Source organism: Streptomyces sp. NPDC097619, assembly GCF_040302735.1.
In the GTDB taxonomy this organism is placed as follows: Bacteria; Actinomycetota; Actinomycetes; order Streptomycetales; family Streptomycetaceae; genus Streptomyces.
The window spans coordinates 1-55,047 of record NZ_JBEOSD010000021.1 but is presented as its reverse complement, the minus strand read 5'-3'; the positions used below and the strand labels follow the sequence as shown (position 1 = coordinate 55,047).

Sequence of the window (55,047 nt, the reverse complement as noted above, 5' to 3'; positions counted from 1 at the left end):
TCACGGATCTTCACCGATCACCCCACTGATCAAACTTGACTAGCTCCACGATGTCCCACCGTACGACTCCGTCCCGCATTAGTCAAACTTGATTACTGGACCGGGGGTGAAGGGTCGGGTGCGTGCCGCTCCGTCCGCGCCCCCTCGATAACCTGGGCCGAGTTGTCCAGAGAAGGAGACCCCATGTCAGCGATCCGGCTGCTGGTCCTCGGCGCGGTCCGCCAGCACGGTCGCGCGCACGGCTACCAGGTCCGCAACGACCTGGAGTTCTGGGGCGCCCACGAGTGGTCCAACGCGAAACCCGGCTCGATCTACCACGCGCTCAAGCAGATGGCGAAGGAAGGGCTCCTCCTCGCCCACGAGGTCGCGCCCAGCACGGTCGGCGGCCCGCCGCGCGTCGAGTACGAGATGACCGACCGCGGCACCGAGGAGTACCTGACCCTGCTCCGCCAGTCCCTGACCTCGTACGACCAGAAGATGGACGTGCTCTCGGCGGGCATCGGGTTCATCGTGGACCTGCCCCGTGAGGAGGCCGTCGCCCTCCTGAAGGAGCGGATCGCGCGGGTCCGGCAGTGGCGGACTTCCGTGACCGAGTACTACACCCCCGCGGAGGGCCCCGGACAGCTCGGGCACATCGGCGAGATCATGAACATGTGGGTGCACTCCGCCGACAGCGAGGCCGCCTGGACCGAGGGGCTCATCACCCGCATCGAGGGCGGGGCCTACACCTTCGCGGGCGAGGGCGACCCCTTCGTGGGCGTCCTCGCGGACGGCGAACCGAACCCGTACGCCACGGGCCCCCACCCGGAGGACGCCGGCTGAGGGTGGCGCGAGCCGCGGGGTGAGCCGCGGGGCGGACCCCCGTGGACCGCGCCGCCACCCGCCGTACCCCCTCGCGGCTCGGTCTCACCAGGTCACTCCCACCGGATCAGTCCCACCAGAAGTGCCACTCCTCGGCGCCGACGAGCTCCCGCGCGTACCCGGAGAGGCCGTCCGGTCCGCCGCCCTGCCAGATGTTGTCGGGACAGAAGGCGAAGTGTTCGGCCGCGACGAGGAGGGCTTCGCGTTCGTCCACCGGTGGGCGGGCCACGCTCAGACGGAGCGTGTCGAAGCCCACCGCGACCACGCGGGCCCCGAAACGGTCCTCCCAGTCGCGCACCACGGCGGAGTGCTTGGCCGTGTCGTTGTCGTGGTTGCACGGGCCCTCCCACCCCACGGCGGTCAGGGCCTCGGCGCCGGAGTCCGCCGCGACGAGCCCGAGGCGGACCCACGGGCAGAAGGCGAGGTACTCGCGTGCGGAGGCCCGGGCGAACACCTCCGCCTCCGCTTCCGCTTCCGCCCGGGCGCGCTCCGCCGCCTCCCGGTGGGGGCGGGCGGCGATCCCCGGCCACGCCCGGCCGAACGGGGCCGTGATCGGCAAGGGGCCCGCACCGTCGAGCGGATCCACGTCGGCCGGGTCTTCCGGTTCCGCTCCGTCCCCCCACCAGTCCGCGAGGACGGCCGCGGGATCGTGGTCCGACGGAGAGGACTTCCGCCGGTGGGAGAGCTCGCCGGACCCCCAGGGCCGGAAGTCGGCGTGTGCCGGATCGAGCGCGTCGAGCAGCAGGGGCCACAGGCCGGAACGGCCCCGCGCCGCGTGCGCCTCCGTCCACTCCCGGAGGGTGGTCGGTCCGTCGCCCAGCCACAGCACGGGTCCCGCGTCCCCGCTCCCGTCGGACTCGACCAGCCGGCCGGGCGGGAGGATCCCGTCGAGCGCGCGGAGGGCTTCCGGTCGCACCCCTCGGCGGACCGCGCGGACCTCGCGGACGGCACGGCCGCCACGGCGGAGGCCCCTCATCGGGCGTGATCCGGCGTCAGGACGGACTTCAGGCGGGTGATGTTCTCGTGCCAGGGGGCTCCGTCCGCCTCTTCCCACAGTTCCATGGCCTCCGAGGGCGCGGTCACCACGCGGTCCAGGGCCCGGTGGGCGAGCTCGCGGAAGGCGGTGAGGTCGGGGAGGGGCTCGTCCGGGCCGTAGGCGGTGTCGACGGGCTGCCCGCCGGGGCACTGCGCCGCGATGAGGGCGGCGGCCGCGACGGCCCGGTCCGCCTCGCGCGAGTCCAGGAAGTCGGCTCCCGTGCGGACCACTTCGTCGAGCGTGGCCCGTACCAGCTCCGCACGGTCCCGCGGAGCGGCGGCGTCGAGATCGCCGCTGAAGTCGGCCGCGCTGTCGTTGTCGAAGGGCCCGAAGTCCCACGTCCCCATGTGTCTCTCCCCGCTGCGATGGATCACTGTGCGCCGCACCGCACCGCACAGTTCGGTGCCGTTCCGTTCTCCGTCGGACGGGGCTCACGACCCCGTCCCGCTGTGCGCATCCTGACAGCGGGCACTGACAGTGGGCAGGGACGGTGGGCGCTGACGGCCGGCGTCGAGGGCGCGGCCGTGAAGGGCGGGACGGCGTCGGGGGTCATCGCGGAGGATGGGGACGCGGCCGGGGTGGGTACGCGGCCGAAGTCGGGACGCGACGGAGATCAGGGCGGGGTCGGGGGCGGAGGGGGACCGGATGCGGGGCGTGGTGCGGGGCGGGCTGGTGTGGGGGGCCGCGGCGCTGGGCGCGGTCGTGGCCGTGCTCGCTTCGTTGGCCGCCAACGCCGCCACCGGGGAGGACAGGTGGCCGGGGCCGCTCGACGCGCTGCGGCAGCATCCCTGGGCCTGGGTCGGCGGTCTCGCGGCGGCGGCCGTCGGGGTGGCGGTACTGGCGGCCGTACTGTCCGGCGGTCCCGCCGCCGGGGCCGGTGACCCGCCCCCGCCGCCCGCCGTGCCGGTGGAGGACTGGGTGATCTCGCGGGCCGAGGCCCGGCAGGGCGTGGCCGCGGTCGCCGGGCGTCGGCGCGGTGGCGGGGCGATCGGGATCACGACCTCCCTGGAGGGGGCCGGTGGTTTCGGGAAGACCACCTTGGCGGCGATGGTCTGCGCGCATCCGAGGGTCCGCAGGAGGTTCCGGGGGCGGATCTACACCGTCACCATCGGCCGGGACGTGCGCAGCCGCGAGGAGATCGCCGCGAAGGTCACCCAGGCCACCGCCTTCATCACCGGGGACGCCACGGCCTTCCCGGATCCCGACCTCGCGGGTGACCACCTGGGTCGCCTGTTGGACGCGCGGCCCCGGACCCTGCTCGTCCTCGACGACGTGTGGGAGCAGGGGCAGTTGGCTCCGTTCCTGCGCGGCGGCAAGGACTGCGTGCGGTTGGTGACGACCCGGGTGCCGGCGGTGCTGCCCGAGGAGGCGGTGCGCCTGCGGGTGGACGCCATGACTCCCGAGCAGGCGCGGGCGGCGCTCACCTGGCGGCTCCCGGAGCTTCCCGAGGGCACCGTCGCCGGTCTGTTGGAGGCGACCGGCCGCTGGGCCATCCTGCTGCGGCTCACGAATCGGCTGATCGCCGGTCAGGTGTCCACCGGGGCGGACCCCGTGATCGTCGCGGACTCCGTACTGGCGCGGCTGCGGGCCCGCGGACCGGCCTCGGTGGACCCGGACGGGGAGTCCGTGGAGGCTCCGGACCTGGACGTTCCGTCCCGTCGGGCGCAGGTGGTACGGGCCACGGTGGAGGCCGCCACGACCCGGCTTCCCGGCGAAGGGGCCTCCCGGTACGCCGAGTTGGCCGTGTTCGTGGAGGACGAGCAGGTGCCGGTGGCGCTGGTGCTGCGCCTTTGGGCGGCCACCGGTGGGCTCTCCGAGGAGCGGGGCCGCGCCCTCCTCGGTGAGTTGGGGCGGCTGTCGCTGATCTCACTGGCGCCGGAGGGCGGCGGGCGGATCGGCCTCCACGACGTGCTCCGGGACTACCTGCGCGGCGAGTTGGGCGAGACCCGACTGCGCCGGCTGAACCGGGTGCTGGTGGAGGAGGCCGTACCGCGCGAGTGGACCGAGCCGTGGGCCTGGCGGAACCCCGTACCGATCGCGGAAGCGGTACGGGCACCGGTCCCCGGTCCGGAATCGGACGGCCCGGCAGAGGCGCCGGGCCGCCGGACACCGGAGGAGCATGACGGTCACGGCGGCGCCCCGGACGCCACCTTCGGCGGATACCTCCTGGACCACCTCGTGGAACACCTGTTGGCCGCCGGACTGGAGGCCCGGGCCGAGCGACTGGCGGGCAGCATCCGTTGGGTGGAGCGTCGGCTCGCGCAGCGCGGATCCTCCGCGCCCTGGGCCGACCTGACCCGCGTCCCCTCCCCCTCGGCCGCCGCGCTCGCCCGCGACCTCTCCCGTACCGCCCACCTGCTCACGTCCGCGGATCCGCCCGCCGCCCTGCGGAGCACCCTCTACAGCCGGCTGGGGCCGCTGCCCCACTGGGACCTCCAGATCGCCGCCCGGCTCGCCGCCCGCCGCGCCGACGTCCGCGACCCCGTCGGGCCGCTGCTCGTCAACCGGCGGACGCCACCGGACCTGCCCGATCCCTCCCTGCTGCGGACGTTCACCGGCTGGGAGAAGGAGGTCTCGGCCGTGCTGTTCGCGCGGGACGGCAGTTGGGTGGCCGGCGCGGACCGTGCCGGAGAGGTCCGCGTGTACGACACCGGGACCGGTGACCTCGTGACGGTGGCCCGCACCGGCGCCCGCGACCCCCGCGCCCTGCACCACGGCACCGACCACGACTGGCTCTCCCTCATCGACGGCCAGGGCCGCGAGCACCGTCTCCGGCCGATGACCGGCGAGGTGCGTCCCGAGCCCCGGACCCGGTTCGTCGGCGGGACGGCGCTGAGCGCGTCCGCGGACGGCCGGCTCGTCGTGCTCGTGGGCAGCACCGGGGTTCCCGAGGTGTGGAGCCGCTACCGGCGGACCCTCCTCCGCCTCCCCGAGGCCATCGGCACCGTGACGACCACGGCCGTCACCGCCGACGGCGGGCGCATCGCGCTCGGCTACCGGGGCGGCACCCTGTACGTCATCGATCCGACGCTCCTGCACGGGGCGCTGGCGGACCCACCGCCCGGCCCGCCCTTCCACGCCCCCCAGGACGGCACCGGCGAGCGCCCGTCCAGCATCAACGCCCTGGCCCTCGCCCCGGGCGGCGACCGCTGCGCCACGGGGGACTACGAGGGCAGGGTCCGGCTCTGGTCCCCGCCCGCCCGGACCGCCGACGCGTCCCTGGCCGCGCACCGGGGTCGGGTGCTCGCCCTGGCCTACGCCCCCGACGGCACCCGCATCGCCAGCGGCGGTGGCGACGGCGCCCTGCGGGTCTGGGCGGCCGACGCCCCCGCGGGGCGGAGGGGCCGCTACGGCGCCCGCCCGGTGGACTCCCTCGCCGTCGCCGCGGACGGGACGCTCACCACGCTGGAGTCCCGCACCGCCTGGCTGTGGGAAGGCAGCCGGTACCCCCGTACCCGGTTGCCCCACGTTCCCGGGATCGGCACCGACGCGGTCGTACCGGCCCCGGACGGCTCGTGGGTGGCCACGACGGCCCAGGACGGGCGGACCCGGCTCTGGAATCCCTTCAACGGGCAGGTCCGCAGGTCGTGGGCGGGGCCGCCCGGGATGGTCGTCGGGCTGGCTGCCGTCCCCGCACCCGGTGCGCGCCCCGGTCCCGCGCTCCTGGTGAGCGCGACGCGGAGCGGGGCCGTGCTGTGGGACCCGGCCTCGGGGGACGCGCTGCGCTCCTTCGCCCGGCCCGGTACCACCGCGATCGCCGTGTCATCGGACGGGGCCCGGCTCGCGCACGCCGCCGGACCGGAGGTGCGACTCCATTCCCTGCGCGCCGCCGGGCGTCCGCCCGGTGTGCTGTCCACCCGGCTGCCCGCCGTCCGGGCTCTCGCCTTCGACCCGGCCGGGGACCGGCTGCTGACCGCGGGCGACGACCACCTCCTGACCCTGTGGGACACGGAGGGACTCGCCCCGCTGGGCACCCTCGACGCGGGACCCGGCGCCGGCCGGGTGACGGCCGTGGCGGTCTCCCCGGACGGCCGGTGGATCGCCGCCACGACCGCGGACCGGGCGGTCCGCGTCTGGTCGTCCACGGACCTCCGCCCGGTCACGGGCGTCCGCGCCGACGGCACCCTCACCTCCTGCGCCTGGACCCCGGAGGGCACCACCCTCCTCGTGGGCGGAGAGCACGGCCTGTACGCATACGAGTTCCTGGAGGCATGACGGGCGCACCCCTGAGCCCCTGCGCCCCTGAGCCCTTGAGCCCCTGCGCCCGTCCTACGACGCCGCCGACGAGCCCTGGGGCACCCCGCTCGCCGAGTGGGAGCGGGAGACCGTCGCGTTGGCGCGGGGGTCTCCCGGAGCCCTGTCGGCCCCGGGCCGACTCCCGGTAGGCTGACCGAGCTACTCGCTGGTAGCACATTGGGAGGGTCGCCCACCCGGCGCGACCCACGAAGGAGTGGGCCCATGCGCGCGAATCCGTCCTCCGCCACTGTGCTCGGCGGCCTGCTCGTGGCTGCCGGTGTGGCCCACTTCGTGGTGCCGCGGCCCTTCGACGCGATGGTGCCGCGGACCCTGCCGGGCCCGCCCCGCACCTGGACCCGGATGAGCGGACTCGCGGAGATCGCGGTGGGTGCCGCGGTCGCCGCTCCCGCGACCCGGCGGGTCGGCGCGCTCGCGGCGGCCGGACTGTTCGTCGCCGTGTTCCCCGCGAACGTGCGGATGGCGTACGACTGGCGGCACCGGCCCGCCCCGCTCCGGGCGGCCGCGCTGGCCCGACTCCCCCTTCAGGCACCTCTCGTCCTGTGGGCCCTGCGGGTCCGCCGGGCCGCCGGCCCCGCCGCCTGAGAGCGGGGGCACGGGCGGCCACGGAAGCGCCGGAAGGCCCTGGTTAGGGTGGGGGCCGCCGAGGTTCGACCGACCCCGGACCGGGCTCGGTTCCACCCGCCCGCGGCGCCCTTCCACTCCACCCCGGAGGTCACCCATGGCACGCTCCCTCGACGGCCTCGTCTTCGTCCCCGTGGCCGACCAGGCGCCCGGACAGGTCGGCCGGCAGACCCGGTTCGACTACCACGAACGGGACGGGCGGATCTGGGCGGAGTACGCCGGCGGGGACGTCGACCGGGGGCACCTGGTCGGGACCCGCACCGGCGACGCCCTCGACTTCCGCTACGTCCAGCTCCGCGCCGACGGCACCACCGCCTCCGGACACTGCACCTCGCTCGTCACCGAACTCCCGGACGGCCGCCTGCGGTTGGAGGAGACGTGGACCTGGGAGTCCCAGCCGGGCCGGGGCACCAGCACGGTGGAGGAACCGGCCGCCTGACCGCGACCGTCACACGGAGGCGCGCGGCGGGGAACGCGGTGTGCGGCGGAATCAGTTCTTGCGGGTGAGGGGGGCGCCCTCGAAGGTCACGCCCGCCAGGCCGTGGGCGAGGAGGTTGCGGATGTTGGCGTGGTCCGTGCCCTCCGGGGTGGCCAGCACGCCGCGGTAGTGCTCGCCGAACGCCGACAGGGCCTCCTGGTCGCTGAGACCTTCCAGCAGGGCCAGCCCGAGGGTCTTGCAGGACCCCTCGTTCTCACCGGCGGCGTTCTCCTGCCCGCCGTTGCGGAACGCCCGCGGCCGGTAGTCGTAGTGCGCGGCGACGAAGGCCAGGGTGTCGGCGAACTCGTGCTCGCCCGAGGCCAGGCTCGTCCGCAGCGCGTCCAGATCAGTCATGTCGGCCTTCCCGGAGGTTTAACGGACGATCGTCTTCCGTCCGTGACCGGACGACGATATCCCCTGCCGGGTGGCGCGAAGGAACCGACGGGCACGTGCGATGGCCAGGAATCCACGCAGGTCACGACGTGCTTCCCTACGAACCGGTCGGCACGCGCGGACCGGGCCCGCCCGATCCCGACGCCGGGCCGGCCCGTGGCCGAGATCCACGGCGGCCGAGATCCACGGGGGAGGGTGGGACCAGCGGCGGCCGGGATCAGCGGCGGCCGGGGGTCCAGTGGAGGTGGCGGGCGGCTTCGGTGAGGGGCCACCGGCCGTTCGCGTCCCCACCGGTGACGTGGAAGACCCGGAAGCCCTCCCGCGGTTCCAGGGCGGCGCAGAGGGCCGCCGCCAGGTCGGTGGCGGCGAGGGCCGGGATCAGGGTGCCGTCCTCGGTGTGGTGGGTGGCGGAGTCGGCGCCCGGCAGCGCCCAGGCGGGCCACGCCTCGTCCGTGGTGGGCCAGGCCAGGCGCAGGGCCGTCACGGACAGGCCCCACTCCTCGACCGCGGCCCGGCACACCTCCTCGCCGAGGCGCTTGGTCAGCCCGTACAGGTCGGTGGCGTCGGGCGGGACGGTCTCGTCCAGGCGGCGGTCGACCAGGTCGCGGTAGACGGAGAAGCTGCTGAGGAACACGGCGTGCCGGATCCCGGCCTCGTGCGCGGCGCGCAGGGCGAGGTGGACGGAGGTCACGTTGACCTCGAAACCGCGGGCCGCTTCGGCGGCTCCGCTGTCGGCGGCTCCGGCCATCGCCATGTGGAGCACGGCGTCCATCCCGGACACGGCGCGGGCCAGGGCCTCGGGGTCGGCGGCGCTGCCCGGGAGGTGTTCCACTCCCCCGGCGGCCGGGGGACGCGGGTCGAGCACCCGGAGCTCGTGCCGTTCCGCCAGCCGGGGGAGCACCAGGCCCCCGACGTACCCCGCCCCGCCGATCACCAGTACGCGCATGCGCCGACGCTAACAGCGCGGTCCGGCCGGGGAAAACGCCTTTCCAAGGGCCGGGACGCGGAAACGCGCGCGAAAGCGCGCGCCCGGGTCGCGCCCGACCGGTACGGCCGGAGATCCGGCTCCCGCCGCCCGACGGGTCCGCACCCGGGGAGCGAGCATAGGATGACCGTATGATCTTCATTGTGGTGAAATTCCACGTCAAGCCCGAACACGTCGACACGTGGCCCGAGCAGGTCGCGCCGTTCACCCGGGCCACCCGCGCCGAACCCGGCAACCTGTGGTTCGAGTGGTCCCGCAGCCTCGAAGAGCCCGACACCTACGTCCTGGTGGAGGCGTTCCAGGACGACGCGGGCGAGGCGCACGTCTCCTCCGAGCACTTCCGGGCCGGGCTGGAGACCATGCGTCCGCTGCTCACCCGCACCCCCGAGATCGTGAGCACGACCATCGCGGGCGCGACCGGCTGGAGCCGCATGGGCGAACTGCAGATCGACTGAGCCGCGCACACCCCGGCGGGCCGGGCCGCACCCTCGCGCCCCGGCCCACCGGACCGACCCCGCCGATCACCACCGCGCGACCAGCCGCTCCTCCCCGCCCCGGTGCCGGTACAACCAGGTGGTGCCCGGCGGGGCGGCGCCGGTGAGGTAGCCGACGATCGGCTCCCGCTGGGTGGCGCTGTCCAGCTCGGTCAGCAGGGCCAAGGCCTCGGGGAGCGGGAAGAAGGCCGCCCGTTCGATCTCCTCGTCCCGCGGTGCGGGCACCCCGGACCAGGAGTCGACCTCGAAGGCGACGGCCAAGGCCGAGGGGTGCGTCTCGGAGTCGATGTGCATGAGGAACGCGGTGCGCACCGGATCCCCCACGGACAAGCCCGTCTCCTCGCTCAGTTCGCGCCGCAGGGCCTCGTGCCACAGCTCGCCGTCCTCGACTCCGCCGCCGGGGAGCGACCACAGCGCCTCGCCGCCCCTGCCGAGCCCTTCCCTGACGAGGAGCACCTCCTCGCCGCGCCGCACGACCCCGATGACGAGCTGCGCGCGCGGCCGGGGAGCCCGGGCCGGCCCGCCCCCGTCCGCGACTTCGGGAGCCCCGCCCCCCACTGTTTCGATCATGGACCGACGGTACGCCGGCGCCCGCCCTCCGCGCCGCCGTCCCGCCGGGTCCAGCAGGCGCGGACGCGGGTGCGGAGCCAGGTGTGTTCGGGGTCGGCGTCGTTGCGGGGGTGCCAGGCCATGGCGAGGGTCAGGGGCGGGAGGTCCAGGGGGATCTCGAAGGTGTGGAGGCCCAGGGTGCGGCGGTGGTGGTCGGCCGAGTCGGCCGGGACCAGACCGACCAGGTCGGTTTCGCGGCACAGCAGCAGGGACGCGCTCCAGCTCGGGACGACGGCGGCGACGCGGCGGCTCAGGCCCAGGGCGCCGAGGGCCTCGTCCACGGGACCCCGGACCCGAGCCTGGCGGGAGACCCCGATGTGGTCGGCGGCCGCGTAGGCGCGCGCCGTGACGGTGGTCCGGGCGGCCAGGGGGTGGCCGGGACGGACCACGCCCAGGACGCGGGTCCGGCTGAGGGTTTCCGTGCGGGTCTCCGGGTCGGGGTGCCCGATCACCCCGATCTCCAGGTCCAGGCGGCCCTCCCGCAGGGCCGGCGTGCCCTCCAGCGATTCCGGCATGAAGCGCAGGGTGACGCCCGGGGCCTCCCGGGCCACGGCGGCGACGAGCCGGGCCGCCGGGCCGTCCGCGAGGACCGCGTCGCTCGTCTGGACGGTGAACTCCCGGACCAGCCGGGCCGGGTCCGTCACCGGCGCGGGCACCATCAACTCCCGTGCCTGGCGCACCAGGACACGGACACGGGGGCGGAGCTCGACGGCGCGCGGGGTCGGGACGAGCCCACGTCCGGCCCGTACCAGCACGGGATCGGCGAGGGCCCGGCGGATCCGGCCCAGCGTGCGGCTCATCGCCGGGGCCGAGACGTGCAGGCGGGCCGCGGCCGCCGTGACGCTCTCCTCCTCCAGCAACACGTCCAGGGCGACGAGGAGGTTGAGGTCCAGCGGTCGGGAGGAGGCCAGGAACTCCTGCCCACCCAGCATCGGTTCGGTCGGCGGGTGGGCGTCCTGGTAAAGGCGCCGGGCTCCGGTCACTGTGTCCCCCCTCACAGGCCTGCGGGTCCGGATCCGGGCCCGCCTGCGCTCTTGCGTCTGACGCAAGGACACCTTGCCATGTGTGCACTGGAGTTCATCCGGGACCCCGCACAGGCTGGGCCCATGACAGACGAACACCTCAGGAACGACCCGACCAACGACCCCGAGGGCGACCCGAAGAGCGGCCCGGGGAACGACGCGTCGGGCGGCGTGGCGCGCGGCCCGTCGGGGGACGTGCTCGCCGTGGCGAGTCAGAGCGGTGCGGCCGTCCACTTCTTCGACGCCGCCGACCACCGGCGGCTGGGCGCCGTCGAGGTACCGGGCCAGCCGCACGAGCTGTGCTTCGACCCGGTGCGGCGGCGGCTGTACGCCACCCTCACCTACCGCTCGGGCTACTACCACGCGCACTCCGGTCAGGCCCACGAGCTGGCCGTCATCGATCCCGACCGGCGCCGCCTGCTGGACCTGGTCGACCTCTCCCCCGAGGTCGCCCCGCACGGCATCACGCTCGATGGCTCGGGCGAGCTGCTGTGGATCAGCGTGGAGGGGGCGGGGCACGGGCCGGGGGGCGACACGGCGGACGGCGCCCTCGTGGCCCTCGACGCGGAGACCCTGGAGCCCGTGCGCCGGGTTCCGGTCGGCGCGCCCGGGCCGCACTGGTTCGCGCTCGCTCCGGACGGGAGCCGCGCGTACAGCGCCAACAAGGAGGCGCCCTTCCTCTCCGCCGTCGGGACGGGCCCGGCCGGCGCGGCGGGGACCGTGCGGTTCCCGGTGGCCGGGGGCAGTGAGGGGATCGCCGTGTCCCGGGACGGCCGGTACCTGTACGCGGCCGGACCGAAGGCGGACTTCCGGGCGGTCGGGCCGGCGCCGGACGCGGGGGTCCGCGTGCTCGACGCCGTCACCGGGGAGGTGGTGCGCACCCACCGCACGGAGGGGTTCGTGTTCCCCGTGCACGTCACCGTCGGGGGGCTGGTCCTGGCCGGGGAGCTGCGGATGCTCGCGGGCGGGCCGGGGCTGGGCGCGCAGGCGCCGGGGCTGCTGCACGTGTACGGGGAGGACGGGACCGAGCGCGGGAGCGTCGAGGTGGGCGCCTTCCCGTTGACGGTGACCTCCTCCCCCGACGGCCGGTACGGCTACGTCGCCGCGGTCTCCGCCGGCACCGTGACGGTGGTCGACCTGCGCGCGGGGACGGGCCGGCCCTCGGTGGTGGCCACGCTGGAGGTGGAGAGCGCGGGCGAGGCGGGGGCCCACGGACTCGCCTACGTCACGGCCCCGCCCCGGTGACGGCGCCCACCGCGCGGGCGACCCCGCTCCGGTGAGGGCGCGACACCGGCACCCCGAGCGGGGCGGGCGGGTGTAGGGGTCCTCCAAGGGCCGCCCGGCATCCTTGTGGGCCTCAAGATCACTCGGGGTGTCGGTGCGGGCCCAGACTGACGGGGACCGGGCGGCCGAGACGGCCGGCCGGGTCCGCGACCACGAGTGGGGGACCCCATCATGACCGAACGCGTGATCACGCCCAGGAGCCGCGGCTTCCTCTTCCTGGACGCGCACCCCGGCGGCTGCGAACGCCTGGTGGAGGAGATGTGGCGGTCCGTCCCGACGCCCGACACGGAGCCCGTCGCCCGCCCGGACGGGGCTCCGGTGGCGCTGGTCATCGGCTCCTCCGCCGGGTACGGGCTGGCGGCGACCGTGGCCGGGTTGGCGCGGGTCGGGATCCGAGGGATCGGCGTCTGCTTCGAGAAGGCTCCGGGGCGCCGCACCGGCACCGCGGGTTGGTACCGCACCGCCGCCACCGCCCGGCTGGCGCGGGAGCACGGCAGGGACTTCGTGTTCGTCAACGGCGACGCCTTCACGGACGAGGTCAAGGAGCGGGTGGCGGAGCTGGTCGCCGAACGCTTCGGCGGGCGCGTGGACCACCTCGTCTATTCGGTGGCCGCACCGCGCCGCACCGACACGGACACCGGCGAGGTGTACGCCTCGGTGCTGAAGCCGATCGGGGCCGCGCACACCACCAAGACCCTCGTCTTCGACGCTGACGCCGCTCCGGAGGTGAAGGAGGTCACGACGGAACCCGCCGAGGGGGACGACGTCGCCCGGACCACCGCCGTGATGGGCGGCGCGGACTGGCGGCGGTGGGTGGAGTTCCTGGAGCGGCGGAACCTGCTCGCGGAAGGGTTCGGGACGGTCGCGCTCTCCTACATCGGCTCGCCGCTCACCGCCGCCCTCTACCGTCAGGGCACCATCGGCGCGGCCAAGGCCCATCTGGAGGAGACCGCGCGGTCCCTGGACGAACGGCTGTCGAAGTCGGTCGGCGGTCGGGCGCTGACCTCCGTGAACGCGGCGGCCGTGACCCAGTCCTCGACGGCCATCCCCGGAATCGCGCTGTACGTGGGGCTGCTGCGCGGGGTGCTCGGCGAGGAGATGGTCGCGCCCGTGGATCAGGCCGTGGAGCTGTGGGACCGGCTCACGGGGGCGCGTCCGCTCGTGCGCGACGAGGAGGGGCGGGTACGGCTGGACGGTTGGGAGTTGGACCCCGCCGTGCAGAAGGCCGTGGGCGAGCGGTGGGCGAGGGCGACCAGCGCGAACGTCGCCGGGCTGGCCGACCTGGACTGGTTCGGTGACGAGGTGCGGCGGCTGTACGGGTTCGCCGTGCCCGGCGTCGACTACGGGGCGGCCGTGGAGGTGGACGTGGCCTGGCCGGAGTCCGCGCGCTGAACCGGGCGCCCCGGGCCCGGTGGTGGACGGGCGACGGGGGGCACCGCACTCGGGCGAGGCGGGCCAGGACCGGGAGCGGCGTGCGGTCGGACGTGCCGCCTGACGTGCTGAAACGTCACTTCGGTTGCTTTGGGTAACAATTAGGTTGCCAAGTGTGAGCGAAAGGGTATGGGGCGCTCCGGTCGGGGGCAGAACCGGCCGGGGGACCACCAGCACACCGGGAGGAGCGACCCGTGTCCACTTTCCTCATCGATCTCAGGCAGCGGCTCCGGTTGGGGCCGGCCGCGGCCCATGACGGACCGCCGGACTTCGAAGCGGACTTCCGCTCCGAGGCCCAGTGGGTCGCCGGGCGGTCCTGGGCCTATCCGGGCGGCGGGCCCGTCAACCCCGGCGACAACAAGCTCGACCACCTCACCCCGGATCCCGCGTACAGCCGCGGGGGCACCTTCCGCGCCACCCGCCGCCCCGACGGGAACTGGAACGCCGGGCTGCTCACGACCGAGGGCAGCCGCGAGGGGTTCATGGTGCGGGCCGGGGACGTGTTGTCGGCGCGGGTCCGACTGCCGGAGGAGACGGGTGCCTGGCCCGCGATCTGGACCTGGCGGGACGGCGGCAACGAGATCGACGTCTTCGAGTACCACCCGGACAACCCGGACCTGTTGGAGCTGTCCAACCACGTGCGGGGCGGGCACCTGTACCACCGCGATCCGGACGTGCAGCCCGGCGGGTGGGTGGACCTGAAGGTGGAGTTCGGGACGTACTCGGTGGTGTGGTGGCTCAACGGGGTCCGGGTGTACGAGGACCGGCGGGGGGTCGGGCGGCGGTGGTCGGCCTACCTGATCGTCAACCTGTCGGTGTGCGCCGGGCGTTACCACCCGGCCCCGGCGCCCGAGGTCTCGGAGATGTCCTTCGAGGTGGCCTGGCTGCGGGTGTGGCGGGGACGGCCCGGTGGGTGGTGGCCGTGGTCCCGGGCCCGGGGGTAGGGCACCCTCCCCCGGGGCCTTTCGGGGGCGCCGCGGCGGGGCCCGAAGGGGCCCCGCCGCGTTGTTCGGGCCGTGCCGTCAGTCGATCTTGATGGAGCTGACGCGGTCGTTCCAGCCGGAGCGGAGGACGCCCTCCTCCGCCCAGGGGCCGGTGTTGCCCGGGTACCAGTAGCCGCCTCCGCCGTTGTGCTCGGCGAGGTGCGCGGTGCAGGCGCCCACCTTGTACGAGGACATGTTGTCGTTGAAGTCCCAGTTGCCGAGGTTCTGCCAGTAGCCGCGGTCCCAGAAGGACAGCACGCGGCCACCGCCGCCGGTCCAGAACTGACCGTGCTCGTAGAGGCGGACCGGCGAGGAGCAGGCGGCCAGGGCGCCGCCGGCGGCCGTGGTCCGGCCGGCGAGGGCGGTCAGCTCGGCTTCCTTGGCGGTCAGTTCGGCGACGGTGCGGAAGCACTGGACGGTGCCGGCGGACCGTCGGATCAGGCAGGCCTTGGCCTCGCCCCAGTCCCCGGACAGGTCCAGGGTGCGGCCCTCGAAACGGGCCAGGTCGGAGCCGGGCGCGGAGGGCGCCCCGGCGGCGGAGGGGGCGGCCTGGGCGCTGCCCGTTCCGGTGAGCAGGGCGGCGGCGGCGGCCAGGGCCGCTGCCACGGAGGCGGTGCGGACACCCGTGCGGGCGGCGGTGACTCGCAGGTTTCCACGCTCTCGACGCATGCGCATGACGGGACTCCTCGCGGATCGGTCGGGATCGGACTCGTTCGGGACGGGACTCCTCGGCCCCACGGCGGTCGGGGCCGGACTGCGGTCAGCACCCTAGGACGCGGCCGTGTGACGCCCGCGGGCTCGGGGGAACGGTGGGGCGGGTGCGGCGCGGAGACGACCGTCCCGGACGCGTCCCGGACGGTCCGGGCCCGGTCCCGGACAGACTCGGGGGTCGCAGGGGGCGGCTGGGGCCCGTGGAGCCTGTGCGTGGGGGCCTGGTTCCGGGGTCGCGCACGTGGATCCGCCCTGGGCCGCCCCGTGCCGCCCCGCCCACCTCGCCCCGCCGCAGCGCCGCGCGGCGGCGGTCAGCGTGGGTTCGCGCGTGGCACCGGGCCGAGACAGACGTACCGGCCGGACTCGGCGCGGTACAGGAAGGTGGCGTCGGCGCTGGTGACCATGTGGTTCACGTCGCCGAAGTCGAGGGGTTTGGCCAGGCCACGGTAGGCGGTGCGGACCACGCGCACGGCCAGCGGGGAGCGCGCGGTGGTGCCGTCGGAGCCGGCGGCGACGGCGGTGATGGCTGCGGCCACCAGTCCGACGGCGTCGTACGCCTCCAGGGCCCAGCGCGCGGGCGCGGTGCCGTACGCCTCGCGGTGGGCGGCGACGAAGGGGGCCGCCGCGGGTACGGCGGCCGGGTCGGCGAAGGGGGCGCTGAAGGCCCACCCTTCGGCGGCGGACCCGGCCTCGGTCAGGAAGGCCGGCTCCATGGCCGGGGCGAGGGTGACGCGGGGGCCGCTGAACGGGCTGTCGGCGAGGGCGCGGGCGAAGCGGGCGGCCCGCACGGGGTCGGTGCCGCAGTACACCACGCCTTGGGCGCCGGCCGCGCGCAGGGCGGTCACGGCCGCGGCGGGGGCGCCCGCGCCGGTGCCGAGGCGGTGTTCGGTGGTGGTGCCCCCGGACGGCGAGGTCTCCAGCAGGCTGTCGGCGAGGCCGCGCGCGATGTCGGCGGCGGTGGGGTCGTAGACCGTGGCCGTGCGGGTCACGCGCCGGACGACCGAGAGGTAGTGCAGGACGGGGAGGCTCAGCATGCCGTCGGCGACGCGGGTCGAGCAGGAGGTGGGCATGCTCGCGAAGTCGTAGTCGGCCAGGGGCACCGAGACGGTGACCAGGGGCATGCGGGCCTTGCCGTAGGCGCGGGCGGCCGTGGGGAAGGAATCCGGGCGGGTGGGGCCGAGGACGGCGAGGACCGTCGGGTCCGCGATGAGGGTGCGGGCGATGGCGCCCGCCGCGGCGAGGTCGCCGCGGTCGTCGGCCGGGCGCAGGCGCAGCAGGAAAGGAGCGTCCGCGCGGGCGTTGTGGGCGTCGACGGCGAGACGGGCCCCGCGTTCCTGGGCGAGGCCGGTGGCGCGGCCCGGACCGGTGAGGTCGGCGTGCAGGGCGAGGGTGTGGACGGGCCGGTTGCGGGGCGAGCCGGTGCCGGTGCCGGGCGTTGTGCCGTCTGAGCCGAGGGTGCTCGCGTACCAGGCGGCGGGGGCGGTCGCGGCGAGGACGGCGCCGGCGGTGAGGAGTCCGCGTCGGGTGAGGCGGGGGCGGCCCGTGGGTGGGTCGGCCGCGGTCGGATCGAGAAGGGTGGGATCGGGGGCGGGGAGCTCCAGGGCGCGGGCCGAGCGCTCGGCGATGATCCGGGGCAGGGCCGGCGGGAGCCAGTCGGGTTCGCGGCCTTCGGGACCGCCGCCGGGGCTTTCGGGATCGCCGCCGGGACCGTCAGGGCCTTCCCGGTCTCCGGGGCCGAGGCGGTCGGTGAGTTCGGCGGCGGTGGGCCGCAGGCCCGGGTCCTTGGCGAGGCAGGCGGTGACGGTGGCGAGGAGGGCGGCGGAGACGTCCTCCAGGTCGGGTTCCTCGTGCACGGTGCGGAAGACGACGGCGGCGGGGTGGCCGCCGCCGAAGGGGCCGTGGCCGGTGGCGGCGAAGGCGAGGACGCAGCCGAGGGAGAACACGTCCGCGGCGGGGGTGGTGCCGTCTCCGTCGGAGCGGGCCTGTTCGGGGGCGAGGTAGCCGGGGGTGCCGACGACGGCTCCGGTGGCGGTCAGGGCGGTGGCCCCTTCGGGGCGGGCGATCCCGAAGTCGATGAGGCGGGGGCCGTCGAGCGCCAGCAGGATGTTGCCGGGCTTGAGGTCCCGGTGGACGAGCCCGGTGATGTGGATCTCCGCGAGGGCCTCGGCGAGGCGCCGTCCGAGGATCCGTACGGTCCGGGCGGGCAGCGGGCCGTGGAGGGCGACGGCCTCGGCGAGGGAGGGGGCCGGTACGAAGGGGGTGGCGAGCCAGGGTTCGCGGGCCTCCGGGTCGGCCGCGGTGGCGGGGACGAGCCAGGGCCCGCGCAGCCCGGACAGGACCTCCGCTTCGCGGCGGAACCGGGCGCGGAAGGCCGGGTCGGCGGCGTGTTCGGCGCGGATGACCTTGAGGGCGGTCAGCGTTCCGGACGGGGAGCGGCCCAGGTAGACGGTGCCCATGCCGCCGGAGCCGAGCCTGCCGAGCAGCCGGTGTCCGCCGACGTGGGAGGGGTCGGTGCGGGTGAGGGGGCGCACGGGCGGGTCAGGCGGGGGCGCTGGGGGCGGGTCCCTGGTAGCGGACGCGGCCGCCTTCGATGCGGTAGCGGTGGCTGTCGGGGAGGGAGAGGCGGCCTTCCGCGTCGAATCCGTAGGTGCGGGTCAGCCCCTTGTAGGTGCCCTTGGCGAGGCCGTCGACGAGGGCGGAGCGGGTGGGGCGGGTGCCGCCGCGGGCGAGGGCGGCGAGGCGTTCGGCGACCATCAGGGTGACGTCGTAGGACTCGGCGGTCCAGGGGGCCGGTTCGGTGCCGTGGGCGCGGCGGTGGGCGGCGGCGAGGGCGGTGACGGCGGGGCTGCCGGGTCCGACGTAGGGGGCGAAGTACTCCCAGCCTTCGGCGGCCGGGCCCGCGGCGGCGAGGAAGGGCTCGCCCGCGGCGCGGTAGTCGAGGGTGCGGGGGCCGGTGAAGCGGGCCGCGGCGAGGAGGCGGGCGATCTCGGCGGCGCGTTCCACCGAGCCGGTGTAGAAGATCCCGTCGACGCGGTGGTCGAGGAGGTCGGTGACCACGGGCCGCAGGTCGGTGGCCTCGCGGGCGACGACGCGGGGGTAGGCGGTGGCGGCGGGGACGTAGGTGCCGACGGCCTTGTCCATGAGGAAGGCGGTCTGGGTGGCGTCGGAGTCCCCGGCGCGGTCGCAGAGGACGCCGAGCTTGCGCAGGCCGAGGCCGACGACCATGCGGACGTTGGCGGGACCGTACTGGGTCATGGCGAGCGGGCAGGTCTGGAAGAAGGTGAGGCGTTCGGCGACGCTGTAGACGGTGGCGGCGGCGGACACGGTGAGCAGGGGGGTGGAGGCTTCGCTGTAGGTGGCGAGGACGGGCAGGACCGAGGCGATGCCGGTGGGGCCGATCACGGCGAAGAGGTCGGGGTCGGCGAGGAGTTCGGCGGTCGCCTGCGCGGAACGGGTCGGGTCGCCCTGGTCGTCGACGGTCTTCACGGTGAGGGTGAAAGGCTTGCCGGGGCGGGAGTTGAAGGCGGCCGCGGCGAGCCGGACCCCGCGGTCCTGGGCGCGGCCGGCGGCGGCTTCCGGTCCGGACAGGTCGGCCTGGAGGCCGATGGTCCAGCGGCGGGGGGCTGGCGCGGCCGGGGTCGGGGCGGCGGCGGGGCGGTCGCGGAGGGTGAGCCAGGCGGCGGTGCCGGCGCCCGCGGCGAGGAGGGCGGCGCCGCCCGCGAGGGTGAGGAAGCGGCGGCGGCCTGGAGCGGGCGGGGTGGCGGCCCCGGGGTCGGCGAGGGTCTCCTCGATGCCGGGGAGGGCGAGGAGGAGTCCGGCGCGTTCGGCGACGGCGGTGACCACGGGGTCGGGCAGCCAGTCGGCGGTGCCGGCGGGCACGTCCTCGCCGAGGCGGTCGGCGAGTTGTCGGGCGGTGGGGCGGTCCTGCGGGTTCTTGGCGAGGCATTCCCGCAGCAGGGCGACGAGTGCGGCGTCCGGGGCGTCGGCGGGGCCCGCCGGGGTGAGGTCGGGGGCGTCGTGGACGGTGCGGAAGAGGAGGGCTTCGGTGGTGCCGGTGCCGAAGGGTGGGCGGCCGGTGGCGGCGTGGGCGAGGAGGCAGCCCAGGGCGAAGACGTCCGCGGGCGGGCCGGCGGGGGCGCCTTCGGCCTGCTCGGGCGAGAGGTAGCCGGGGGTGCCGATGACCACGTCGGCGGAGGTGAGGGGGGTGTCGCCGGCGGCGCGGGCGATGCCGAAGTCGATGATGCGGGGCCCGTCCACGCCGAGGAGGACGTTGGCGGGCTTGATGTCGCGGTGTACGAGGTCGGCGGCGTGCAGGGCGGTGAGGGCGCGGGCCAGGGCGGTGCCGAGGACGCGGACGCTGCGGGGTGGCAGCGCCCCGTGCGCGGCGAGGGCTTCGTCGAGGCCGGCACCGGGCACGAAGGCGGTGGCGAGCCACGGTTCGGGGGCGTCGGGATCGGCGCCCATCACCTCGACCACCCAGGGGCTGCGGACCCGTCCGGCGAGGCCGGCTTCGCGGCGGAACCGGGCCCGGAAGCCCGGTTCCTCGGCCAGGTCGGTGCGGATGGCCTTGACGGCGGCGAGGGCTCCGTCGGCGGTGCGGCCGAGGTAGACCACGCCCATGCCGCCGCTGCCGAGGCGGCCGAGGAGGCGGTAGGCGGCGATGCGGGAGGGGTCGGCGGGCTGCAGGGGCTCCATCAGGCGGCCTTCCCCAGGGCGATCTTGGCGCGTTGCACCATCCAGGCGTGGCCGGTGGCGTACATCTCCTGGAGTGTGGTCCAGTCGACCCCGGGGGCGTTCTTGACGGACACCGCCATGGTGACGGGTCCGTACCGGCTCTGGACCCAGACGTACTTCTGCGGGCTGCCGTCCGGTCCGGTGTACGTGCCGTACTCGTTGACCGTGTCGTGGCTGACGACGTTCCCGAACTCGCCGTAGTACATGGCCACTCCGGTGAGTCCCGTGAGCCGCTGGTCGTCGCGCAGGCGCTGGTCCGGACAGCGCATGGCGTCCTCCAGGGATCGGGCGAGGCGGCCGCCCGCCCCGGCCTCGGAGCCGTGCACGGTGACGGTGGCGGTGATCTCCACGTCGCCGCCTCCGGTGCGGGCCGGCAGGCGGAAGTAGCGGGTGCGGGCGGCGAGTACCCCCTCGGGAAGCGGTCCGGTCTGCCACAGGCAGTCCGCGTCGAGCACCGGGAAGGTGCCGGGGCGGCTCTCGTACGGGGTGGCGGGGCGCACCCGCGTGTCGAAGAGGCGGGCGTCGGCGATGACCTTCTCCAGGACGGCGACCGCCTCGGCCCTGGTGTGGGGCGCCTTCGCGGGATCCACGGGCGGGGTGGTGATCGCGGGCGTGGGGGCGGGTGTCGCGGAAGGGGTGGGGCTCGCGGTCCGCGCGGGGGTGCCGGAGGCGGCGGGGGCCCGGGCGGCCGGGCCGGAGGAGCAGCCTCCGAGTGCGGCCAGCACCAGGAGCACGCAGGCGCACGCGCCGGGCGCGCGCCGTAATCCGTCCGTTCCCTTGACCGGCATTCCCCCCATGGCCGCGATGCTACGCCCGGGGGCCGGGGTGTCGGGAGGGAATGCGGGGATCCCCTTCACGGTGGGCCCCGCCGGTCCGGACGCCTCGCTCGCGGGTGGTGCGGGCCGCCGGGCGGGTCCGCGCGGGCGGCCCGGAAACGGGGTGCGGGGAGCGGGGGGCGGCTGGTTACGATCTTGCCGGCGCGCACCGGTCCCCCGGGGTCGGAGCGCGGGGACCCGGGGCCGTGGCGGCCGTCGGGCGGACGAGGAGGGGCGGGAACCGTGGGGGTTGCGCGGGAGAGCGGAACGGACGACTACGGCCGGGGCCCCGGCCCGCTGCCGGGTCCGCTGGTGGACGCGGCGTGGCTGGCGGACCGGCTGGGGGCGCCCGGCCTGGTGGTCTTCGACGCGTCGGTGGGCGCGCTCCGGGGGGCGGCCGCGAGCGTGCCGGGTGCCCGTCCCTTCGACCTCGACGGCGCCCTGTCGGACCACGGCTCGGCGGTGCCGCACACGGCACCGGGACCCGAGGCGTTGACGGCGGCGCTGCGCGGCCTCGGGCTGCGCGGTACGGACACGGTGGTGGTGTACGACGCGGCGGGGGTGTACTCCAGCGCGCGGGCCTGGTGGATGTTGCGGGCGGCCGGGTTCGACCGGGCCGCGGTGCTGGACGGCGGGCTGCCGGCCTGGCGGGAGGCGGGCGGACCGGTGGCGGCGGAGCCCGCCTGGTACGCGGGCCCGCCGGGTGACTTCACGGCCCGGCCGCGCGCGGGGCTGTTCACCGGGAGCGCGGAGGTGCTGGCGGCGCTGGATGACCCGACGGCGGCGGTCCTGGACGCCCGCACGGCCGGCCGGTTCGCGGGGACGGAGCCGGAGCCCCGGCCTGGGCTGCGCGGCGGTCACATGCCGGGGGCCGTCAGCCTGCCCTTCGGCACGCTCCAGCGCGACGGTCGGATGCGCGAACCGGCCGAGCTGCGCGCGGTGTTCGCGGAGCGGACGGGTGAACGGGGCGCGGAGCGACTGGTGTTCAGCTGCGGATCCGGGGTGACGGCGTGCGTGCTGGCCCTCGGCGCGGTCCTGGCCGGCCACGAGGACCGCGAGCTGACCGTGTACGACGGTTCGTGGAGCGAGTGGGGCCTGCCCTCCGCGCTGCCGGTGGTGAGGGGCGACGCCTGAGCGGTGGGCGCGAAGCCCGCCGGGGGGTGCCCACGGAACGAGGGCCACCGACCCGGACCCCGGTCCGTGGCGTCCGTCCCATGGACACCGTGAATCGGGGGTCGGGGTCGGGGTCGGGTCGGGGGCGGTCGGGCTCAGCGTCGGTTGTGAGGGAAGCGGGCCAGGACGGCGGCCATGCCGCAGGTGTCGGTGACGGCGGAGAACACCAGACCCGCGGCCACACCCGCGGACAGCAGCAGGAAGGCCGGGTGCAGGAGGCTCGCGGCGAGGCCGAGGAGCACCAGGCCGCCGGCCGCGAAGCGGACCTGCCGTTCCATCGCCCAGACGGTACGGGCCGGAGCGGAGCCCCCGGGATGGTGCAGCTCTCCCCCGGACCGCCGCCAGGCACCGGTGCCACCGGCGAGGGAGCGGGCGTTGAGCCCGTGCCCGGCGAGGGTGCGGGCGGCCTGGGCGGAGCGGGCGCCGGAGGCGCACACCACGAGCAGGTCGGTCCCGGACGCGCGGAGTCCGTCCAGGGCGGGGGCGAGCCGGTCCAGGGGGACGTTGCGGGCGCCGGGCAGGTGCCCGGAGGCGAACTCCGCCGGCGTACGGACGTCGATGACCTCGAACTCGTGGAGCCGGGCGCGGGCCTGGTCGGCGGCGAGTTCGGGGGCGGGGAGGGCTGAGGGGGACACGGGGATCTCCGATCGGGACGGCGCGGTACGGGGAGCGTGCGGCTCGGGGCCGGGTGGCACGGGGGCGTGGGGGCGTGGAGGGGGGTGGCCTGTAGGTTGAGCGGAACCGGGCCGGGGTCGGGGCGTCGGGGCGCGGGCGGTCGGGTCCGACTCGGGCCCCGCGGGGAATTCCTGTGCGGGCGCGAACGGTGCCGCGAACGGCGGGCGCCGCACCGCTCCCGGTACCGCTGCCCCGGCCCCGCACTACCGCGGTCGGCCGTACGGCCTTGCGGTCAGGCGGTCAGGCGGTCAGGCGGTCAGGCCGCGGTGCCCGCGGACCAGGTGAGCCAGCCGCCGTCGAGGTTGGCGGCGTCCAGGCCCAGGTTCCGCAGGAGACGGACCGCCGTGTGTGCGCGCTGACCGCCCTGGCAGTACACGGTGAGGGGCCGGTCCGTGGGGAGTTCGGCGGCGCGGGCGCGGAGTTCGTCGAGGGGGACGTGCAGCGATCCGGGCAGGTGGCCCCGGACGTGCTCCTCCTCGGTGCGGACGTCGAGCAGGACCGGTCCCACCGCCGCCCCGCCCGCCTCGACCCCCGCCCCGGTCTCGACTTCCGGGCCTGCCGTCTCGTGCCACTGGACGGTGGGCGTGGTGCCGGTGAGCAGGTTGTCCGCGAGGTAGCCGAGGAGGTTCACCGGGTCCTTGGCGCTGCCGTACGGGGGCGCGTAGGCCAGTTCCAGATCGGCGAGGGCCGTGACGGGGAGTCGGGCGGCGATGGCGGTGGCGAGGACGTCGATCCGCTTGTCCGCGCCGTCCGCGCCGACGACCTGGGCGCCGAGGATGCTCAGGTCCTCGGGGTCGAAGAGGAGCTTCAGGGAGAGCGGGGCGGCTCCCGGGTAGTAGCCGGCGTGGGAGCCTCCGTGCAGGTGCAGGACCCGGTGGGGGCGGCCCTCGCGGCGGAGTTCCTTCTCGTTGCGGCCGGTGGCGGCCGCGGTCAGGCCGAAGACCCGGACGATCGCGGTGCCCTGGGCGGGTCGGGCGGCGGCGGTGCGGCCGAGGATGGTGTCGGCGGCGAGGCGGCCGTGCCGGTTGGCGAGGTTCGCCAGCGGCACCAGGCGGGTGGTGTCCGCGCCGAAGGCGTCCTGCTTCTCGGCGGCGTCGCCTACCGCGAGGATCCGGGGGTCGCTGGTGCGCAGGGCGGAGTCGACACGGATGCCACCGTGCGGGCCGAGCGCGAGGCCCGCGGCGGTGGCGAGGGTGGTCTCGGGCCGGACGCCCACCGCGAGCAGGACCAGGTCGGCGGGGACCAGGGAGCCGTCGGACAGCAGCACCTGCTCCGGGAGCACTTCGGTGGCCTGCGCCCCGAGCCGGAGGTCCACGCCCCGGGCGCGGAGCTCGTCGGCGAGCGGCCGGGCCATCTCCGGGTCGAGCGGGGGCAGCACCTGGGGGCCCGCCTCGACGAGGGTGGTGGCGAGGCCGCGGTGGCGGAGGTTCTCGGCGGCCTCGGTGCCGATGAAGCCGGCGCCGATGACCACGGCGGTGCGGGCGCCGTCCGCGAGGGCGGCGAGGACGGCGTCCAGGTCGGCGATGTCGCGCAGGGTGTGGGCGCGGGCGATCCCGGGGACGGGCGGGACGGCGGGGCGGGCGCCGGGCGCGAGGACCAGGTGGTCCCAGCTCTCCTCGTACGTGGTGTCGTTCCGGAGGTCGCGGACCCGGACGGTGCGCCGCTCCCGGTCCACGGAGACGACCTCGGCGCGGGTGCGGACGTCGAGGGCGAAGCGGCGGGCCAGGCTCTCGGGGGTGTGCAGGAGCAGGGCGTCGCGGTCCTCGATGACCCCGCCGAGGTGGTAGGGCAGCCCGCAGTTGGCGTAGCTGACGTGCTCGCCGCGTTCCAGGACGACGATCTCCGCCCGCTCGTCCAGGCGGCGCAGCCGGGCCGCCGCGGACATGCCCGCGGCCACTCCTCCGATGACGACGACCTTCATGGAGTTCCGTTCCTTCCGTGCACGAGTGACCGCACCATACCCAGGGGGGTATCCGCGAAACACCCCGGGGGGTATGTTCAGACAGTACCCCCGGGGGTATCAGGATTGCAAAAGTGAAGCGGATTCACTTGGGGAGCGATACCCGTACGGGTATCGTGGATCCGCACGGAAACAGGAGAGGCGGAGCGTCGTGAAGGTGGACGAGGAGGTCTCGGGCGCGGTGCTGAACCGCCTGCGCCGGGCCCAGGGACAGCTGGCCGGGGTCATCGGGATGATCGAGGACGGCCGGGACTGCAAGGACGTGATCACCCAGCTCGCGGCGGTCTCCCGGGCCCTGGACAGGGCCGGATTCAAGATCATCGCTTCGGGCATGCGGCAGTGCCGCGACGGCGGGGCGGACGGCCAGGAGGCCCCGCTCACCGAGGAGGAGCTGGAGAAGCTGTTCCTGTCCCTGGCCTGACCCCCCGGAGATCGGGCCGGGGCAGGGGCACGCCCAAGGTCAGGCAGGGGATCCGAACGGGGCTTGTCGGGGCGAAGGTTCGGCATCCGACCCCCGGTCCAGCCCCGCCGGAACGGCCGCGCGCAGCGCCGCGGTCACGGCCGCCACGGCGGGGTGGTCGCCCGCCCCCGCCCGGAAGGCGACCAGGGTGCGCCGCTGCATGGCCAGCCGGGTGAGCCGGACCGGCGGCACCGGATCGGCGAGCCCCAACTGCGGCACCACCGCCACCCCTTGGCCCGCCGCGACCAGGGCGAGCACGGTGGCGAACTCGTCGACCTGGTGCCGCACCCGTGGGGTGAACCCGGCGGCCTGGCAGGCCCGTTCGGTCATCGTGCGGCACAGGGTGCCCGGCGTGGCGGTGATCCACGGGGCGTCCCGGCAGTCCGCGAGTCCGCGCGGGCCTGCGTCCCGCCCGGCGGGACCTCCCCCGCGCTCCGCGCCCCCCGCACCGAACCCCGTCGACCCGTCCGAGCCCACCGGTGCCGCCGGTGCCGGCGGTGCCTGGGGTTCCGCCAGGTACATGTCCTCCGCGCACAGGAAGCGGGTCGCCAGTCCGGGCTCCTCCGGGGCGGGCACGAAGTCGTAGGTGTGGATCAGGGCCAGGTCCAGCTCCCCCGCCCGCAGGGCGTGCGCCACCGCAGCCGGGTCGGTCTCGGAGACCATCGGCTCCAGGTCCGGGTGGCGGACGGCCAGGGCCGCGAGCGCGGCGGGGAGGATGGCCCGGGTGGCCGTGGGGAAGGCCCCGATCCGCAGCGGGCCGGCAGGGCCGCGGCGGGCTCCCGCCAACTCCGCCTCGGCCCGTTCGAGCCGGGCCAGCACGGCTTCGGCGTGCCGGACCAGCCGCTCCCCCGCCGGGGTGAGCCGGACCCTGCGGCCGGTCCGTTCCAGCAGGGGCAGCCCGGCCTCCCGCTCCAGGGCGGCGAGCTGCTGGGACACCGCCGAAGGGGTGAAGGCCAGGGCCTCGGCGACGGCCGCGATGGTGCCCCGCAGGGACAGTTCCCGCAGCAGGCGCAGGCGTCGTACGTCGAGCATCAGCTCAGCTTACGTTTCCCACCAGAAAAGCGAACTGGACCTGCACAGGGCGCGGCGGTCAGGCTCGACGCCATGACTCAGGCACCCACCGCACCCACCGTTCCGCGTCTGCACGGGGTGTTCGTCCCCCTCGTGACCCCCTTCGGCCCCGGCGGGGAGGTGGCCGCCGAGGCCCTGGAGGGGCTGGCCCACGCCGTACTGGACGGGGGCGCGACCGGGATCGTGGCCCTCGGCACCACCGCGGAGGTCGCCGCCCTCGACGCGGCCGAGCGGGGCCTCGTCGTGGAGGTCTGCGCGCGGGTGTGCCGGGAGCGCGGGGCCGTGCTGCTGGTGGGGGCCGGTGGTGGGGACACCCGGGCCTGCGCGGCGGCGCTGGCCGGGCTGGCGGACCGGCCCGAGGTCGCCGGCGCGCTGGTCACGGTCCCCGCCTTCACCCGGCCGGGAGCCGCCGGCGTCCTCGCGCACTTCACCCGGCTGGCCGCGGACAGCCCGGTGCCCCTGGTCGTGTACCACATCCCGTACCGCACGGGGATGCCGCTGGGCGCCGCCGACCTGCGGGCGCTCGGGGCGCTGCCGGGGGTGGCGGGGGTCAAGTACGCGGCGGGCTCGGTGGACGCGGAGACGGTGGCGCTGTTGGGGGACCTGCCACCGGAGTTCGCCGTCCTCGCCGGGGACGACGTCTTCCTGTCCCCCCTGCTGGCGCTCGGGGCGACCGGCGGGATCCTGGCCTCCGCGCACCTGGCCACCGACCGGTTCGCGGAGCTCACCACGGCCTGGCGGGAGGGTCGGACGGACCGGGCGCGGGAGCTGGGCCACGCTCTGGCCCGACTGTCGGCGGCGCTGTTCACCGAGCCCAACCCGACCGTGCTCAAGGGGGTCCTGCACGCGCGGGGGACGATCCCGACCGCGGACGTCCGGCTGCCCCTGCTGCCCGCGGCGGCCTCCTCGGTGGCCGGCGCGCTCGCCGCCCTGGACGCCCTCGCCTAGGTCGCGTCCTTCGGAGGGACGGGCCGGCGGCGGGCCGGGTCAGGCGGGGCCTTCCCCGGTCTCCGCGGCGGCGTCCAGGGCGGCGGTGAGGCGGTCCAGGCGGCTGCGCAGGTCCTGGATCTCCTCCAGCCGGAAGCCGGTGGCGGCCGCGATCCGGCGGGGCACCCGGGCCGCGCCGGTCCGCAGGGCGTCGCCTTCGGGCGTCAGGGAGATCCGTACCGAGCGCTCGTCCTCGACGCTGCGCTCCCGGCGGACCAGCCCGGCCGCCTCCAGGCGCTTGAGGAGCGGGGAGAGGGTGCCGGAGTCCAGTCGGAGGCTGCGGCCGAGCTCCTTGACGGGCTGGGGGCCGCGCTCCCACAGGACCAGCATGACCAGGTACTGCGGGTAGGTCAGGCCGAGGTCCTTGAGGAGGACCCGGTAGATCCCGCCGAAGGCCCGGGCCGCCGCGTGCAGAGAGAAACAGATCTGCCCGTCCAGACGCAGGAAGTCCTCGTCGGTGAGGGTCGCGTACGGCGCCCCGATGGGCTGCTCGGTGGGCTGCTCGGTCATGGGACCAGGGTAGCGCGGAGGCCACTCGGAGGCGATTTAGTTGTGCGCAATTGAATTGCGTGCCATAGTGATGGAGCGAGACCGCCCCGGCGGACCGCACCCCGCAGACCACACTCCGCGAGAGGATCCATCCGATGGACGCGCTGTACACCGCTGTCGCCACCGCCAACGGCCGCGAGGGCCGCACCGTCAGCTCCGACGGCCGCCTCGACCTCCCGCTCGCGATGCCCCCGGCCCTGGGCGGCAACGGCGAGGGCACCAACCCCGAGCAGCTCTTCGCGGCCGGCTACGCCGCCTGCTTCGCCAGCGCGCTGGGCCTGGTCGGCCGCCAGGCCAAGGTGGACACCGGCGAGATCTCCGTCACCGCCGAGACCTCCATCGGCAAGGACACCGACGGCGGCTTCGGCCTCGCGGTGACCCTGCGCGTGGAGCTGCCCGAGGCGCTCCAGGGCGAGACCGGCGAGCTGCTGGTCAAGCAGGCCCACGAGGTCTGCCCCTACTCCAAGGCCACCCGCGGCAACATCCCCGTCGAGCTCGTCGTCGAGTAGTCCGGGCCGACGGTCCGGACGGGCCCCTCGGCCCGGCTCAGACGGCGGCGGAGGCCAGCACCGTGTCCACGGTGTCGGCCTCCGCCGCCGTCTTGTCGTACCGGTACCGCACCACCCGGGCGAACCGCAGCGTGACCCCGGCCGGATAGCGCGATGACCGCTGGAGCCCGTCGAAGGCGATCTCCACCACCAGCTCCGGCCGCACCCGCACGGTGAACCCGTCGTCGGAGAGCGCCAGCTCCCGCAAGCGGTCCGTCTGCTCGCGCAACACCGCGTCGGTGAGGCCCTTGAAGGTCTTCCCGAGCATCACGAAACCGCCGTCCGCGGTCCGGGCCCCCAGGTGCAGATTGGACAGCAGGCCGGTCCGGCGGCCGTGCCCCCACTCGGCGGCCAGCACCACCAGGTCCAGGGTGTGCACCGGCTTCACCTTGAGCCAGGACCGGCCCCGGCGACCCGCCGCGTACACCGAGTCCAGCCCCTTCACCAGCACCCCCTCGTGCCCGCGCTCCAGGGTGCGACGCCAGAACGCCTCCGCCTCCGCCTCCGCCGGATCGGCCCCGTCCGGCACCACCAGGCGGCGCACCCGCGCACCTTCCGGCACCAGCTCCTCCAGGACGGCCCGCCGCTCCGACAGCGGCAGGTCCACCAGCGGCCGCCCCTCCACCGCCAGCACGTCGAAGAAGAACGGCGACAGCGGCAGGGCCGACCGGGCCGCGGCCACGTCCCGCCGGGAACCGACCCGGCCCGCCACCTCCTGGAAGGGCGACGGCCGCCCCGACTCCCCGACCGCGATCACTTCCCCGTCCAGCGCCAGATCCCCGCCGGACAGCCCCGCCACCAGCGCCGTGACCTCCGGCAGCCGCCCCGTGATCTCCTCCAGCGTGCGGGTGTACACCCGCACCTCCCCGGCCGACCGGTGCACCTGCACCCGGATCCCGTCGAGCTTCTCCTCCACCTCGCAGGCGCCCAACGCCGCCACCGCCTCCGCCACCGAACCCGCCGTGTGCGCCAACATCGGCTGCACCGGCCGCCCCACCGTCAGCGTGAAGGCGTCCAGGGCCGACGGCCCCTCGGCGAGCAGCGCCCGGGCCACCGGCGGCAGCGCACCGGCCAGCATCACGGCCCGGCGCACCGCGGCGGCCGGCACCCCCGCCGCCGCGGCCACCCCCTCCAGGGCGGCCGCGTCCAGCGCCCCCTGCCGCACCTCCCCGGAGATCAGCCCCCGCAGCAGGTCCTGCTCCGGAGCGGTCGCCGCGCCCAGCAGCTCCGCGACCCGCCGGCGGCGCTCGGCCACCGCACCGGCCCCCGACACGGCGGCGAGCCCGCTCAGGGCGGCGTCGGTGCCCGTCACCGTCAGGGTCGGCCGCTCCGCCGGGGGCACCGGATCGGCCAGCAGCCGCCACCCCACCCCGATCCGGCCCTGCGGCAGCCGCCCGGAGAGGTACGCGATGACCAGCGGCGCCTCCTCCGGCGGGGCCGCCGCGAACAGCGCGGCGAGCAGCTCCGTCTTCCGGGACCGGGCGGCGGTCCCGGCCACCTCCCGCGACACCCGGGCGACCTCGGCCAGCAGCATGCCGTCATCCTCCCCCCGGTGCGCGGCCCCCGCACGGCGCGCACTGGCCGATCCGCCGCCGCGCGGGCAGCCTGGGCCCATGGACGCCGACGCACCGCAGCCGCCCGTCCCGGGCCCGGAGGGCCCCCTCCCGGACGGCGCCCGGACCGCCGGGACACCGGCCCCCGAGGAGCCCGGCGGGCAGGTCCGGCTGGGTACGGCCCGGGGCCGGTGGGTGCTGCTGACCACCGTGCTCGGGTCCACCATGGCCCTGCTGGACTCCACCGTCGTGAACGTGGCCCTGCCCCGGATCGGCGAGGACCTCGACACCGGACTCGCCGCGCTCCAGTGGACCGTCAACGCCTACATGCTCACCCTGGCCGGGCTGATCCTCGTCGGCGGGGCCCTGGGCGACCGCTACGGGCGGCGGCGGATCTTCGTGCTGGGCGTGGCCTGGTTCGCGTTGGGCTCGCTGCTGTGCGGGCTGGCCCCGAACGCCGGCGTCCTGATCGCCGCGCGTGCCCTGCAGGGGGTGGGCGGTGCCCTGCTCACGCCCGGTTCCCTCGCGCTGATCCAGGCGTCGCTGCACCCCGACGACCGGGCGCGGGCCGTGGGGCTGTGGTCGGGGCTGGGCGGGGTCGGGGCGGCGGTGGGCCCGTTCGTCGGGGGCTGGTTGGTGGACGGGCCCGGCTGGCGCTGGGTGTTCCTGCTGAACGTGCCGCTGGCCGCGCTCTGCGTGCCGGTGGCGTTGCGGCACGTGCCCGAATCCCGGGATCCGGCGGCGCACGGCCGGTTCGACATCGCGGGAGCCGTGCTGGGCGCGGCGGCGTTGGCGTTGGTGACGTACGCGCTGATCGAGGCGCGGGCGGCGTCGGCGGTGGTGATCGGTTCGGCGGTGGCGGGCGTGCTGCTGGCGGTGGCCTTCGTGGTGCTGGAGCGGCGGCGGGCGGACCCGATGATGCCGCCGGACATCTTCGCCTCGCGGCAGTTCACGGCGGTGAACCTGGTGACGCTGTGCGTGTACGCGGCGTTCGGCGGGTTCTTCTTCCTCGCGGTGCTCCAGTTGCAGGTGGTGGCGGGCTGGTCGGCGCTGGCGTCGGGGGCGGCGCTGTTGCCGGTGACCGTGCTGATGCTGCTGCTGTCGGCCAGGTCCGGGGAGCTGGGCGAGCGGATCGGGCCGCGGATCCCGCTGACGGTGGGGCCGCTGCTGTGCGCGGCGGGGATGCTGCTGATGCTGCGGGCGGGGCCGGACGCCTCGTACGTGACGGACGTGCTGCCGGCGTTGCTGGTGCTCGGTTCGGGGATGGTGGTGCTGGTGGCGCCGCTGACGGCCACGGTGCTCTCCTCGGTGCCGGTGGAGCGGGCCGGGCTGGCCAGTGGCATCAACAACGCGGCGGCCCGGGCGGCGGGGCTGATCGCGGTCGCGGCGTTGCCGTTGCTGTCGGGGATGGGACCGGAGGCGTACCGCGAGGCCGGGGAGTTCGAGGCGGCGTTCCGGCGGGCGATGCCCTGGTGTGCGGGGGTGCTGGTGCTGGGGGCGGTGTTGGCGTGGGCCACCGTCCGGTCGCCGCGGGCGGAGTGCCATCCCCGGTGCCGTACCTACTGCGCGGTGACGGCGCCCCCGCTGGAGCCGCCCGCCGATGACGGCCTGGGGGCCGGGGGCGGGCGGAGCGGTTGAGGGAGGGCGGCGGCGGGGGGCGGTTCCTCCGGCCGGCGGTCCCGGGCGGGCCGGGCGGGACCGGGGCGGGGAGAGTGGGGGCATGTGCTGGAGCGCGACGGCCGATCTGGTGGCGGGGACCGTGATCACCGCGGTGGGGGCGGTGTGCGTGGCGCGGGTCCGGCGGGTGCGCGACCTGCCGTTGGCCGCGCTGCCGCTGCTCCTGGGCGTCCACCAGCTCCTGGAGGCCGTGGTGTGGCGGGACGGGGGCGGATCCGGGCCTGCCGTCACGGCCTGGGCGGTGATCGCGCTGCCGCTGCTGCCGGTGTGGGTGCCCCTGGCCGTGCTGTGGGCCTCGCCGGCCGGGGTGCGGCGGCGGCTGTGGGTCCCGGTGGCGGTGGGACTGGTCACGGGTGCGGTGCTCGCCGTGCGTCTGGCGCGCGCTCCGGTGGTGGCGGAGGTCCGCGGTCACCGGATGGGCTACACGGTGGACCTGCCGTACGCGCCCCTGCTGCTCGCCGGATACCTGGTGGCGGTGCTGGGGGTGCTGTGGGCGAGCGGGGACCGGCTGCTGGTGCGGTTGGGCGCGGTGACCGGGGTGGGGGCGGCGGTGTGCGGGGCGCTCTGGCGGTGGGAGTTCGTCTCGACCTGGTGCGCGTTGGCGGCGGTGGCTTCGGTGCTGTTGCTGCCGTGGCCGCGGCGGGCCGTGCCGGCGGTCGGGGTGGGGGTGCCGGCGGGCTGACCCCGCCCGGGGCCGCCGGGCGGGGTCGGTCGCGGGTCAGCCGGCCCAGGGGGCCATCGGGTACCAGATGAGGTCGCGGCGGGCGAGCATCCGGACGTCCCAGTACAGGACGAGGAAGACGCCCGCCGCCGTGAAGGAGGCGGCCATGAGGGCGGAGACCCGGCCGGGGCGGGCGCTGAGCCAGCGGTGCAGGCGGTCGCCGAAGAGTGCGCTGACGACGAGGAGGACCACGGCGACGATGACGACGTTGCCGAGGGTCTGGAGGGCGAAGGCGGCGGCCCCGTAGAGGAGGTTGTGGCTCTCGGCGGTGTCGCGGAAGAGCTGCCGGAACAGCCCGTACGGCCGGCCCAGGAGGAAGCCGCCGATGAGGCCGCCCATCAGGAGCATGGGGGCGTGGGGGTAGCGGGCGGTGATCCGGGCCAGGGGGTCCCGGACCAGTCCGGCGGCGGCGAGCCCGAGGTACACCATGAGCAGGCCCATGATCCCGTACACCACCATGGCCTGGACGATCCGTGGCGAGAAGCCGGTGGCGCCGGGCACGGACTCCTGGAACTGGGGCATGCCGGTGCCGGCGAGGGCGGCGACCATACCGTAGAGGGCGGAGACGGCGACGGCGCCGAGCACGAGGTGACCGAGGGGCACGAGCATCGCGGTGATCCGGCCGCGGCGGGTACTGGCCTGTCCGGCGAGCGGGGCCATGGCGCTGAACACGGCGATGTTGCAGGCGGTGAAGGTGCCGCCGATGCCGGTGGCGAGGGCGAAGGCGATGCCGGCGAGGGCGCCGGAGATCGGGGCGTCCGCGGCCGGGTGCCCGAGCAGGGTCTCGGAGATGGTGCCGCCGACGGTCTTGTCCACGAACTCCGCGGACCACACGACCGTCAGCGCGAATCCGAAGAGGGCGCCGAGGAGCAGCACCAGGCCGCGGCGGCGCGGGGCGTGCCCGTCGAAGAGGAAGGAGGGGGTGCGGTCCGGCTTCCCGGAGCGTGCTCTCGGTGCGGTGGAGCGGCCGTCGGCCAGCTGGGTCATGAGGGGGTCCTCTCACCGGTGCGTGCGGGGTCGGTGCGCGGTCGGTGCGCGGTCGGTGCGTCACGCTAGGGGGGAGCGTGGCAACCGCAGGGGTGCTCGGCCGGGAGAGCGCACGATGGAAGAAATCCGTCGGGATCGAGCCGCCCAGGATTGGCCAGTTCATGTCAACAGATACACGGTCGATATCCCTGACGGATCATCACGACGCGGCCCTTCGAAGGGTGCTCAGTCCGTGATCAGGACCGGCGAGCGGGCCGAGCGCCCGCTGTCCGCGCCGGTGGCCTCGATCAGGTAGGCACCCGCGTCGGCCAGCCGGAGGGTGAGCGCGGCCCGTCCCGCGGAGTCCGCGCGGACCTCCCCGAAGGTGCCCGTCCCGGCCCCGCTCCAGGTGAACCGGACGGCCTCGCCCGCCTCGAAGCCGGTGGCCAGGGCGCGGTACTCGCGGTCACGGGGCACTGACGCGTCGGAGAGGGCGAGTTCGGGCCACTCCGCGCCGGCGCTCCGGCCGGGCTCGGGGGCGGGGGCGGTCTCGACGGGGCCGGGGCGGACCGTCAGCCGGGCCTCGGTGATCCGGCCGCTCACCAGACCGATGGCGCGCAGGGTGTACGACCCGGGATCCATGTCGGCGCGCAGGGCGAGGGAGACGGAGCCGGCGGGGCCGGCCGTGGCCGTGGAGAAGGTCCCGGTGGACTCTCCGGACCAGGTGAGCCGGATCCGCTCGTCCGGTGCGAAACCGGTCGCGGTGGCCTCGAACCCGTCCCGCTGGATGACCGTGCCGGTGGACAGCAGCAGCCGGCTCGTCGGCCGCTCGGGCCCGGGGGCCGCGGCGGTGGCGCGGGCGCGCACGCTGACGGCCGGGGCGGGAGCGGCGCCGCGCTGGGCCGTGGCGGAGGCCGTGGGCCGGGGCGGGGCGGCGGCGGACGCGGGGCCCGGGTCCCCGTCCTCGAAGGCCCCGAGCGCGAGGGCGGCGCAGAGCGCCCCCAGCGCGAAGGCGACCGCGTTCCCGGGGCCGATCGGCGACTTCATGGTGTGTGGCTCCTCCGTTCCTTGCAGCGCGCGCTCCCAGGGTGCGCGCCCGCCGGGGCCCCGCGCAGGCCCCCTGCGTCACAGTGGCCGGATCGTGACGAGCGGCGCGCCCCCGGGGCCGCCCCGGGAGGTACGGGGCGCGGCGCGCGGACCGTACTTTCGGACGGTCGGGATGGTGCCGGGGGCTGACGGAGCGGGCGGGGGCCCGCGCCGAGCATGGAGAGGACCCCACCGCTCCCCCGTACGGAGACCGTCTTGCCCGAGAGCCCCGCCGTTCCCCCGCTCACCGATCCCGCCCCGGCGGGTGGCGGGCGGCACGCCCGACCGGCCCCCGCACCCGCCGTCGGGGGCGCGCCGCGCCGACGGATCGACGCCCTCGACGCCCTCCGCGGCTTCGCCCTGTGCGGGATCCTCCTCGTGAACGTCCCGCAGATCACGGACCTGCGCGGTTACCGGGTCCCCGGGGAGCTGCTGCCCGCCCGGGAGCTGCTGGACCTGACCGTGCAGCACCGCTTCTTCCCTCTCTTCTCCTTCCTGTTCGGGCTGAGCTTCGTGCTGTTCTTCGAGTCGGCGGCCCGCCGGTCGGACCGGCCCCGGCTGGTGCTGGTGCGCCGGCTGGTGGCGCTGGGCGTGCTGGGCGGCCTGCACCAGCTCCCGCACCCGGGCGAGGCCCTCACCCCGTACGCCCTGTTCGGGCTGCTGGTGCTGCTGCCGTCGACCTGGCTGCCGCGCTGGGCGGTGCTCGCTGCCGGCGCGGCGGGCACGGTGGCCGGGGTGACCCTGGCGGGCGGTGGCATCGCCCTGATCCCGGGGCTCTTCCTGCTGGGCTCGGCGGTGGCCCGGTACGGGGTGGCCGACACCCTGGAGCACCGCACCCGGCAGCTCGCGGTGGTCTTCGCTCTGGCGGCCCCGGCCGCGGTGGCCGCCACGGTGTGGCAGCAGGCCACCTGGACGGCCCCGTACGCGACCCGGTCCGCGGCCGTCGCCGGGCTGCTCGCCGCGATCGCCTACGCCTCGGGCTTCCTGCTGGTGCTGCGGAGCCCGATGGGCCGGGCGGTGGGCGCGGTGTTCGCCCCGCTGGGGCGGCTGGCGCTGACCCACTACGTGGGGGCGACCCTGGTCGTGGTGGCCCTGGCCGGGGCGTTGGGGCTGCGCGGTTCGGACCGGTGGGGCACGGCCCTGCTGCTGGCGGCGGGGGTGTTGGCGGCGCAGGCCGTGCTGTCGCGACTGTGGCTGGGGCGGTTCCGGTACGGGCCGCTGGAGTGGGCCTGGCGCGCGGTGACCTGGTGGGAGCCGGTGCGCCTGCGGCGGGCGCCGGTCGGGGGGCGGAACCCGGTCAGCGCGGGCTGATCTGGCCGGTCTCCCAGGCCCAGGCGGCGATCTCGACCCGGTTGCGCAGGCGCAGCTTGGTCTGGATCGCCGTCAGGTGCGTCTTCACGGTGGACAGCGAGATCCACAGCCCGTCGGCGATCTCCTGGTTGGTGCGGCCCCGCGCCACCATTCGGACCACCTCCAGCTCCCGTTCGGAGAGCACCGACCGCTCGGCGGACGGGGTGCCGGGGCGGCCGGCGAGCGGCCCGCCGGGCTGCTCCGCGAGGTGTTCCAGCAGGCGCAGGGTGACCGCCGGGGATACCAGGGCGTCCCCGCGGGCGGCGGCGCGGACGGCTTCCAGCAGGAGGTCGGGGCCCGCGTTCTTCAGGACGAAGCCGACGGCCCCGGCGCGCAACGCCCCGTAGAGGTAGGCGTCGTGGTCGAAGGTGGTGACGATCACGACCTTGAGGGGATCGGGGACGCCCGGTCCGGCCAGGGCCCGGGTGACGTCGAGGCCGTCCAGGGCGGGCATCCGGACGTCGACCACGCACACGTCGGGGCGGAGCCGCCGGGCCATCTCCACGCAGGCGGCCCCGTCCGCGGCCTCGCCCACCACCTCCAGATCGGGCTGGGCGTCGAGGATCAGGCGGAAGCCCAGGCGGACCATGGCCTGGTCGTCGGCGATGAGCACCCGCAGCGGGGCCGCTCCCGGGCGGCCGGGAGCCTCGGGGGCGGGGGACGGCGGGGCGGGCTCCACGGGTGGGACTCCTCGGGCTGCGGGTGCGAAGGCCGGGCCACGGATGGGCGGCGGTCCTGTCGATCGTAGGAGGTGGGCGGCCCCGCGCGGACCGTGCACCGGTCCGCGCGGGCCCCGGCTCAGGCGGGGGCGCGGACGGGGAGCGAGGCGTGGACCCGCCAGCCGCCGTCGGGGGCCGGGCCCGCCTCGAAGGTGCCTCCGACGGCCTCGGTCCGTTCGCGCAGCCCCACGAGTCCGAAACCGCCGCGGCGCCCGAAGCCCGACCCCCGGCCGGCGGGAGTCCCGGGTCCGCCCGCGTCGGTGACGGTCACCAGCAGCCCGCTCCCGCCCGGTGCGGTGTCCACCGAGACGCGGACCTCTGCGCCGGGCGCGTACCGGGCGGCGTTGGTGAGCGCCTCCTGGACCACCCGGTGGACGGTGGTCTCCACCTCCGGGTCCAGGCGGGCCGCCCGCGCCGCCGCGGAGACGGCCAGCCGGGGGGCGCCACCGGTGGTCTCCGCGGAACGGGAGACCAGGCCGGCGAGTCCGGCGACGAGCCCGCCGGCGCGGACCGCCGCGTCCTCCTCCTCGCGCAGCACCCGGACCAGGCGGTGCATGGAGTCCAGGGTCTCGTTGCCCGCCGTCTCGATGCCGAGCAGCAGCTCGTCGAGGCGTTCCCGGGACAGTCCGGTGACGGTGCGGGCGGCCTGGGCCTGCACCACCATGCCGGTGACGTGGTGGGCCACGACGTCGTGCAGGTCCCGCGCGAGGCGCAGCCGTTCCCGGTCCCGGACCTCGCGGACGGCGCGGGCCCGGCGCTCGTCAAGGGTCCGCAGGTACCAGCCGAGTCCGCCGGCGCCGGCCGCGGCCAGGGTCAGCAGGAAGCACCACAGGGTCCGTTCGCCGCCGCCGTCGCCGAGCCGGAACGGGGTGGTGGCGGTGGCGGCGCCGAGGAGGAGGGCGAGCCCCAGGGCGAGGGGGCCGGGGGCGCCGGTGCGGGCCGTCCGGACCAGCAGGAGCAACAGGGCCGCGCTCTCCGCGAGGCCCCAGGCCCAGGAGCCGCCGCCGGCGGCGAGCACCGCGGTCAGGGACCCCGACAGCAGGACCGCGACGCCCGCCCGGAGCTCGGTGCGGGGGTTCCCGGGCAGCGGGGCGAGGGCCACCAGGGCGATCAGGACCTCGCCGCCGAGCAACAACGGCGAGGGGCGCGGCAGGGAGGCGGCGAGGTCGGCGAGCCACGACAGCAGGAGGACGACGGCGAGGCCGAGGCCGGGCGCGTGCCGGCGCAGCGGTCCGGAACGCGGCCGGTGCCGCTCCCCCGCCGCCGTGCCGCCCGGCGCGGAGCCGTCGGGCCGGGAGGTGCCGGGACGGGCACGGTCATCGGGGCCCGCGCGGCCGTCCCGGTCGTTCGGGTCATCCGGGCCGCCGGGGTCGGCCGGGTCGGCGGGGCCTTCGGGGAGCAGCACGTCCCGACCCTACTGAGCGCCGGCCCGCACCCGGCACAATCACCCCATGAAGATCACCGCGCGCGCCCTGAACCGGACCACCCTGGACCGTCAGCTGCTCCTGGAGCGGGCCCGGACGGACGTGGCGGAGGGCACCCGCCGGGTGGTCGCGCTCCAGGCCCAACACCCGGCCTCGCCGTACCTGGCGCTGTGGAACCGGCTGGAGGACTTCGACCCGGCCGCGCTGGACGCGGCCTTCGCCGACCGGACCGTGGCCAAGGCGACCCTGATGCGGATCACGCTGCACGCCGTGCACGCGGCGGACTATCCGGTGCTGCGGGCCGCGATGGAGCCGACCCTGTACGCCTCGCGGCTGGGGTACCGGTTCGCCGCCGCGGGCCTGACTCCGGAGGACGCGGGCGGCTTGGTGCCGCGCCTGTTGGCGTACGCGGAACGGCCGCGCGGGTCGGCGGAGGTGCAGTCCTGGGTGGCGGAGCAGGTGGGAGCCGAGCGGGCGGATGGGGCCTGGTGGGGGCTGAAGGGGTACGCGCCGCTCCATCACGCGCCGACCGGCGGGCCCTGGTCCTTCGGGCACCGCCCGGCGTTCGTCGCCTCCGGTACGGCGCCGGTGCCGGCCGGGCGGACCGGGGACCCGGAGGCGCTGCGGGCCCTGCTGCTGCGGTACCTGTCCGGATTCGGGCCGGCCTCGGCGGCCGACGCGGCCCGGTTCGCGATGCTGGCGCGGGGGCCGGTGCGGGCCGCGTTCGGGGACCTGCTGCGGGAGGGCGCGGTGGAGCCGCTGACCGGTCCGGACCGGACGGAGTTGTTCGACCTCGCCGGGGCCGAGCGGCACGACGGCGGGGCACCGGCCCCGGCCCGGCTGATGGCCATGTGGGACAGCGTGCTGCTGGCGTACGAGGACCGGACCCGGGTGTTGCCCGAGGCGTACCGGAGGGCGGTGATCCGCAACAACGGGGACACCCTGCCCACCCTGCTGGTGGACGGGGCGGTGGCCGGGGTCTGGCGCCCGGTGGAGGGCGGGATCGAGGCCACCGCCTTCCACCGGCTGCCCGCCGCCGCCTGGGAGGAACTGGCCGCGGAGGCCGTCGCCCTGACGGGGCTGCTGGCGGGCCGTGAGGAGCAGGTGTACCGCCGCTACGGCCACTGGTGGCCGAAGCTCCCCGCGGACCCGGCGGTCCGCGGGGAGGTCCGGCTGCTGCCGGGCACGGGGTGACGGCCCAGGCCCTCCGTTACAGCGGGTTCGCGGGGGCCAGGGCGGCGGCGATCCGCTTGGCGACCTCCTGGGCCATGTTCCCGTCGGGGGTGTCCACGGTCTTGGTGGCGGACACCGCGAGGGTCAGGCGCTTGGCGGGAAGGTACGCCTGGAGGGCCGCGTAGCCGGAGAAGGACGGGTTCTGGACGATCCAGCCCTTGGTCACGATCACGCCGAGACCGAAGTGGAAGTCCTCGGTCTGCTTGAGGCAGACCGTCTCCGGACAGGTGGCACTGGCTCCGCCGAGGCCGATCGTCCCCGGGTTCAGGAGCGTCGGGTAGGAGTCGGGCGAGATGAGTTCGCCGCTGCCGATGCCGCGGGCGGAGCGGGCCATGTCGCAGACGGTGCTGGTGATGACGGCCCCGGGGGCGGTGGTCCAGGAGGGGTTCCAGAAGGTGGATTCCTCGTACAGGCCCCGGTCGGCGGTGAAGGCGTGCAGGACGGGGCCGGGGATGTCGGGGGTGAAGTCGTTGCGGGTCTCCCGCATGCCCAGCGGGCCGGTGACGCGTTCCTTGAGGAGCACGTCGATCCGGGTGCCGGTGATCTTCTCCAGGGCGGCGACCAGCAGCACGTAGTTGGCGTGGGAGTAGCTCCAGCTGGTGCCCGGCTCGTACCAGAGCGGGTGGTCCAGGGAGTAGCCGACGAGTTCCTTCGGGGTCCACTGGCGGAAGGGCTCCGCCTCCAGCTTGGCCTGGAACTCGGGGTCGGTGACGTAGTCGTGCAGGCCGCTGGTGTTGTTCGCCAGCATCCGCAGGGTGATCTCGTCGGCGTGCGGGAGGTGCGGGAGCCAGGGCTCGACGGTGGCGTCGAGGTCCACCTTGCCCTCTTCGACGAGCTGGAGGAGGGCGGTCCCGATGTGGGCGAACGCCACGGATCCGGCCCGGAAGTGCATGTCGGGGCGGGCCGGGACCCGGGTCATGGACTCGCCGAGGGCGTCGGTGACCACCTCCCTGCCGTCCACCTCCACCCGCAGCAGCACGGCCTTCAGCTTCAGTTCGGTCTTCGCCCGGCGGGCGATGTCCAGGACCTGGCGGGCCTTGGCGCCCAGCGGTCCGCGGGTGCGCTCGCAGTCCCGACCGTCGTCGGTACGGACGGCCCCGGTGGCGGCGGTTCCCGCGAGCGCGGGGGCGCCGGCCGTGAGGGTCTGGGCGGCGAGGGCGGTGAGGACGGCGGCGCAGAGCAGGCCCGTACGGGTGCGGGTCGTGCGGCGCGGCCGGGAGGGGGTGGCGGTCATGGGGCCCACTGTCCCCGCCGCCGCGGGGAGGGTTGCGGCGAACACTCCGTCCGAGCCGGGGAGAGGGGCCGAGTGGGGGGCGGGGCCCACCGTTTCGGGTCGTGGCGACAGGGCCATACGGACGCGCATGCCTCCCCGGTCGCAGGGAACCCATACGGCGTACGGTGCGTCAGAAGTGCGCGGACGGCACCGGGTCGGCCGCGCGGGGGACGGAACGCGGACGAGGGGACCGGAATGGCATCAGGCACGAGGACCCGGCGGTGGTCGCGGACGGCCCTCGCGGCCCTGCTGGCGGCGGGGGCGGTGGCCTGCCAGGCCGCGCCAGCCGCGGAGCCGGTCACCGGGGTGGTCACGGACACGGCGGCCTGTCCCCGGGTCCCCCTCCTCCCCCCGACCGCGGTGCCGACCTCTCCCGAGGTGATGCGGCTGGCCGATCTCCTGGAGCCGCTGACCTCGGGCACGTACGCCGCGGTGTACGGCACCCAGATCGCCGACCACCGGGCGGGGCGGCTCGCGCTGTGCGTCACGGACACGGCCCGCGGCGAGGAGCTGCTGGCCGAGGTGGCGCGACGGCACCCGGAGGCCCCGGTCGCCAGGGTCTCGCTGTACCGGGCCCGGTACAGCCAGCGCGCCATGACGGAGGCCATGGACCGGATCGACATGCGGGACGGGGCCTACGCGCACCCGATCTACCAGCTGGCGCCCGCGGCGGACGCCTCCGGGGTGGTGGCGGAGAGCACCGCGGCCGGGGTGGCCTCGGCGGAGCTCCGGGCCCGGCTGGAGGCAGCCACCGGCGGGGTCGCGGTGTCCCTGCGCAAGGGACCGCAGCAGGAGGTGCCGATCGGGCCGAAGGCCGCGGGATGAACGGACCGGAGGCCGCGGGATGAACGACGGGCCGGTCCGCGTCCGCGGACCGGCCCGGGTGGGGCATCAGGGGAGGTAGCGTTCCACCGCCGCGGCGCCCCTCTCCGCGATCTCGCGCTTGGCGCGCTCGACGCGTTCCGGCGTGACGTCGCGGCCCGAGGCCATCACCAGGTCCTCCGGGTCGAAGGGGCGCTCCCCGCCGCTGTAGTAGTGCGGGGGCCGCGACGTGCCGCGCTGCTCGTCAGGGGTGTCCTTCATGCCGTCCACCTCACTCGGGTACCGAGGGGAAAACCGTTTCCCCGAGCGTAGACGGCACGGTCCGGATCCGCCATTTCGTGCCGCTTATACCATTCCTACCGCCCCTGCGCGCGGTCCGCTCAGAAGCGTCCGGCCACGGCCGGGAAGCGGTGCGGGGCCTGGCCCGGCAGTTCGGCGCGCTGCGGGGTCGGGGCGGCCTTGCAGGTGAGGTCGCGGGCCGGGAGCTTGCCGGTCAGCAGGTAGGAGTTGACCTTGGCGTCCACGCACGGGTTGTTGCCGAAGAGGTAGACCCCGTGGCCCTCGCCCTCGTCGACGGTGATCATGCGCGAGCCCTTGAGCGACTTGTGCAGGCCGATGCCGCTGGTGAGCGGGGTCTGGGAGTCCCACTCGTTCTGCACGGTCAGGATGCCGACCTTGTTGTCGATCGGGGTGGCGGGCTCCAGGCCCTTCTTCCAGAAGGCGCAGGGCACGATGTTGGAGGCGAAGTCGCCGTACAGCGGGTAACGGGCCTTGTCGCGGACCGCGTCCTTGCGGTACTGCTGCGGGTCGGTCGGCCAGGCGCGGGTATCGCTGCATATGACGGCCAGGAAGACCGCGTCGCCGTTGTCGGCCGGGGCCGCGGCGGGAGCGGCGGCGCGGGCCGGGGTGGCGGGGCGCAGGGCGGCCGGCATCCGGACCTGGCGGCCGTCGGCCGCCTGCTTCAGGGCCACGATCATCTCGGTGGCGGACTTGGGCTGGAAGTAGACCGGGCGGGCGTTGCGGATGTCCTCGCCGGTGACCTTCTCCCCGTCGATGACGATCGGGGTCCGGTCGGCCCGCTTCACCAGGTCCCAGAAGGTCTTGGAGACGGCGGCCGGGGTGGCGCCCAGGTGGTACTGGGCGTCGCGCCGGGCGCTCCATTCGGTCCAGCGCTTGAAGGCGGGCTCGGCGCCCTCGGCCCAGACCTGGATCATGCCGCGCCAGATGCGCTTCGGGTCCACGCCGCTGTCGAGGACGAAGCGGTCGGCGCGCTTCGGGAACATCTGGGCGTAGACGGCGCCGAGGTAGGTGCCGTACGAGTAGCCCACGTACGAGATCTTCTTCTCGCCGAGGACGGCACGGATGACGTCCATGTCGCGGGCCGTGTTGCGGGTGGTGATGTACGGCAGCAGGGCGCCGGACTTGGCGCGGCACTTGGCCGCGACCTTCTCGGCCCAGGCCACGTCCTTGGCGAAGGTCTCCTTGCGGTAGACCCGCGGGAAGGCCGCCTGCTCGGGGGTGAGCCCGCAGGTGATGGGGGTGCTCGCCGCGACGCCGCGCGGGTCGAAGCCGATCAGGTCGTAGCCCTCGCGCACCTCCTTGGGGAGCATGGGCCCGAGGTAGAGGGGGAGGTCGAGTCCGATGCCGCCGGGGCCGCCGGGGTTGAAGAGCAGGACGCCCTGGCGCTTGGCGGGCTTGGTGGACTTGATGCGGGAGATCGCGACGTCGATCTTGCGGCCGGTCGGCTTGGCGTAGTCCAGCGGGACCTTGACGGTCGCGCACTGCCAGGCGGCGGTCTGCTGCGGGTCGCAGCGCTTCCAGGTGACCTTCTGACGGAGGTGGTCCGCGGCGGCGGGCGCGCCGGCGGGGGTGGGGGCGGCCTGGGCCGGGGCCAGGCCGGGCACCAGGGTGGCGGTGACGCCCATGGCCAGCAGCGACGCGATTCTGCGCATGCGCACGGAAAGCCGGTCCTTTCGGTGGTCGTACGGGACAGGCTCACCCTGGTACGCCGCGCCCCCGGGGGTAATCAGCCCTGGGGGCCGAATGCCGTCCGACTGGAGGATGAGCGGACCCCGCGTCAAGGAGGAGGCAATATCCGGCCATTGGCCGGTATGCGGACAGTTCGCGTGTCGCCCGAAGGTGGCGCCGGGGGTCGGCTCCGGCGCCCCGCGTAGGATCGGGCGAATGTCCCGTTCTGCACCTCCCCCGGCCGTCGACGCCTTCATCCGGATCCGCGGCGCCCGCGAGCACAACCTCCGTTCGGTCGACGCCGACCTGCCGCGCCACGCCCTGACCGTGTTCACCGGGGTGTCCGGCTCCGGCAAGTCGAGCCTGGCCTTCGCCACCCTGTACGCGGAGGCGCAGCGGCGGTACTTCGAATCGGTGGCGCCCTACGCCCGGCGCCTGATCCACCAGATCGGCGCCCCCCGGGTCGCGGAGATCACCGGGCTTCCGCCCGCGGTCTCCCTGGAGCAGCGGCGGGCGGCCCCCGGCTCCCGCTCCTCGGTGGGCACCGTCACCCTGCTCTCCAACTCCCTGCGGATGCTGTACTCCCGGGCCGGGGAGTACCCGCCGGGCGCGGCCCGCCTGGACTCCGACGCCTTCTCCCCCAACACCGCCGCCGGGGCCTGCCCGGCCTGCCACGGGCTGGGCCGCATCCACGACACCACCGAGGAACTGCTGGTCCCCGACCCCTCGCTGACGATCCGCGAGGGTGCGGTGGCCGCCTGGCCCGGCGCCTGGCAGGGCAAGAACCTGCGCGACGTCCTCGACGCCCTCGGGTACGACGTGGACCGGCCCTGGCGGGAGCTGTCCGCCGAGGACCGGCGCTGGATCCTCTTCACCGACGAGCAGCCGGTGGTGACCGTGCACCCGGTGCGCGACGCGGGCCGGATCCAGCGCCCCTACCAGGGCACGTACACAGGGGCCCGGCGGTACGTGCTCAAGACCTACTCCGACACCCGCAGTCCGGCCCTGCGGGCGCGGGCCGAGCGCTTCCTGACCGCCTCGGGCTGCCCGGAGTGCGGGGGCGAACGGCTGCGGCCGGAGGCCCGGGCGGTCACCTTCGCGGGTCGCCCGATCGCCGAGCTGGCCGCGCTCCCGCTGACCGCGCTGGCCGAGGTCCTGGAGGCGGCCCGCGGCCGGGCTCCCGAGGGCGGCCCGGCGGCCGCGCTCACCACCGACCTGCTCGCCCGCATCGCCCCGGTGGCCGAACTCGGTCTCGGCTACCTGAGCCTGGACCGGTCCTCGCCCACCCTGTCGGCGGGCGAACTCCAGCGGCTGCGGCTCGCCACACAGCTGCGGTCCGGGCTGTTCGGCGTCGTGTACGTGCTCGACGAACCCTCGGCGGGCCTGCACCCCGCGGACACCGAGGCCCTGCTCGGGGTCCTCGACCGCCTCAAGGAGGCGGGGAACACCGTGTGCGTGGTGGAGCACCACCTCGACGTGGTCCGGCACGCCGACTGGCTGGTCGAGGTGGGGCCCGGGGCCGGCGAACACGGCGGTCGGGTGCTGCACTGCGGACCGCCGGACGGGCTCGCCGAGGTGCCCGGCTCGGCGACCGGGAGGTTCCTCTTCGCCCGGGACCCGCTGCCGGAGCGCACCGTGCGGGTGCCGCGCGGCACCCTGCCGCTGTCCGGGGCGCACCGCAACAACCTGCGCGGGACGGCCGTGGAGTTCCCGCTCGGCGTGCTGACGGCCGTCACCGGGGTCTCCGGCTCGGGGAAGTCCACGCTGGTGGGCGGGGTCCTGGCCGAGACGGTCGCCGCGCGCCTGGCGGCCGGGGACCCGGACTGTCCGGTGGCCCGGCTCGTGGAGGTGGACCAGAAGCCCATCGGCCGGACCCCCCGGTCCAACCTGGCCACCTACACCGGGCTGTTCGACGTGGTGCGGCGGATCTTCGCGGCCGCGCCCGAGTCCCGGGCCCGCGGCTACCGGGCCGGCCGGTTCTCCTTCAACGTGCCCGGCGGGCGCTGCGAGCACTGCCAGGGCGAGGGCTTCGTCGCGGTGGAACTGCTCTTCCTGCCCAGCACCTACGCGCCCTGCCCCGAGTGCGCGGGCGCCCGCTACAACCCGGAGACCCTGGAGGTCCGGCACGCCGGCCTGGACGTCTCCGAGGTGTTGGGGCTGACGGTGGAGGCCGCCGGGGAGTTCTTCGCGGACGTGCCCGCCGCCGCCCGCAGCCTGCGCGCCCTGCGGGAGATCGGGCTGGGGTACCTGCGGCTGGGGCAGCCCGCGACGGAGCTGTCCGGGGGCGAGGCCCAGCGGATCAAGCTGGCCACGGAGCTCCAGCGGACCCGCCGCGAGCCCACCCTGTACCTGCTGGACGAGCCGACCACCGGTCTGCACCCGGCCGACGTGGAGGTGCTGGTGGGGCGGCTGCACGGGCTGGTGGACGCCGGGCACACCGTGGTGGTGGTCGAGCACGACATGACGGTGGCCGCGGGCGCCGACTGGGTGATCGACCTGGGCCCCGGGGGCGGGGCCGAGGGCGGCCGGGTGGTGGCCTGCGGCCCGCCGGCCGAGGTCGCCGCGGGTGCCGGGCGCACCGCTCCCCATCTGGCGCGCGCCCTGGGCTGAGGCCGGGGCCGTGGTGCGACCCGTTCCTCCCCCACGGGGGCCGGGGGAGGAACGGGCGTCCGGGTCGGGCCCGCGGTGGGTCAGGCATCACCGGGGGCCCGGGCCGATCGGCCGGTCGGCCGTTCCGGCGATCGGTGGTTCAGGCGGTCGAGCGGTCGAGGGGTCGGCCGGTCCGCCGGTCAGGCGTCGCCGGGCAGCAGGTGCTGTGCCAGTTCGCCGAACCGCCAGCGGCCGGCGGTGCGGGTCAGGCTCCACACGAGGTCGTACCGGTCGGGCCAGCCGGCGGGCAGGCCCAGCACCCCGCCCGCGCCGAGCGCGCGGATGAGGGCCGGGATGCCCGGGTGCTCCCAGCAGACCAGCACCGGGGAGGGCGCGGCCAGCACCTCCCGGGCCAGGTCCGCCTCGTCGCCGGCCCGCCGGCGGGTCCGCACCGGCAGTTCCAGGGCCTCGGCCAGCGGCGCCAGGGTCTGTCGGCAGTGGGCCTCGGGGCCGCCCGCGGCGAACAGGGCCGCAGGGCGGGGCAGGGCGTCGGCGCCCCGGGTGGGGCCGAAGAGCAGCGGCAGGGCGGCGGCCCGGCGCCGCCCCCGCACGGACAGCTCGCCCGGGGTGGGCTCGCCGTCCTCGTCCTCGCCGAGGTCCCCCGCGTAGGGCCGTTCCGCGTGCCGCAGCAGCAGGACGTGGACGTCCTTCGGGGGCGGCCCGGCCGCGGGCGGGGGGCCCTTCGGCTCCGTGGCGCAGCCTGTGGTCAGCGGGGCCAGGGCGAGGGCCGTGGCCAGCACGGTCCGGCGCCGGATTCCTTCTCCCATGGGCCCACTGTCCGACACGACCCCGGCGGGTCCGCGGCGCGGCGCGGGCGGCCGCGCCGCGGTCAGCCGATCGGATCAGCGGCGGGAGGCGCGGGTGGCGCGGAGCCATTCGCGGTTCATGGCCGTGATCGAGGGCAGCGGGATGCCCTTGGGGCAGGCGGTGGCGCACTCGCCGGTGAGGGTGCAGCCGCCGAACCCCTCGGCGTCCATCTGGGCGACCATGTCGAGCACCCGGGTCTCGCGTTCCGGGGCGCCCTGCGGCAGCACGTTGAGGTGGTTGACCTTGGCGGAGGTGAAGAGCATGGCCGAGCCGTTGGGGCAGGCCGCCACGCAGGCCCCGCAGCCGATGCACTCGGCGTGCTCGAAGGCGCGGTCGGCGTCGGCCTTGGGGACGGCGGTGGCGTGCGCCTCGGGGGCGGAGCCGGTGGGGGCGGTGATGTAGCCGCCGGCGCCGATGATCCGGTCGAAGGCGCCGCGGTCCACCACCAGGTCCTTCACCACGGGGAAGGCGGCGGCCCGCCAGGGTTCCACGTCGATGGTGTCGCCGTCGCGGAAGGAGCGCATGTGGAGCTGGCAGGTGGTGGTGCGCTCGGGGCCGTGGGCGTCGCCGTTGATGACGAGGCTGCACGCCCCGCAGATGCCCTCGCGGCAGTCGTGGTCGAAGGCCACCGGCTCCTCGCCGCGCAGGGTGAGGTCCTCGTTGAGGGTGTCGAGCATCTCCAGGAAGGACATGTCCTTCGAGATGCCGTCGACCTCGTAGGTGACCATGGCGCCGGGGGCGTCGGCGCTCTGCTGGCGCCAGACGCGCAGGTTGAGCTTCATGCGTAGCTCCGCTGGGTGGGGTGGACGTACTCGAAGACCAGGTCTTCCCGGTGCAGGACGGGGGCGGTGCCGGTGCCGGTGAACTCCCAGGCGGCGGCGTAGCCGAACTCCTCGTCGCGGCGGGCGGCCTCGCCGTCGGGGGTCTGGGACTCCTCGCGGAAGTGGCCGCCGCAGGACTCCTCGCGGTGCAGGGCGTCCAAGCACATCAGCTCGGCCAGCTCCAGGTAGTCCACCACCCGGTTGGCCTTCTCCAGGGACTGGTTGAGCTGCGCGCCGGTACCGGGGACCTTCACGCGGCGCCAGAACTCCTCGCGGATCTCGGGGATCCGGGCGAGGGCCTTGCGCAGGCCCGCGTCGCTGCGGGCCATCCCGCAGTACTCCCACATGAGTTCGCCGATCTCGCGGTGGAAGGAGTCCGGGGTGCGGTCCCCGTCCACGGCGAGCAGGCGCTCCACGCGCTCGCGGGTCTCGCGGACCGCCTCGACGGCGGCCGGGTGCGAGGCGTCCACGGGCTCCGCGTGCGGGTTACGGGCCAGGTAGTCGTTGATGGTGGACGGCAGGACGAAGTAGCCGTCGGCCAGGCCCTGCATGAGGGCGGAGGCTCCGAGCCGGTTCGCCCCGTGGTCGGAGAAGTTGGCCTCGCCGATGGCGAACAGGCCGGGGACGGTGGTCTGGAGGTCGTAGTCCACCCAGAGGCCGCCCATGGTGTAGTGCACGGCGGGATAGATCCGCATGGGGACCTCGTACGGGTTCTCCGCGGTGATCCGCTCGTACATGTCGAAGAGGTTGCCGTACTTCTCGGCGACCTTGTCCTTGCCCATGCGACGGATGGCGTCCGCGAAGTCGAGGTAGACGCCCTGGCCGCCGGGGCCGACGCCGCGGCCCTCGTCGCAGACGTTCTTGGCGGCGCGGGAGGCGATGTCGCGGGGGACGAGGTTGCCGAAGGAGGGGTAGATCCGCTCCAGGTAGTAGTCCCGCTCGTCCTCGGGGATCTCGTGGGCCGGGCGGGTGTCGCCCTGGGCCTTGGGCACCCAGATGCGACCGTCGTTGCGCAGGGACTCGCTCATCAGCGTCAGCTTGGACTGGTGGTCGCCGGTGCGCGGGATGCAGGTGGGGTGGATCTGGGTGAAGCAGGGGTTCGCGAAGTGCGCGCCGCGCCGGTGGGCGCGCCAGATGGCGGTGGCGTTGGAGTTCATCGCGTTGGTGGAGAGGTAGAAGACGTTGCCGTAGCCGCCGGTGGCCAGGACCACGGCGTCGGCGTGGTGGGTGCTGATCTCCCCGGTGATCACGTCGCGGGCCACGATGCCGCGGGCCCGGCCGTCGACGACGATGAGGTCGAGCATCTCCGTGCGGGGGTGCATCTCGACGTTTCCCGCGGCGATCTGTCGGGACAGCGCCTGGTAGGCGCCGAGCAACAGTTGCTGGCCGGTCTGGCCGCGGGCGTAGAAGGTGCGGGAGACCTGCACGCCGCCGAAGGAGCGGGTGTCGAGGAGGCCGCCGTACTCGCGGGCGAAGGGGACGCCCTGGGCCACGCACTGGTCGATGATCTCCACGGAGATCTGGGCCAGTCGGTGGACGTTGGACTCGCGGGCCCGGAAGTCGCCGCCCTTGACGGTGTCGTAGAACAGCCGGTGGACGGAGTCACCGTCGTTGCGGTAGTTCTTCGCGGCGTTGATGCCGCCCTGGGCGGCGATGGAGTGGGCCCGGCGCGGGGAGTCCGAGTAGCAGAACTGGACCACGTGGTAGCCCTGTTCGGCGAGGGTCGCGCCGGCGGCGCCGCCCGCGAGGCCGGTGCCGACCACGATGACGGTGTGCTTGCGGCGGTTGGCCGGGTTGACGAGCTTGGCCTCGAAACGGCGGCGGTCCCAGCGTTCGGCCACCGGTCCGGCGGGGGCCTTGGTGTCGGTGATCGGTTCGCCGGTGCGGTACCGGACGTACTCCGCGGGGTGGTCGGTCATGGTCAGCTCACAATTCCGGTCATGACGGAGACGGGGACGGAGACGAAGCCCGCGAAGAGGGCGAGGGCCAGGCCGTTGGCGAGGCCCTTGAAGAGGCGGTCGCGGCGGGCGTTGCCGGCGCCGAGGGTCTGTGCGGCGCTCCAGAAGCCGTGCCGCACGTGCAGGCCGAGGGCGGAGACGGCCAGGATGTAGATGACGTTGCCGTACCAGGTGGAGAAGGTGGCGAGGACGTTCTCGTAGGGGTGGCCGGCCCAGGCCCGCTCGTTCACGGTCAGGGTGGTCAGGTCCAGCAGGTGCCAGACCACGAACAGGGCCAGGATGACCCCGCCCCAGCGCATGGTGCGGGTGGCGTAGGTCGCGCGGCGGCGCTGGTGCGCGTACTTCACGGGCCGGGCCTTGATGTCCCGGCGGCTCAGCTGGTACGCGGCGACCCCGTGGGCGATCACGGCGGCGACCAGGACCACCCGCAGGCCCCAGAGGGCCCACTCGTAGTGCAGGGCCGGGGAGCCGATCGTGCGCAGCCAGTGCGCGTAGCCGTTGAACTCCTCGGGCCCGAAGAAGATCTTCAGGTTGCCGAGCATGTGGACGACCAGGTAGCCGAGGAGGATCAGCCCGGAGACCGCCATGACGGCCTTCTTGCCGATCGTGGAGCCCCAGAAGGAAGGGGGGCCCGTCCGGGTGCGCGTTGCCAGAGCCATGGCATCGACGGTAGGGACCTCCGGCCCGAAAGGTCCAAGACATGGTGCCGGTCATCTTGATAGACATGGCCTATGCAGTTCCAGCAGCTCGTCTACTTCGTGGCCGTCGCCGAGACCCGGCACTTCACCCGGGCCGCCGAGCGGGTGCACGTGGCCCAGCCCTCGCTGTCCCAGCAGATCCGCGCCCTGGAGAAGGAACTGGGCGCGGAGCTCTTCAGTCGGGCCCGGGGCAACATCACGCTGACCGACGCCGGGGAGGCCCTGCTGCCGCTGGCCCGGCGGATCCTCGCGGATGCCGACACCGCCCGGGTGGAGGTGCAGGAGCTGGTGCAGCTGCGCCGCGGGCGGGTGCGGCTCGGCGCGACGCCGAGCGTGTGCACGGGCCTGCTGCCGGAGGTGCTGCGGGCCTTCCACGGGGCGCATCCGGGGATCCGGCTGTTGATCGAGGAGAGCGGTTCCCTGGACCTGGTGCGGGAGCTGGCCCGCGGCGCCCTGGACCTGGCCGTGATCGCGCTGCCGCTGCCCCCTTCGGCGCCCTCGCTGACCACGGTGGAACTGCTGACGGAGGACCTGGTGGTGGTGTCCTCGGCCGATCATCCGCCGCCGGGGGGTGCCGGGCCGCTGCGGGTGGCGGAGCTGCGGGAGTGGCCGCTGGTGATGTTCCGGCACGGCTACGACCTGCGGGAGCTGACGGTGGCGGCCTGTCGGGCCGCCGGGTTCGAGCCCTCGTTCGTGGTGGAGGGCGGCGAGATGGACGCGGTGCTGGGCTTCGCGCGGGCCGGGCTGGGGCTGGCGGTGGTGCCGACCATGGTGGCCGAGCGGGCCTGGCCGGGGCTGCGGGTGACCCCGCTGGCCGGGTCCCCGCTGCGGCGGACGATCGCGCTGGCCCACCGGACGGACGTGGCCCCGCCGCGGGCGGCGCGGGAGCTGATGCGGGTGCTGCTGGCGGAGGTGGGCAGACCGCGGGGCCCGCGACCGTACGGCCGTCCGCCGGGTCCGCACCCGGGCTGAGGCGGGCGCGGCGGGGTGCCCCGGGGCGGGCGGTGTCCCGGGGGCGGAGGTGGCGGGTCGGCCGGCTCAGGAGCGGGTGGGCACGGCGTCCGCCAGGGCCAGGGCGTGGATCCGATCGGGTGCGCCGGGCCGGGCGTAGTACCAGCCCTGGGCGGTGTCGCAGCCGAGGGCCCGCAGTTGGGCGGCCTGGGCCCCGGTCTCCACGCCTTCCACGGTGACCGCGAGTTCCAGGCTGTGGGCCAAGGCGACGATGCCCTCCACGATCTTGACGTCCACGGGGTCGGCGGGGAGCCGTTGCATGCCCTGGGTGAACGAACGGTCCAGCTTGAGCACGCTGACCGGGAGCCTGCGGAGGTTGGCCAGGTTGGAGTAGCCGGTGCCGAAGTCGTCCAGGGCGATGTCCACGCCGATCTCGGCGAGCCTGCGGAGGGGTTCGAGGAGTTCGTCGTCGGCGCCGATCAGCGCGGACTCGGTGACCTCCAGGCAGAGGCTGCCCGGTGCGAGCCCGCTGTCCTCCAGGACGGCCACGGTGTCCGCGACCAGCCCGGGGTGGTGCAGTTGGGTCGGGGACAGGTTGACGTTGATGCGCAGCGGGCCGTTGTCCCGCTGCCAGGCGCGGGCCTGTCGGACGGACTCCTCCAGCACCCACCGGCCCAGCGGCACGATGAGTCCGGTCCGTTCGGCGAGCGGGATGAAGCGGTCCGGTCCGAGGACCCCGTACTGCGGGTGGGACCAGCGGACCAGGGCCTCGGCCCCGTGCACGGTGCCGTCGTGGAGGTGCACCAGCGGCTGGTACTCGATGAAGAACTCGCCGCGCTCCAGGGCCGCGGGCAGGGCGTTGGTGAGCCCGTGCCGGGTGATGGCGCGGGCGTCCGCCTCGGCGTCGGCGAGTTCGAAGCGGTTACCGCCCGCGCCCTTGGCCCGGTACATGGTGATGTCGGCGCTGCGCAGCACCTCGGCGGCGCCGCGTTCCCCCGCCGGTCCCTCCACGATCCCGATGCTGCCGCGGACGGTCAGTTCCCGGCCCTCCAGGCGGACGGGGACGGAGAGGGCGTTGAGGATCCGCACGGCCAGGTCGATGACCTCCTCGGAGCCCTCGGGCGCGGTGGTCAGGGCCACGAACTCGTCCCCGCCGAGCCGGGCCACCATCTCCCCGGGCCGGGTGGCGCAGCTCTGCAGCCGGTCCGCGACCTCGACGAGCAGCCGGTCGCCGGCGGCGTGGCCGAGGCTGTCGTTGACGGCCTTGAACCCGTCGAGGTCGAGGTAGCAGAGGCCGAACCGGCCGCCCCGGGCGGCGAGGACCTTCTCCAGGCGTTCGAAGAACAGGGTCCGGTTGGGCAGTCCGGTGAGCGCGTCGTGGGTGGCCTCGTAGCGCAGCCGGAGGTTGAGCAGGCGGCGTTCGGTGGTGTCCTCCATGAGGGCCAGCTGGTACTGGGGGCGGCCCTGGGCGTCGCGGAGCAGGGAGACCGTCAGGTTGGTCCAGAGCACGGTGCCGTCGTGCCGGTAGTAGGGCTTCTCCACGCGGTAGTGCTCGCGTTCGCCGCGGACCAGCTCCCCGTACATCCGCCACACGTGCGGGGCGTCCTCGGGGTGGCCCCAGTCGCAGACGTTGCGGCCCTTCACGTGGTCGTCCATGCCGCCGAACATGCGGGTGAGGGCCTCGTTGACCTCCAGGACGTTCCCGTCGAGGTCGGCGATGCCGATGCCGATGGCCGCGCCCTCGAAGACGGCCCGGAAGCGGGCCTCGCTGGCGTGCAGGGCCTGTTGGGCGTCGGAGCGGGCCGTCAGGGCGGAGCGGGCGATGGCCTCCTGCTCGCCGAGGGTGCGCTCGCGCAGGGCGCGGGCGAAACCGGCGGCCAGGTGGTGCTGGAGGCGGGCGCAGCGGGCCCGGTACTCCTCGGCCTCCTCCCGGGAGTCCGGTCCGCAGTACAGGACCAGGTACGAGTCCACGACGCCGAGGGTCTGGGTCAGGGCCTCGGGGTCCGTGCAGTGGGCGGCGACGAGCCCTTCGCCGACCTGCTGGGCCGCGGCCGCGTCGAAGGGCTGGGCGAGCAGGGCGGCGGCCAGGGCGCGGGCCGGGGGGACCAGGTACTCCTCCAGTTCGAGACGGGTGAAGGAGGTGGCCGTGACCGGGAAGATGGCACGGCTCCAGATCGTCGCGAAGCGGGCGACGCGGTCCTCGGGGCCGTCGGGCGGCGCGGCGGGACCCGGGGCGGGGGCGGGGAGTCTCACGCCTTGCGTCCCACGCCGCCGAAGCCCGCGAAGGCGTAGGGGTCTTCGGCCGGTTCGACGGCGGCTTCCCCGGCACCGGCGGGCGGTTCCTCCGGGCGCCACAGCGGCATCGGGACGATGCCGGGCTCCACGGTCTCGAACCCGTCGAAGAAGCGGGAGATCTCCTCGCGGGTGCGCATCACCAGCGGATTGCGGATGTCCCGGTAGACCTGCACGGCCCCGCCGGCCACCTCCGGTTCCAGGGGGATGCCCTGGTAGGAGGCGTGGGTGAGGACGATGAGGCTGCCGGGGGCCAGGGCGTCGCGGAGCGCGGCGACCGCCTCGCGGGGCCGGTCGGCGTCTTCCAGGAAGTGCAGGACGGCCACGAGCAGCAGCGCCACCGGGCGGTCCAGGTCCAGGAGGGCGGTGACCTCGGGGCCGTCCAGGATCTCGGCGGGTTTGCGCAGGTCGGCGGCGGTGATGGCGGCGCGTTCGTCCCCGTCGAGGACGGCCCGGCTGTGGGCCACGGCCACCGGGTCGTGGTCCACGTAGACCACCCGGGCCTCCGGGGCGGCGGCGCGGGCCACCTCGTGGACGTTGCCGAAGGTGGGGATGCCGGAGCCGATGTCCAGGAACTGGGTGACGCCCTCCGCCACGGCGTACCGGACGGCCCGCCGCATGAATGCCCGGTTGGCCTGCATGATCTTGGGGAGGCCGGGCACGAATTGCATGGCGCGGCGGGCGGCCTGCCGGTCGACCTCGAAATTGTGCGAGCCGCCCAGGTAGTAATCGTAGATACGGGACACGCTGGGCACCGATATGTCGATGCCGGGCGGTGCCCAGTCCGGGCGCTCCATCACGGTCTCCACGAGGTCGTCGTACAGCTGTCCGGGCCGAATGTACTGATCATCGGCCAGGTGGGCGAGCAAAAGCGGAAATTGACGATCCGTTCTTCGTCACACACCAAAGGGCCGTCCGGCCCTTGATCCGCCGGGGTACCGTGGATTGACCGAAACCGACAAATCCCTTTTGGTATTTAGTACCGACCGATCGAAGCATGGGCATCTTTGGCTTAAACCTGTCGATGGGAAAGTCCGCTCGATCAGGCGAATCGGTCCGCCACACGGCGTAACCGGCCCGACTCCAGGCCCATGCTCCCGGGGTGACCAGACCCAGCGCCCGACGCACGGCGATGACGGCCGCCCTCTTGTGGGCGGCCGTGTCCGTCGTGCCCGCCGTGGCCGATAGCGGCGCCCCCGCGCCCGCGGGCGCGACCGCCGCCGTGACCCCGGCCCCCGCCCCCGACGGTGCCGGCCCGTCAGCGGGGATCGACGCAGCGTGGGAACGGACCGGCGCCCTCCGCGCCGGAAGTGGCGAGCGTCACGCTGACCGCGGGCACGGCAAGGACCGCTGCCGGCGCCCTTGCTGCCCGCACCACTGCCACGGGCCGGGCCACGGACACGGCGGCGGGCACTGCCGGAAGTGCCCGTGCCCCCCGAAGCCGACGCCCAAGCCCACCCCCAAGCCGACCCCCACCCCCAAGCCCACCCCGAAGCCGACGCCCAGCCCGACGCCCACCCCCGAGCCGACGCCCAGCCCGAAGCCGACCCCGAAACCGACCCCGAAACCGACGCCCAAGCCCACCCCGAAGCCGACGCCGAAGCCGACCCCCCGGCCCACTCCCCCGCCCCGGCCCGTGGTCCCGGAGCCGGCACCGCCGCGGCCCTCGCCCACCCCGACGGTGGTGCGCGCCGCGCCCGCGCCGCCCCCGCCGCCGCCCGCGCCGAAGCCCACCCCGCCTGTGGTCCGACCGGACCCCTCGCCCTCACCGGTCCCCCGGCCCGCGTACCGGGCCCCGGCCCGCAAGAAGCCCGAGCACCACATCTCACCGGTGACCTTCACGCTGCTGGCCACCGCACCGGCGGTGCTCGCCATCGTGGCGCTGCGGCCGCGCTGACCGACCCCGGGCGCGCCCGTCGGCCCCGGCCGGGCCCGTGAACCC

The 55,047-nt window shown here is 75.4% G+C and carries 48 protein-coding genes; 20 read left to right on the top strand and 28 right to left on the bottom strand.

What is annotated here, in order from left to right; genetic code table 11:
- Positions 1-183 precede the first annotated feature (183 nt).
- Complete coding sequence (locus ABTZ17_RS08860) at positions 184-822, top strand: PadR family transcriptional regulator (RefSeq protein ID WP_352194839.1); 639 nt, start codon at positions 184-186, stop codon at positions 820-822.
- Between the two features lie 106 nt (positions 823-928).
- Here ABTZ17_RS08860 and ABTZ17_RS08855 read toward each other — a convergent pair whose 3' ends face one another.
- Together ABTZ17_RS08855 and ABTZ17_RS08850 are read right to left on the bottom strand one after the other, a co-directional pair.
- A complete protein-coding gene (locus ABTZ17_RS08855) occupies positions 929-1,837 on the bottom strand; it encodes a DUF4253 domain-containing protein (RefSeq protein WP_352194838.1) in 909 nt (302 codons plus the stop codon).
- Positions 1,834-2,244 carry a DUF4259 domain-containing protein gene (locus ABTZ17_RS08850; RefSeq protein WP_352194837.1) on the bottom strand — a complete coding sequence of 137 codons (411 nt, stop codon included), beginning with the start codon at positions 2,242-2,244 and terminating at the stop codon, positions 1,834-1,836. The genes ABTZ17_RS08855 and ABTZ17_RS08850 overlap by 4 nt, the downstream gene beginning before the upstream one ends.
- 298 nt (positions 2,245-2,542) lie before the next feature.
- Here ABTZ17_RS08850 and ABTZ17_RS08845 point away from each other — a divergent pair, with 298 nt between their 5' ends.
- The 3 genes from ABTZ17_RS08845 (at position 2,543) to ABTZ17_RS08835 (ending at position 7,214) form a co-directional block, all read left to right on the top strand.
- Positions 2,543-6,112 carry an NB-ARC domain-containing protein gene (locus ABTZ17_RS08845; protein ID WP_352194836.1) on the top strand — a complete coding sequence of 1,190 codons (3,570 nt, stop codon included), beginning with the start codon at positions 2,543-2,545 and terminating at the stop codon, positions 6,110-6,112.
- A gap of 243 nt (positions 6,113-6,355) precedes the next feature.
- Positions 6,356-6,736, top strand: a complete 381-nt coding sequence (locus tag ABTZ17_RS08840; protein ID WP_352194835.1) for a DoxX family protein — start codon at positions 6,356-6,358, stop codon at positions 6,734-6,736.
- 136 nt (positions 6,737-6,872) lie between these two features.
- The gene (locus ABTZ17_RS08835) at positions 6,873-7,214 is read left to right on the top strand and encodes an avidin-fold protein (RefSeq protein ID WP_352194834.1); all 342 of its coding nucleotides are present in this window, start codon (positions 6,873-6,875) and stop codon (positions 7,212-7,214) included.
- A 51-nt stretch (positions 7,215-7,265) separates the two neighbouring features.
- On the opposite strand, the gene ABTZ17_RS08830 is transcribed toward ABTZ17_RS08835, so the two are convergent.
- Both ABTZ17_RS08830 and ABTZ17_RS08825 read right to left on the bottom strand, forming a co-directional pair.
- Positions 7,266-7,607: a HopJ type III effector protein gene (locus tag ABTZ17_RS08830; RefSeq protein ID WP_352194833.1), complete on the bottom strand. Its 342-nt coding sequence runs from the start codon at positions 7,605-7,607 to the stop codon at positions 7,266-7,268.
- A 256-nt stretch (positions 7,608-7,863) separates the two neighbouring features.
- Positions 7,864-8,592, bottom strand: coding sequence for an NAD-dependent epimerase/dehydratase family protein (locus tag ABTZ17_RS08825; protein WP_352194832.1), 729 nt, complete (start codon positions 8,590-8,592; stop codon positions 7,864-7,866).
- Between the two features lie 170 nt (positions 8,593-8,762).
- Here ABTZ17_RS08825 and ABTZ17_RS08820 point away from each other — a divergent pair, with 170 nt between their 5' ends.
- Positions 8,763-9,086 (top strand): putative quinol monooxygenase, encoded by a 324-nt coding sequence (locus ABTZ17_RS08820; RefSeq protein WP_352194831.1) that lies wholly within the window; start codon positions 8,763-8,765, stop codon positions 9,084-9,086.
- Between the two features lie 66 nt (positions 9,087-9,152).
- On the opposite strand, the gene ABTZ17_RS08815 is transcribed toward ABTZ17_RS08820, so the two are convergent.
- Together ABTZ17_RS08815 and ABTZ17_RS08810 are read right to left on the bottom strand one after the other, a co-directional pair.
- Entirely contained in the window at positions 9,153-9,695 is a 543-nt protein-coding gene (locus ABTZ17_RS08815; protein ID WP_352194830.1) for an NUDIX hydrolase, read from the bottom strand.
- A complete protein-coding gene (locus tag ABTZ17_RS08810) occupies positions 9,692-10,717 on the bottom strand; it encodes a LysR family transcriptional regulator (protein ID WP_352194829.1) in 1,026 nt (341 codons plus the stop codon). Before ABTZ17_RS08810 ends, ABTZ17_RS08815 begins: the two co-directional genes overlap by 4 nt.
- 123 nt (positions 10,718-10,840) lie before the next feature.
- Between ABTZ17_RS08810 and ABTZ17_RS08805 the strand changes: the two genes are divergently transcribed.
- From ABTZ17_RS08805 to ABTZ17_RS08795, 3 genes are all read left to right on the top strand, one after another.
- Positions 10,841-12,001, top strand: a complete 1,161-nt coding sequence (locus tag ABTZ17_RS08805; RefSeq protein WP_352194828.1) for a YncE family protein — start codon at positions 10,841-10,843, stop codon at positions 11,999-12,001.
- A gap of 210 nt (positions 12,002-12,211) precedes the next feature.
- Complete coding sequence (gene fabV / locus ABTZ17_RS08800) at positions 12,212-13,432, top strand: enoyl-[acyl-carrier-protein] reductase FabV (protein WP_352194827.1); 1,221 nt, start codon at positions 12,212-12,214, stop codon at positions 13,430-13,432.
- Between the two features lie 248 nt (positions 13,433-13,680).
- Entirely contained in the window at positions 13,681-14,415 is a 735-nt protein-coding gene (locus ABTZ17_RS08795; RefSeq protein ID WP_502994624.1) for a family 16 glycosylhydrolase, read from the top strand.
- Between the two features lie 78 nt (positions 14,416-14,493).
- On the opposite strand, the gene ABTZ17_RS08790 is transcribed toward ABTZ17_RS08795, so the two are convergent.
- From ABTZ17_RS08790 to ABTZ17_RS08775, 4 genes are all read right to left on the bottom strand, one after another.
- The gene (locus ABTZ17_RS08790) at positions 14,494-15,129 is read right to left on the bottom strand and encodes a hypothetical protein (RefSeq protein ID WP_352194826.1); all 636 of its coding nucleotides are present in this window, start codon (positions 15,127-15,129) and stop codon (positions 14,494-14,496) included.
- Between the two features lie 347 nt (positions 15,130-15,476).
- Complete coding sequence (locus ABTZ17_RS08785; protein ID WP_352194825.1) at positions 15,477-17,696, bottom strand: bifunctional serine/threonine-protein kinase/ABC transporter substrate-binding protein; 2,220 nt, start codon at positions 17,694-17,696, stop codon at positions 15,477-15,479.
- Positions 17,697-17,703: 7 nt separating this feature from the next.
- Positions 17,704-19,860, bottom strand: coding sequence for a bifunctional serine/threonine-protein kinase/ABC transporter substrate-binding protein (locus ABTZ17_RS08780; protein ID WP_352194824.1), 2,157 nt, complete (start codon positions 19,858-19,860; stop codon positions 17,704-17,706).
- The gene (locus ABTZ17_RS08775; protein ID WP_352194823.1) at positions 19,860-20,696 is read right to left on the bottom strand and encodes a hypothetical protein; all 837 of its coding nucleotides are present in this window, start codon (positions 20,694-20,696) and stop codon (positions 19,860-19,862) included. Before ABTZ17_RS08775 ends, ABTZ17_RS08780 begins: the two co-directional genes overlap by 1 nt.
- A 261-nt stretch (positions 20,697-20,957) precedes the next feature.
- On the opposite strand from ABTZ17_RS08775, the gene ABTZ17_RS08770 reads away from it, so the two are divergent.
- Positions 20,958-21,848 (top strand): sulfurtransferase, encoded by an 891-nt coding sequence (locus ABTZ17_RS08770; RefSeq protein WP_352194822.1) that lies wholly within the window; start codon positions 20,958-20,960, stop codon positions 21,846-21,848.
- A gap of 134 nt (positions 21,849-21,982) precedes the next feature.
- Here ABTZ17_RS08770 and ABTZ17_RS08765 read toward each other — a convergent pair whose 3' ends face one another.
- Together ABTZ17_RS08765 and ABTZ17_RS08760 are read right to left on the bottom strand one after the other, a co-directional pair.
- Positions 21,983-22,522, bottom strand: coding sequence for a rhodanese-like domain-containing protein (locus ABTZ17_RS08765; RefSeq protein ID WP_352194821.1), 540 nt, complete (start codon positions 22,520-22,522; stop codon positions 21,983-21,985).
- Positions 22,523-22,818: 296 nt separating this feature from the next.
- Positions 22,819-24,483 carry an FAD-dependent oxidoreductase gene (locus tag ABTZ17_RS08760; RefSeq protein ID WP_352194820.1) on the bottom strand — a complete coding sequence of 555 codons (1,665 nt, stop codon included), beginning with the start codon at positions 24,481-24,483 and terminating at the stop codon, positions 22,819-22,821.
- A 190-nt stretch (positions 24,484-24,673) separates the two neighbouring features.
- Between ABTZ17_RS08760 and ABTZ17_RS08755 the strand changes: the two genes are divergently transcribed.
- A complete protein-coding gene (locus tag ABTZ17_RS08755) occupies positions 24,674-24,943 on the top strand; it encodes a metal-sensitive transcriptional regulator (protein ID WP_352194819.1) in 270 nt (89 codons plus the stop codon).
- 39 nt (positions 24,944-24,982) lie between these two features.
- Here ABTZ17_RS08755 and ABTZ17_RS08750 read toward each other — a convergent pair whose 3' ends face one another.
- Positions 24,983-26,014, bottom strand: a complete 1,032-nt coding sequence (locus ABTZ17_RS08750) for a LysR substrate-binding domain-containing protein (protein WP_352194818.1) — start codon at positions 26,012-26,014, stop codon at positions 24,983-24,985.
- A 72-nt stretch (positions 26,015-26,086) separates the two neighbouring features.
- On the opposite strand from ABTZ17_RS08750, the gene ABTZ17_RS08745 reads away from it, so the two are divergent.
- Positions 26,087-27,001 (top strand): dihydrodipicolinate synthase family protein, encoded by a 915-nt coding sequence (locus ABTZ17_RS08745; RefSeq protein ID WP_352194817.1) that lies wholly within the window; start codon positions 26,087-26,089, stop codon positions 26,999-27,001.
- Between the two features lie 39 nt (positions 27,002-27,040).
- Here ABTZ17_RS08745 and ABTZ17_RS08740 read toward each other — a convergent pair whose 3' ends face one another.
- Entirely contained in the window at positions 27,041-27,550 is a 510-nt protein-coding gene (locus tag ABTZ17_RS08740; RefSeq protein ID WP_352194816.1) for a MarR family winged helix-turn-helix transcriptional regulator, read from the bottom strand.
- A 134-nt stretch (positions 27,551-27,684) separates the two neighbouring features.
- Between ABTZ17_RS08740 and ABTZ17_RS08735 the strand changes: the two genes are divergently transcribed.
- Positions 27,685-28,098 (top strand): organic hydroperoxide resistance protein, encoded by a 414-nt coding sequence (locus ABTZ17_RS08735; protein ID WP_352194815.1) that lies wholly within the window; start codon positions 27,685-27,687, stop codon positions 28,096-28,098.
- Between the two features lie 37 nt (positions 28,099-28,135).
- Here ABTZ17_RS08735 and ABTZ17_RS08730 read toward each other — a convergent pair whose 3' ends face one another.
- Entirely contained in the window at positions 28,136-29,671 is a 1,536-nt protein-coding gene (locus ABTZ17_RS08730) for an ATP-dependent DNA ligase (RefSeq protein ID WP_352194814.1), read from the bottom strand.
- 79 nt (positions 29,672-29,750) lie between these two features.
- Between ABTZ17_RS08730 and ABTZ17_RS08725 the strand changes: the two genes are divergently transcribed.
- Together ABTZ17_RS08725 and ABTZ17_RS08720 are read left to right on the top strand one after the other, a co-directional pair.
- Complete coding sequence (locus ABTZ17_RS08725) at positions 29,751-31,328, top strand: MFS transporter (RefSeq protein WP_352194813.1); 1,578 nt, start codon at positions 29,751-29,753, stop codon at positions 31,326-31,328.
- 82 nt (positions 31,329-31,410) lie between these two features.
- Positions 31,411-32,049 carry a DUF6629 family protein gene (locus tag ABTZ17_RS08720; RefSeq protein WP_352194812.1) on the top strand — a complete coding sequence of 213 codons (639 nt, stop codon included), beginning with the start codon at positions 31,411-31,413 and terminating at the stop codon, positions 32,047-32,049.
- A gap of 36 nt (positions 32,050-32,085) precedes the next feature.
- On the opposite strand, the gene ABTZ17_RS08715 is transcribed toward ABTZ17_RS08720, so the two are convergent.
- Positions 32,086-33,075: a hypothetical protein gene (locus ABTZ17_RS08715; RefSeq protein ID WP_352194811.1), complete on the bottom strand. Its 990-nt coding sequence runs from the start codon at positions 33,073-33,075 to the stop codon at positions 32,086-32,088.
- Positions 33,076-33,300: 225 nt separating this feature from the next.
- A complete protein-coding gene (locus ABTZ17_RS08710) occupies positions 33,301-34,101 on the bottom strand; it encodes a hypothetical protein (protein ID WP_352194810.1) in 801 nt (266 codons plus the stop codon).
- Positions 34,102-34,356: 255 nt separating this feature from the next.
- Here ABTZ17_RS08710 and ABTZ17_RS08705 point away from each other — a divergent pair, with 255 nt between their 5' ends.
- A complete protein-coding gene (locus ABTZ17_RS08705) occupies positions 34,357-35,451 on the top strand; it encodes a DUF418 domain-containing protein (RefSeq protein WP_352194809.1) in 1,095 nt (364 codons plus the stop codon).
- Here the strand turns inward: ABTZ17_RS08705 and ABTZ17_RS08700 are convergent.
- Together ABTZ17_RS08700 and ABTZ17_RS08695 are read right to left on the bottom strand one after the other, a co-directional pair.
- A complete protein-coding gene (locus ABTZ17_RS08700; RefSeq protein WP_502994623.1) occupies positions 35,438-36,079 on the bottom strand; it encodes a response regulator in 642 nt (213 codons plus the stop codon). The two genes, ABTZ17_RS08705 and ABTZ17_RS08700, sit on opposite strands and share 14 nt — an antisense overlap.
- A gap of 209 nt (positions 36,080-36,288) precedes the next feature.
- On the bottom strand, positions 36,289-37,614 hold the full coding sequence (locus ABTZ17_RS08695) for a sensor histidine kinase (RefSeq protein WP_352194807.1): 1,326 nt from the start codon (positions 37,612-37,614) through the stop codon (positions 36,289-36,291).
- A 46-nt stretch (positions 37,615-37,660) separates the two neighbouring features.
- On the opposite strand from ABTZ17_RS08695, the gene ABTZ17_RS08690 reads away from it, so the two are divergent.
- Entirely contained in the window at positions 37,661-38,827 is a 1,167-nt protein-coding gene (locus ABTZ17_RS08690; RefSeq protein ID WP_352194806.1) for a winged helix DNA-binding domain-containing protein, read from the top strand.
- A 16-nt stretch (positions 38,828-38,843) separates the two neighbouring features.
- Here ABTZ17_RS08690 and ABTZ17_RS08685 read toward each other — a convergent pair whose 3' ends face one another.
- Entirely contained in the window at positions 38,844-40,100 is a 1,257-nt protein-coding gene (locus tag ABTZ17_RS08685; RefSeq protein WP_352194805.1) for a serine hydrolase domain-containing protein, read from the bottom strand.
- A 234-nt stretch (positions 40,101-40,334) separates the two neighbouring features.
- On the opposite strand from ABTZ17_RS08685, the gene ABTZ17_RS08680 reads away from it, so the two are divergent.
- Positions 40,335-40,964 (top strand): hypothetical protein, encoded by a 630-nt coding sequence (locus tag ABTZ17_RS08680; RefSeq protein WP_352194804.1) that lies wholly within the window; start codon positions 40,335-40,337, stop codon positions 40,962-40,964.
- A 66-nt stretch (positions 40,965-41,030) separates the two neighbouring features.
- Here ABTZ17_RS08680 and ABTZ17_RS08675 read toward each other — a convergent pair whose 3' ends face one another.
- Positions 41,031-41,222, bottom strand: a complete 192-nt coding sequence (locus ABTZ17_RS08675; RefSeq protein WP_352194803.1) for a hypothetical protein — start codon at positions 41,220-41,222, stop codon at positions 41,031-41,033.
- 119 nt (positions 41,223-41,341) lie between these two features.
- Complete coding sequence (locus ABTZ17_RS08670; RefSeq protein ID WP_352194857.1) at positions 41,342-42,913, bottom strand: alpha/beta hydrolase; 1,572 nt, start codon at positions 42,911-42,913, stop codon at positions 41,342-41,344.
- Between the two features lie 232 nt (positions 42,914-43,145).
- On the opposite strand from ABTZ17_RS08670, the gene ABTZ17_RS08665 reads away from it, so the two are divergent.
- Entirely contained in the window at positions 43,146-45,539 is a 2,394-nt protein-coding gene (locus ABTZ17_RS08665) for an excinuclease ABC subunit UvrA (protein WP_352194802.1), read from the top strand.
- Positions 45,540-45,718: 179 nt separating this feature from the next.
- On the opposite strand, the gene ABTZ17_RS08660 is transcribed toward ABTZ17_RS08665, so the two are convergent.
- The 4 genes from ABTZ17_RS08660 to ABTZ17_RS08645 all read right to left on the bottom strand — a co-directional run bounded on the left by ABTZ17_RS08660 (position 45,719) and on the right by ABTZ17_RS08645 (position 49,823).
- A complete protein-coding gene (locus tag ABTZ17_RS08660) occupies positions 45,719-46,345 on the bottom strand; it encodes a hypothetical protein (protein WP_352194801.1) in 627 nt (208 codons plus the stop codon).
- A gap of 75 nt (positions 46,346-46,420) precedes the next feature.
- A complete protein-coding gene (locus ABTZ17_RS08655) occupies positions 46,421-47,167 on the bottom strand; it encodes a succinate dehydrogenase/fumarate reductase iron-sulfur subunit (protein WP_352194800.1) in 747 nt (248 codons plus the stop codon).
- A complete protein-coding gene (locus ABTZ17_RS08650) occupies positions 47,164-49,125 on the bottom strand; it encodes a fumarate reductase/succinate dehydrogenase flavoprotein subunit (RefSeq protein WP_352194799.1) in 1,962 nt (653 codons plus the stop codon). The genes ABTZ17_RS08655 and ABTZ17_RS08650 overlap by 4 nt, the downstream gene beginning before the upstream one ends.
- 2 nt (positions 49,126-49,127) lie before the next feature.
- Positions 49,128-49,823: a succinate dehydrogenase cytochrome b subunit gene (locus ABTZ17_RS08645; RefSeq protein WP_352194798.1), complete on the bottom strand. Its 696-nt coding sequence runs from the start codon at positions 49,821-49,823 to the stop codon at positions 49,128-49,130.
- A gap of 72 nt (positions 49,824-49,895) precedes the next feature.
- Here ABTZ17_RS08645 and ABTZ17_RS08640 point away from each other — a divergent pair, with 72 nt between their 5' ends.
- Positions 49,896-50,834: a LysR family transcriptional regulator gene (locus ABTZ17_RS08640; RefSeq protein ID WP_352194797.1), complete on the top strand. Its 939-nt coding sequence runs from the start codon at positions 49,896-49,898 to the stop codon at positions 50,832-50,834.
- A gap of 66 nt (positions 50,835-50,900) precedes the next feature.
- Here ABTZ17_RS08640 and ABTZ17_RS08635 read toward each other — a convergent pair whose 3' ends face one another.
- Positions 50,901-53,066, bottom strand: coding sequence for a putative bifunctional diguanylate cyclase/phosphodiesterase (locus ABTZ17_RS08635; protein ID WP_352194796.1), 2,166 nt, complete (start codon positions 53,064-53,066; stop codon positions 50,901-50,903).
- Complete coding sequence (locus tag ABTZ17_RS08630; protein WP_352194856.1) at positions 53,063-53,902, bottom strand: SAM-dependent methyltransferase; 840 nt, start codon at positions 53,900-53,902, stop codon at positions 53,063-53,065. Before ABTZ17_RS08630 ends, ABTZ17_RS08635 begins: the two co-directional genes overlap by 4 nt.
- Before the next feature lie 887 nt (positions 53,903-54,789).
- On the opposite strand from ABTZ17_RS08630, the gene ABTZ17_RS08625 reads away from it, so the two are divergent.
- On the top strand, positions 54,790-55,002 hold the full coding sequence (locus tag ABTZ17_RS08625) for a hypothetical protein (RefSeq protein ID WP_352194795.1): 213 nt from the start codon (positions 54,790-54,792) through the stop codon (positions 55,000-55,002).
- The last annotated feature ends 45 nt before the right edge of the window (positions 55,003-55,047 follow it).

Excerpts from the sequence above, each read along its gene's own strand:
- ABTZ17_RS08860 (WP_352194839.1), top strand. The coding sequence starts at position 184 with ATGTCAGCGATCCGGCTGCTGGTCCTCGGCGCGGTCCGCCAGCACGGT.
- ABTZ17_RS08855 (WP_352194838.1), bottom strand. The coding sequence starts at position 1,837 with ATGAGGGGCCTCCGCCGTGGCGGCCGTGCCGTCCGCGAGGTCCGCGCG.
- ABTZ17_RS08850 (WP_352194837.1), bottom strand. The coding sequence starts at position 2,244 with ATGGGGACGTGGGACTTCGGGCCCTTCGACAACGACAGCGCGGCCGAC.
- ABTZ17_RS08845 (WP_352194836.1), top strand. The coding sequence starts at position 2,543 with ATGCGGGGCGTGGTGCGGGGCGGGCTGGTGTGGGGGGCCGCGGCGCTG.
- ABTZ17_RS08840 (WP_352194835.1), top strand. The coding sequence starts at position 6,356 with ATGCGCGCGAATCCGTCCTCCGCCACTGTGCTCGGCGGCCTGCTCGTG.
- ABTZ17_RS08835 (WP_352194834.1), top strand. The coding sequence starts at position 6,873 with ATGGCACGCTCCCTCGACGGCCTCGTCTTCGTCCCCGTGGCCGACCAG.
- ABTZ17_RS08830 (WP_352194833.1), bottom strand. The coding sequence starts at position 7,607 with ATGACTGATCTGGACGCGCTGCGGACGAGCCTGGCCTCGGGCGAGCAC.
- ABTZ17_RS08825 (WP_352194832.1), bottom strand. The coding sequence starts at position 8,592 with ATGCGCGTACTGGTGATCGGCGGGGCGGGGTACGTCGGGGGCCTGGTG.
- ABTZ17_RS08820 (WP_352194831.1), top strand. The coding sequence starts at position 8,763 with ATGATCTTCATTGTGGTGAAATTCCACGTCAAGCCCGAACACGTCGAC.
- ABTZ17_RS08815 (WP_352194830.1), bottom strand. The coding sequence starts at position 9,695 with ATGATCGAAACAGTGGGGGGCGGGGCTCCCGAAGTCGCGGACGGGGGC.
- ABTZ17_RS08805 (WP_352194828.1), top strand. The coding sequence starts at position 10,841 with ATGACAGACGAACACCTCAGGAACGACCCGACCAACGACCCCGAGGGC.
- fabV (WP_352194827.1), top strand. The coding sequence starts at position 12,212 with ATGACCGAACGCGTGATCACGCCCAGGAGCCGCGGCTTCCTCTTCCTG.
- ABTZ17_RS08790 (WP_352194826.1), bottom strand. The coding sequence starts at position 15,129 with ATGCGCATGCGTCGAGAGCGTGGAAACCTGCGAGTCACCGCCGCCCGC.
- ABTZ17_RS08780 (WP_352194824.1), bottom strand. The coding sequence starts at position 19,860 with ATGGAGCCCCTGCAGCCCGCCGACCCCTCCCGCATCGCCGCCTACCGC.
- ABTZ17_RS08775 (WP_352194823.1), bottom strand. The coding sequence starts at position 20,696 with ATGGGGGGAATGCCGGTCAAGGGAACGGACGGATTACGGCGCGCGCCC.
- ABTZ17_RS08760 (WP_352194820.1), bottom strand. The coding sequence starts at position 24,483 with ATGAAGGTCGTCGTCATCGGAGGAGTGGCCGCGGGCATGTCCGCGGCG.
- ABTZ17_RS08750 (WP_352194818.1), bottom strand. The coding sequence starts at position 26,014 with ATGCTCGACGTACGACGCCTGCGCCTGCTGCGGGAACTGTCCCTGCGG.
- ABTZ17_RS08745 (WP_352194817.1), top strand. The coding sequence starts at position 26,087 with ATGACTCAGGCACCCACCGCACCCACCGTTCCGCGTCTGCACGGGGTG.
- ABTZ17_RS08740 (WP_352194816.1), bottom strand. The coding sequence starts at position 27,550 with ATGACCGAGCAGCCCACCGAGCAGCCCATCGGGGCGCCGTACGCGACC.
- ABTZ17_RS08735 (WP_352194815.1), top strand. The coding sequence starts at position 27,685 with ATGGACGCGCTGTACACCGCTGTCGCCACCGCCAACGGCCGCGAGGGC.
- ABTZ17_RS08730 (WP_352194814.1), bottom strand. The coding sequence starts at position 29,671 with ATGCTGCTGGCCGAGGTCGCCCGGGTGTCGCGGGAGGTGGCCGGGACC.
- ABTZ17_RS08725 (WP_352194813.1), top strand. The coding sequence starts at position 29,751 with ATGGACGCCGACGCACCGCAGCCGCCCGTCCCGGGCCCGGAGGGCCCC.
- ABTZ17_RS08720 (WP_352194812.1), top strand. The coding sequence starts at position 31,411 with ATGTGCTGGAGCGCGACGGCCGATCTGGTGGCGGGGACCGTGATCACC.
- ABTZ17_RS08715 (WP_352194811.1), bottom strand. The coding sequence starts at position 33,075 with ATGACCCAGCTGGCCGACGGCCGCTCCACCGCACCGAGAGCACGCTCC.
- ABTZ17_RS08710 (WP_352194810.1), bottom strand. The coding sequence starts at position 34,101 with ATGAAGTCGCCGATCGGCCCCGGGAACGCGGTCGCCTTCGCGCTGGGG.
- ABTZ17_RS08700 (WP_502994623.1), bottom strand. The coding sequence starts at position 36,079 with ATGGTCCGCCTGGGCTTCCGCCTGATCCTCGACGCCCAGCCCGATCTG.
- ABTZ17_RS08690 (WP_352194806.1), top strand. The coding sequence starts at position 37,661 with ATGAAGATCACCGCGCGCGCCCTGAACCGGACCACCCTGGACCGTCAG.
- ABTZ17_RS08685 (WP_352194805.1), bottom strand. The coding sequence starts at position 40,100 with ATGACCGCCACCCCCTCCCGGCCGCGCCGCACGACCCGCACCCGTACG.
- ABTZ17_RS08680 (WP_352194804.1), top strand. The coding sequence starts at position 40,335 with ATGGCATCAGGCACGAGGACCCGGCGGTGGTCGCGGACGGCCCTCGCG.
- ABTZ17_RS08675 (WP_352194803.1), bottom strand. The coding sequence starts at position 41,222 with ATGAAGGACACCCCTGACGAGCAGCGCGGCACGTCGCGGCCCCCGCAC.
- ABTZ17_RS08670 (WP_352194857.1), bottom strand. The coding sequence starts at position 42,913 with ATGCGCAGAATCGCGTCGCTGCTGGCCATGGGCGTCACCGCCACCCTG.
- ABTZ17_RS08665 (WP_352194802.1), top strand. The coding sequence starts at position 43,146 with ATGTCCCGTTCTGCACCTCCCCCGGCCGTCGACGCCTTCATCCGGATC.
- ABTZ17_RS08660 (WP_352194801.1), bottom strand. The coding sequence starts at position 46,345 with ATGGGAGAAGGAATCCGGCGCCGGACCGTGCTGGCCACGGCCCTCGCC.
- ABTZ17_RS08655 (WP_352194800.1), bottom strand. The coding sequence starts at position 47,167 with ATGAAGCTCAACCTGCGCGTCTGGCGCCAGCAGAGCGCCGACGCCCCC.
- ABTZ17_RS08650 (WP_352194799.1), bottom strand. The coding sequence starts at position 49,125 with ATGACCGACCACCCCGCGGAGTACGTCCGGTACCGCACCGGCGAACCG.
- ABTZ17_RS08645 (WP_352194798.1), bottom strand. The coding sequence starts at position 49,823 with ATGGCTCTGGCAACGCGCACCCGGACGGGCCCCCCTTCCTTCTGGGGC.
- ABTZ17_RS08640 (WP_352194797.1), top strand. The coding sequence starts at position 49,896 with ATGCAGTTCCAGCAGCTCGTCTACTTCGTGGCCGTCGCCGAGACCCGG.
- ABTZ17_RS08630 (WP_352194856.1), bottom strand. The coding sequence starts at position 53,902 with ATGGAGCGCCCGGACTGGGCACCGCCCGGCATCGACATATCGGTGCCC.